The sequence below is a fragment of the Gordonia aichiensis NBRC 108223 genome (genome assembly GCF_000332975.1).
In the GTDB taxonomy this organism is placed as follows: domain Bacteria; phylum Actinomycetota; class Actinomycetes; order Mycobacteriales; family Mycobacteriaceae; genus Gordonia; species Gordonia aichiensis.
The window spans coordinates 172219-229211 of the sequence record NZ_BANR01000006.1 but is presented as its reverse complement, the minus strand read 5'-3'; the positions used below and the strand labels follow the sequence as shown (position 1 = coordinate 229211).

Sequence of the window (56993 nt, the reverse complement as noted above, 5' to 3'; positions counted from 1 at the left end):
TTGCGCCCTGCCATCAGGGAACTGCTCGGCTGACCTGCGCGAACAGCAGGACCAGGTGACGGTACCGCTCAGAGCACGAGGCTACGGAGAATCGGAAAGAACAGGTGGACTCCGATGTTGAGCGCGGTGCCGATCCAGGCCGAGGTGATCTGGGCCCGGCTGTATCGGTGCTCGCGAGTCGCGGCAACCGTGGCGAAAAGTCCGGTGATCATCGTGACCAGTGAGATCAGCCCGAAGAGCCCGCCGACGACGACCATTCCGACGCCCAGGTGGGTGACCGCGTCGTCGCCCCCGCTGCCATCGCCGTCGACCGTACCCAGCAGGACCACGATGAAGCCCCCCGCCACAGCCGCGACGGTCAGTACCAGCGATCCGAAGGAGATCGCAGTGCGGCGTCGGGCCGTCTGCAGAGTCGTTCGCCGACGGGCGTCGGTCGATTCCGGAGTGGGTATCGAGCTCATGAGGGTCCTGTCGTCGCGGGTACACGGTGAGTTGCGCGGATGTTGCTGGCCAGTCCACCATTCGTCACGCCGGTCACGGATGCGCAGGACTACTCATTCGCCCGGGTGGATCTGCGCCATCGGTGGGCTCGCCGCGCGCAGGTGAGTTGGCGCGATCTGGGACAATGGATGCGATGACTGTCACCGACCCACCACCGGACGCGCTGCCTGCGGCTTTGACGGCAACCGTCGATCTCGACGCGATTGCACACAACGTAGGTGTGGTCCGCGCGGCTGCGGGTGCGGATGTCATCGCCGTGGTCAAGGCCAATGGTTACGGGCACGGCGCTGTTCCGGTGGCGCGCGCGGCCCTGGCGGCCGGGGCTGTCGAACTCGGTGTCGCGCACATCGCCGAAGCGGTCGCGCTACGCAACGCGGGCCTCGACGCGCACATCACGGCATGGCTGCACACCACCAACGCTTCGTTCGACGCTGCGATCTCCGCGGACGTCGACATCGCGCTGTCGTCACGCCGACAACTCGCCCTCGTCGTCGACGCCGCACGGCGTCTCGGTCGGACTGCGACCGTGACCGCCAAGGTGGACACCGGACTCAACCGCAGTGGCGTGGCCCGGGACGAATGGGCCGACTTCGCCGACGACCTCGCGAAGGCGAACGCCGGCGGTGCGGTGCACGTCCGCGCGATCATGTGTCACCTGGTTCGTGGCGACGAGCCGGACCATCCGTTGAACTCGCAGCAGGCCGAACGCCTCGATCTGGCCGCCGCCGATCTCGCACGGTTGGGAAGCCCCGCCGAGGTGATGCACATCGCCAATTCACCTGCAGCGCTGACACGTCCAGACCTGGCTCGCGATCTTGTCCGTCCCGGTATCGCGCTGTACGGATGTACCCCGATACCCGAGCGTGGCGACTTCGGGTTGGTGCCGGCGATGACGCTGCGTGCTGAGGTTGCTCTTGTGAAGAAACTCGCTGCGGGGCAGGGGGTTTCCTACAATCACCAGTGGACGTCTGATCGGGACACCGTGATCGCGGTGGTCCCAGCAGGCTACGCCGACGGTGTGCCGCGGTTGCTGTCCAATCGGATGCGCGTGCAGGTCAACGGCCGCAGCTTCCCTCAGGTCGGCAGGATCTGCATGGATCAGTTCGTGATCGACCTCGGACCCGACGGCGGCGGAGTCGCCGAGGGCGACATCGCCGAGTTGTTCGGCACCGGTACCGACGGTGCCCCGATCGCGCGCGAGTGGGCCGAGGAGATCGGCACCATCGACTACGAGATCATCACCGGGGTCGGCGCTCGCGCACTGCGGCAGTACGTCGGTAGGGAAGCACTTGGCGCAGAGACAGCGCGCGACGTCGCGGCGGCGCAGCGGTGAAGGCGTACGAGCGGCTGGGGCTGGTTGCGGGACTTGGCGGCCTCGGGGCACTGGGCGGACTTGCCGTGTCGGGTGCCGGTCGGGCGTTGGCGCGTCGCCGTCGAGACAGCATCGGCGACGCGTATGCGGGAATCGATTTCACCGCCATCTACTCCGACGCGGCGTCGACGGTCACCACCGACGACGGATTGGCGCTCGCGGTGCGCACCGTCGACCTGGGCGGCATCGGCCCCGGTGAGACGCCCGAGCTGACGGTTCTCTTCGTGCATGGATTCAGTTTGCGTATGGCGTCGTGGCACTTTCAGCGATTCGATCTCGCTCAGCACTGGGCGCAACGTCGAATCAGGTTGGTGTTCTTCGACCATCGGGGGCACGGAAAGTCTGACGCGGCGCCTCCCGAGACCTGCACCATCGCCCAGATCGCTGACGACGTCGCCGCGGTGATGCGGACCGTCGCGCCGGCGGGACCTGTTGTCCTGTGCGGACATTCGATGGGCGGAATGTCGATCATGGCACTGGCGCGACGACACTCGGAGCTCTTCGGGCCGGATGGTCCGGTGGCAGGCGTCGCGCTGGTTGCCACCGCGGCCCGTGGGCTGACCGAGGCGGGCCTCGCGCGCGGACTGCGTAATCCGCTGGTCGACGCGTTCCGCGCAACGGTTCGTCGGACGCCGCGGATGATCGAGGCAGGCCGCGACCTCACCAGGCTCGTTCTCGAGCCGGTCCTGGTGTCTGCGAGTTTCGGTCCGGACTTCCACAGTCCCGCACTGGGCCGAGCCGTGGAGAAGATGATCCAGAACACGCCGATCTCGACTGTCGTCAGTTTCTTGAACGCGCTGGAGCGTCACGACGAATCGATGGGGCTCCCCGTGATCGCGGCGGTCCCGACCGCCGTCGTCTGCGGGACCGCGGACCAGATGACGCCACTGCCCAACTCGCTGCACATGTTCGGCGATCTGGGCGACGACTCGCGCCTCGACATCGTCGACGGTGCGGGTCACATGGTGCTGATGGAGCAGCCCGACCGGGTGACCGACGCGATCGCCGACCTCGTCGAACGATCGAGGGTGGCACGTCCGCAGCCGCGGCGCCGTCGAATTCCGTTGTTGGGCAGGCGGCGATGAGCGGCACCGGTACTGTCGGCAGTCGCGATCTTCCCGATGTCTCCGACACCGAGGCACTGGGAGTCGAACTCGCACGGGAACTCTCGGCGGGCGACGTGGTCATCCTCGACGGTCCGCTCGGAGCCGGCAAGACAGCGATGGCGCGCGGGATCGCCGCAGGGCTCCACGTGGTCGGCCGGGTGTCCTCGCCGACGTTCATCATCGCCCGTGAACACAAGCCGGGGTCGCCCGATGGTCCCGGGATGGTGCATGTGGATGCCTACCGTCTCGGTGGCCTCGACGAATTGGATGCGCTCGATCTCGACACTGATCTCGAGGACGCGGTCGTCGTGGTCGAATGGGGCGAAGGCGTTGCGGAACGTCTCGCCGAACGGCACCTGCTGGTGCGGTTGCGGCGCGATCCCGACACCGATGTCCGGCACGCGCAATGGAGTTGGATAGATGGATGAGATGACGGTGCTCGTCATCGACACCGCCACCGACGTGGTGGTGACCGGTGTCGGGACGGTCGACGGCGATGGGTTCGTGCGCGTCGCGGCCGAGCGCGCGGTCGCAGACCATCGGCGGCACGCGGAGATACTGACGACGCTGATGTCCGAGGCGCTCGACGAGGCGGGCGTACGCCGCGAGGCACTCGATGCGGTCGTGGTCGGGTGCGGTCCCGGGCCGTTCACGGGGCTGCGGGTCGGCATGGCGACCGGGGCGGGATTCGGTGACGCACTTGGCCTTCCGGTCTACGGCATCTGTTCCCTGGACGCGATAGCCGCCGACGCCGCGCAGCATGTCGCCTCCGCTGCATCGATGGTCGTGGTGACCGACGCCCGACGCCGCGAGGTCTACTGGGCGCGTTACTCAGACGGTGCGCGGATCAGTGGCCCCGATGTGGCAGCCCCTTCTGTTGTCGCGCACTCGCTTGCGGCAGAACCGGTCGATGCGGCCGCAGGCTCGCCGAGTCATCTCGAGCTCAGCGGCTGGCAGGGCGAACCGTCGCTCGTGAGTACACCGACGGCGCGGGGTCTGCTCCTGGCCGGCGCGCGCGACGTCGTGTCGGGCACGGAGCCGGGCCCGCTCGCCCCGCTGTATCTCCGTCGGCCGGATGCCGTCGAACGAAAAGACCAGCGAGACAAGGCGGTGATCCCGAAGTGACCACCCACGAGCTGCTCATCGATCTCTTGGACTACTCGGACATCCCGAGATGCGCATCTCTCGAGCGCGAGATGTTCGTCGGCGATTCACCGTGGCCGGCAACGGCATTTCGTGCCGAGCTGAACGCACCGTACAACCGATACTTCGCGGCACGCGAGATACCCGGTGGCGAGGTCGTAGGGTATGCGGGGATTTCGACGCTGGGCAGCGAAGGCGCCTTCGAGTGCGAGATCCACACCATCGCTGTTGCTCCGAGTCATCGTGGACTCGGCTACGGACGTGCGCTTCTCGCCGAGATGCTCGCCGTTGCCGACGCCGCAGATGCACCTGTCTATCTCGAGGTCAGAACCGACAACGAGACGGCCATCGCGCTCTATGAGCGCAACGGGTTCGTACAGCGCGGCGTCCGCCGCAACTATTATCAGCCCTCCGGCGCCGACGCCTACACCATGGCACGTCCTTCGGTCTCGGGGCGCGGAGGTGATCCCGCATGATCGTGATGGGCGTCGAGAGTTCGTGCGACGAAACGGGTGTCGGGATCGTCGAGTGGACGCCGGGCGTGGGCGACGCGCCCGGCGAGGTGACGTTGCTGGCCGACGAGGTGGCGTCGAGTGTTGACGAGCACGCACGGTTCGGGGGCGTGGTTCCCGAGATCGCTTCGCGCGCGCACCTCGAGGCGATCGTGCCCGCGATGCAGCGAGCGCGGGAGACCGCCGGCATCGACAAACCCGACGCCATCGCCGTCACGATCGGGCCGGGACTGGCCGGCGCCCTGCTGGTCGGAGTCGCTGCGGCCAAGGCGTATTCGCTGGCCTGGGATGTGTCGTTGTACGCGATGAACCACCTCGGCGGGCACGTCGCGGTTGATACTCTCGAACACGGCCCGATGCCCGAGTGCGTTGCGCTGCTCGTCTCCGGCGGCCACACGCATCTGCTCCACGTCACCGACCTGGCAGATCCGATCGTCGAACTCGGTACAACTGTCGACGACGCGGCAGGTGAGGCGTTCGACAAGGTCGCACGACTGCTCGATCTCGGTTTCCCCGGCGGCCCCGCGCTGGACAAGGCTGCGGCACAAGGTGATCCGCACGCGATCGAATTCCCCCGCGGTATGACCGGACCCCGCGACGCGCGCTACGACTTCTCGTTCTCCGGAGTGAAGACAGCAGTGGCACGCCACGTCGAGAAGTGTCGTCGCGACGGGGTCGACGTGCCGGTTGCCGACGTCGCGGCGTCGTTTCAGGAGGCGGTGGCAGACGTGCTGACACTGAAGGCGGTTCGGGCCTGCACTGATCTGGGCGTCGACACGTTGGTGCTCGGTGGGGGTGCGACGGCCAACTCCCGAATCCGGTCGCTCGCCCAGGAGCGTTGCGCTGCGGCGGGTATCACGCTCCGCGTCCCGAAACCTCGGCTCTGTACCGACAACGGTGTGATGATCGCGACGCTCGGTGCTCACGTGATCGCCGGTGGCGCGCAGGCGTCCCCGTTGACGGTGGCCACCGATCCCGGTCTGAGCGTTCAGGTCTCGCAGGAGCGCTGAACGGGCGACGTCACTCCTCGCGCAGTAGTTGTGGGCATCCGTCGGTCAGTGAGGCCAGAGTCTCACGCTGCGTGGGGCGAGCCTGCGCGTAGCGTTCCTCGCCGGTCGAGGTGAGTTTCGCGAACACGGAACGACGATCCGCGGTGCACATCGTCCGAGAGACGAGGCCGTCCTTCTCCAAGCGAGCCACGACGCGCGACAACGCGCTCTGGCTCAGATGCACGCCGCTGGCGAGGTCGCTCATACGCGCCTGATGATCGTCGGACTCGGCAAGCACCTCGAGTACTTCGAACTCGCTCGAGGAGAGATTGTGCTTGCTCTGTAGCTCACGATCGAGTGAGCAGAGCACCTTGTTGTAGCGGATGGAGAGATCACGCCACGCGGCGGCGAGGGCGTCGGAAGATGTCACCGCCTTGGTCATGACCCGCATCCTACCCTCCGTCGTCAATATATGCGCGGGCAAACGATGTGACTGCAATTAATGTAGACGCATTGAATGCACATGCATATAGTTCTCGGCATGGCACACAACACACACGACGTGGTCATCGCGAACAGGTCTGTCTCGGCCGGCGCCACAGCCGAGCAGGCGCACGACACCCAATCGGTACACCCCGAACCGTCATCGGACCTGCACATCACCTCGGCGTCCGGTTGGACGAGCAGGGTATGGATACTCCTGGTCGTCTTGGCGGGGGCGCTGTTCCTCGACGGCCTCGACATCTCGATGGTCGGCGTCGCACTCCCGTCGATCGGCACGGATCTGCACATGGGGCAGTCGCAGCTCCAGTGGATCGTGAGCGCCTACGTCCTCGGTTACGGCGGGCTGTTACTTCTCGGCGGCAGGGCCAGTGACCTCTTCGGCCGACGTCGGGTCTTCCTCGTCGCTCTCGGGGTTTTCGGCGTCGCGTCCGTCGCGAGCGCCGTCGTCGACATCACCGGCGTGATCATCGGCCTTCGGTTCGTCAAGGGCATCGCCGCGGCGTTCACGGTTCCTGCTGGTCTGTCGATTATCACGACGACGTTCGCCGAGGGTCCCGCGCGTAACAAGGCGTTCAGCATCTATACCGTCTGCGGCGCGAGCGGCTTCTCGCTCGGGCTGGTCTTCGGCGGGCTGCTGACCGAACTGTCCTGGCGGGCGACCCTGCTCTTCCCGGGGCCGGTCGCACTGCTGCTGCTCGTGGCGGGCCTGCGAGTGATCCCCAGAGCGCCGCGAACGCCGATGCGTCTGAGTCAGTTCGACGCTCTCGGTGCGCTCACCAGTACGGGCGCGCTGTTGCTGCTGGTCTTCGCGGTTGTGCGGGCTCCCGAGGTCGGCTGGGCGGCTCCCGTGACCATCGCGTCATTCGTGGCAGCTGTGGTGCTGGGCTTGTCGTTCGTCGTCGTCGAGTTCCGCCACCGTCACCCACTGGTCCGACCGGGGATTCTGCGCTCGATGTTGCTGGTGCATGCCAACCTGTCCGGGGCGCTGATGTTCGGCGGCTATGTTGCCTTCCAGTTCGTGGTCACCCTGTACCTGCAGGACTCGCTGGGCTGGTCGCCGCTGGCGATGGCGCTGGCCTTCCTGCCCGCAGGCGTCATCGTGGTGGCGAGTGCGATTCGAATGGACCGGGTGCTCGACCGCGTGCCCACGCCGTTGCTTCTCGTTGCGGGATTCGCAGCGTTCCTCGGCGGCTACCTGTGGTTCTCCCGTGTGCAGCCCGGCATGTCCTACGTCGACTTCCTGCTTCCGACGATCGTGTTGCTGAGTGTGGGCTTCGCGTTGTGCTTCCCCTCGATCAACTCGCAGGGCACCGCGGGCGTCGCCGACCATGAGCAGGGGTTGGCGTCGGGTCTGGTCAATACGAGTGTTCAGGTCGGGGGAGCGGTGATGCTCGCTGTCATCACCGCGGTGTTGGCCAGTTCGACCGAAAAATCGGAGCACGGCCACTTACTCGGCGGAATGTCGACGGCGATCTGGGTGGTCAGCGCGCTCGCCGTGGCCGGTCTGATCGGGGCGCTCGTGGCATCGTGGCTGTCGCGTCGTGTTCCGGCGCGTGTCTGACGAGTGGATGTACGACGTTGCACCCAGGCCTCTTGAGTGCTGGCACTCTCACGTATAGAGTGCCAGTAGGCACTGAAGTGAACCTCGGCACCCGCGACGACGAGGTTTCGTGCAGGGCCCGCAAACACATACATCGTTTCTCAGATGAGAAAGTTGAGGACTCACATCGTGGCGAGCGTGAACATCAAGCCGCTTGAGGACAAGATCCTGGTGCAGGCTGTGGAGGCCGAGACGACCACCGCATCCGGTCTGGTCATCCCGGACACCGCCAAGGAGAAGCCCCAGGAGGGCACCGTCATCGCCGTCGGCGAGGGACGTGTCACCGAGCAGGGCAATCGCGTCCCTGTCGACGTCAAAGAAGGCGACACCGTCATCTACAGCAAGTACGGCGGCACCGAGATCAAGTACGCCGGCGAGGAGTACCTGATCCTCTCGTCCCGCGACGTGCTCGCGGTGATCGGCAAGTAACAGCCCACGGACCAACGTGTGGTCGTTCCGCCCCGGGGTCTGTACACAGACCCCGGGGCGGCTTACGTTGTGCCCCCATTCAATCCAAGTAGAAGGCACTCAAGAAGGAAATCATGGCCAAACAGATCGAATTCGACGAGAAGGCCCGTCGCTCACTCGAGCGCGGTATCGATCAGCTCGCTGACACGGTCAAGGTGACACTCGGCCCGCGCGGGCGACATGTGGTGCTGTCCAAGGCGTTCGGCGGACCGTCGGTCACCAACGACGGTGTGACGATCGCTCGCGACATCGAACTCGAGGACCCGTTCGAGAACATGGGTGCTCAGTTGGTGAAGTCGGTCGCCACCAAGACCAACGACGTGGCGGGCGACGGCACGACCACCGCAACCGTTCTCGCGCAGGCAATCGTCAGCGAGGGGCTGCGCAATGTCGCGGCGGGCGCGAGCCCGGTGGCGCTCGGCGCAGGAATTTCCAAGGCTGCCGACGCGATCAGCGACGAACTGGTGCGCGTGGCGACGCCTGTCGAGGGCGAGAAGGCCATCGCGCAGGTCGCCACCGTCAGTTCGCGCGACCCCGAGGTCGGCGAGATGGTCGGCAAGGCGATGACGACGGTCGGCACCGACGGCGTCGTCACCGTCGAAGAAGGCTCGGGTCTGCACACCGAACTGGTGGTCACCGAGGGAGTGCAGTTCGACAAGGGCTACCTCTCGCCGTACTTCATCACCGACCCCGACCTGCAGGAAGCGGTGCTCGAGGACGCTCTCGTGCTCCTCTACCGCGACAAGATCAGCTCGCTGCCCGATTTCCTCCCCCTGCTGGAGAAGGTCGCGCAGTCGGGCAAGTCGCTGCTGATCGTGGCCGAGGACGTCGAGGGTGAGCCCCTGTCGACGCTCGTGGTCAACTCGATCCGCAAGACCATCAAGGCTGTCGCGGTCAAGGCGCCGTTCTTCGGGGATCGCCGCAAGGCGTTCCTCGACGACCTCGCAGTGGTCACCGGCGGCACCGTGATCTCCACCGACATCGGTCTGTCACTGTCGACAACCGAGCTCGATCAGCTCGGCACTGTGCGCCGGGCGGTCGTCACCAAGGACACCACCACGCTGGTCGAGGGTGGTGGCTCGAAGGAGGCCGTGGCCGCACGCGCCGAGCAGATCCGACGCGAGATCGACAACAGCGATTCCGACTGGGATCGCGAAAAGCTCGCCGAGCGTCTGGCGAAGCTCTCCGGCGGCATCGCGGTGATCCGCGTCGGTGCCCCGACGGAGACGGCTCTCAAGGAGCGCAAGCACCGCGTCGAGGATGCGGTCGCCGCAGCCAAGGCGGCCGTCGAGGAGGGCATCATCCCCGGTGGCGGGTCGGCACTCGTGCAGGCGTCGAAGGTACTCGATGCCCTCGCCGAGGGACTCGGCCAGGATGAGGCGCTCGGCGTCAGGGTCGTCCGTGACGCCGTGCGTTCGCCGCTCTACTGGATCGCCAGCAACGCGGGCGTCGACGGTGCGGTCGTGGTCGACAAGGTCGCACGTGAGAAGACCGGCCACGGTTTCAACGCCGCGACGCTCTCGTACGGTGACCTGCTCGGCGACGGCATCATCGACCCGGTCAAGGTGACCCGGTCGGCAGTGGTGAACGCTGCGTCGGCTTCTCGGATGGTGCTGACCACCGAGGCAGCAGTCGCCGATGAGCCCGCTGAGGGCGCCGACGACCACGGTCACGGGCACGCGCACTAGGCGAGTCGACCGAGCGGTCTGACACCGACTGCCGGTCAGAGACGAAGGAGCCCGGGCGGATCCATTGCGGTCGCCCGGGCTCCTTGCCGTGTCTGCTCTTCTGTGGTGCCCGCTCGTGTGAGCCGGTGTACTGCGCGGGCTCGGTCAGCTCGCGATGCGACGTCCGACGCCACGCTTCATCAACATGCTGCGTTCGGACTCCGACAGTCCGCCCCAGATGCCGTAGGGCTCGGCGACGGCGAGCGCGTGCTCACGGCAGTGCGCGATGACCGGGCACTGGTGACACATTTCCTTTGCACGACGCTCACGTTGTGCCCGTGCCCGTCCCCGCTCGCCGTCGGGATGGAAGAACATCGACGAGTCGACGCCACGACATAGGCCTTGCATCTGCCAATCCCAGATATCGGCGTTAGGTCCGGGGAGATGATTTGGCTGAGGCATGGCACGAACTCCTTCGATTTTCGAGGTACCGCTGCACTGCTCCACCGATCGTGAAACCGGGGAACCACACTGGCGCATCGCCGCTTTCGGCTTGCAACGCAAACATTAAGCGGACGGCGGAAACAGCGTCAATAGTGCGTCCCGAGGACAAGATCGTTCAAAAAATTCCATCGTTGTTAACGAAATGTTGTGTCACCGGTGTGGGCTACCACAGGTCGTCCGCACCACCTGCAACGACCCTGCGCGATGCTGCAGGAGGCGGCGTGAAGTGCGCCGATACCGATTGATTTCACTCTGCACGAGCGAAAATGCGATCGTAGGCGGCTGTCTGCCCCGGAACGTCGGGGTAACACGTAGGAAATGTATTCATCATGTGCACGTGACGTTGGGCTCGGATTAAAGAATTGTGACGGCACGTTAAATTCAGGAAAACGGAAGCATGAGAAGTGACGTGAACCACGGAAAAGGCGAGAGTTCGCTGCGAAAGCAATGGTGGCGAGCCGTCGAACGCGGAGGATTCGGCGACGGTGCTGCGGCGCTGACCATGCTGTCGCAGCTCCGCGACCGTGCGCGAGTTGCCGACGCAGCCGACGTGGTCTCACTGGCGTGGAGCACCACAGGGTCTCTGTACCGACAATCGGGCAGGCACGATCTCGCCGTGGGATTCGACGCCGCGGCGCTCGCCGAACTCGCCGATCCGTTCGGCTCGACCGATCCATGGGTTCGCGTCGCCGCCCACGATGCCCTCGTGGGCCTGGCGGCCGATGCTCTCGGCCGCTTTCGCTTCGATTCGTCTGCTCGTCTCCTCGCGCGGGCACGTGCGCTGGTGAACACGGACACCGCCGTCGGCAACCCCGCCCTTGGCGAGTGGACGGCTTTCGTCACAAAAGTCCGACCGCTCGTACGAGAGCGCTGGGTCGGCACCGAACTCGCGATCTGCACCGGTGACGGGGAGCGGGGACGTCGCCTGATCGGAGAGGCCCAGATGATGATGTCCTCTGTGTCGCCGGATCATGAGCGCCATCACATCAAGACTGCTCTGATCGCCGCGGCGGCCACCGAGAAAGCATCTGAGGCGTATACGGTGGCAAAGTCATGCGTCAACCGGGCCGAGGCGGGCGGGTTTGTGCCTCTGACCTGGGCGTCGACGTCGTTGTTGCACGGCCTGGGTGACACGTCCGATACGACGATTGCGGGCATCACCCGCTTGCATGACATGCTTGTTGATCGGGGGATGCCGTTCCGACGGCCACCGCTGGACCCATCACGACCCGATTGATCAGCCAACACAAACGTGTAACACGGGGATCTCAACTGACGATGAAACTGACAGGTGTTGAGTTAGACGAAGCCGTCCGCGCAGCCGCGTCGGGCGACCGGGTCGCACTCACGTCAGTCCTCGAAAGTGTGCAGGAACCCATTGTGCGCTACTGCCGAGGGCGAATCGGTGCCGGAGAACGCCATTTGTTCTCCGCTGACGACGTGGCGCAGGAGGCCCTTATGGCTGTCATGACCGCGCTGCCCCGGTATCAGGACCAGGGCCGACCGTTCATGGCTTTTGTGTACGGCATTGCCGCGCACAAGGTCGCCGATGCCATGCGCGTCGCCGGTCGCGTGAAGGCCGATCCCGTCGAGCAGCTCCCTGAGGTCGTCCAGATGACCGGAGGACCAGAGCAGAGCGCACTCGACGCCGATGCCAGTAGACAGATGAAGGCGCTGCTCGCTCTGATTCCGGAGAAGCAGCGTGAGGTGCTCATCCTGCGCCTGGTCGTCGGACTGTCCGCCGAGGAGACCGCCGAGGCCGTGGGGAGCACGCCCGGCGCGGTCCGCGTCGCGCAACACCGAGCATTGGCGAAATTGAAGGAACAGCTGAGGAAGGCAGGAGGGCATGATGAACGACGGGCATGAGTCGTATCGTGGTCGCTCCGTGCCGGGTCGGCGGCAGTCGGGGGGCATGCACGACACCGGAACAGGTGCGTATAACCAGCCCACGGGGGAGTGGGCCACCCCGGACGAGATGCCCGTGGACATCTCCGCGGTGCAATTCGACGACGCGTTCATCGACGCGCTGTCACACGACGTACCCACGCCGACACGCGACGATGCCGAGTACGAACTCGCGGGACTGCTCTCGGCGTGGCGCCACGAGTCGCTTGCCGATCCGTTGCCGCTCGGGCCGAGTGTGGCCGACGTCGAGAATGCGATCGCTGCGGAACGCCCGCGGGCCAAGACTCGGACGGTCGTGCGTACGCTGCGCATCGTTGCGGGTGCGGCAGCGGTTGCTGTCGTCGCGGCCGCAGGGCTGACAGTGATGTCTCAGGGCTCCGAACCCGGCGACCCGCTGTGGAACGTCAAGAAGGTGGTGTTCGCGGAGGCGGCGTCGGAAACGCAAGCCGCCTACGACGTACGGACCAACCTCGAGAAAGCCGAGGCCGAACTCGCGGCCGGCAACACGCCCGCTGCGGAATCGCTGATTTCCCGAGCGGAGAGTTCGATGGGGCCGGTGCGCGATTCCTCGACCCGCTCACATATGAACGAGTGGATCGGACGCCTGCGCGCCGATACCGGCACCACACCGGGAAGCGGTACGTCGGCGACCGCGCCGAACGGTGGAACCGTCGATACATCGCAGGCACGATCGACCGAGCCCCAAGGGCCGACCAATCAGCTCATGACCGAGACGAATCCCGCCACGACGCCACCACACACGACGCCGTCGCCGACAAGCGAGACACCAGCGCCGACAACCACCAAACCGCCGACGACGACGGCGACCACCACGACGACCGCGGCCAATGACGGTCCGTCGAGTAGTTGGCCGCCCTCGAGCTGACCTTCTCAGAGCTGGATGCACTGTCGGTCAGACGGAGTAACACCTTTCGACACCGAATACACCACGAGCCCCGCCGAAACGGGGCTCGTGGTGTATTCGTATGCCGTGGTAAGAGATGATGTGGTGAGGGACGGTGGCTCGGCGGCGACGCCGCCGGAGCCGTCGCCTCAGTCAGCGCTCGTTGTCGAGATGGTGGTGCGCGTCGGCATAACCGCGGCAGTAGTCCCAGGTGACGTAGGCGTCGGGGCGCGGATCGACGGCAGGCTCGTGGGGACGCACGGTCCCATCGATCAATAGCTGAAGCAGGTTGGCCCGCAGCATGTCCCAGTCGTGGTAGTGGTCTTCCTGGCAGTCGTCGCAGACCACGACGAGACCACGGACCCCGCGGTGTGCCAACAGTGCCTCGTAGACTGCGAGATCGGCCAGGTCCTCTTCGACCGCGAGCCGCTCACTCTCGTCCAAGGGGATCCCGGGCTCCATCGAATCCAGCATCGAGGCCGGATCACTGGGGTCGTCGGCGAACGGGTCTGGTGGAAGGCCCGGTGGGAGATGATCACGCACATATCCACCGTAACCGATTCCGCGGCCATGATGTCGTGCGGTTGCGTTGTGTGCACAGACCGCACGCCCGACGGTCTCGCCTTCGCTGCGGGCGAAATCAGCAGCACTCCATTACCAGATAGAATGGACGAATGACGCAGGTTCGCACCGGAGGAGACGACCCCGGCAAGGTCGCAATGCTCGGATTGACGTTTGACGACGTCCTGTTGTTGCCGTCGGCATCGGATGTGATCCCCAGCGAGGTCGATACGTCGTCGCGGGTCACCAGAGACATCACGCTGCGCGTACCCCTCGTCAGTTCGGCGATGGACACGGTCACCGAGTCGCGCATGGCGATCGCGATGGCGCGCGCCGGAGGCATGGGTGTGCTCCATCGCAATCTCTCGATCGAGGCCCAGGCGAGCCAGGTGGAGACGGTCAAGCGCTCCGAGGCCGGCATGGTGACCGACCCGGTGACGTGTTCGCCGACCAACACCCTGGCCGAGGTCGACGCGATGTGCGCGCGATACCGCATCTCCGGCCTGCCGGTCGTCGACGAGCGCGGCGAACTCGTCGGCATCATCACCAATCGCGACATGCGCTTCGAGGTCGATCAGAACCGCCCGGTCTCCGAGGTGATGACCAAGGCCCCGCTCGTCACTGCGCAGGAGGGCGTGTCCGCCGAGGCCGCACTCGGGCTTCTGCGCCGCAACAAGGTCGAGAAACTGCCGATCGTCGACGGCAACGGCAAACTCACCGGCCTGATCACCGTCAAGGATTTCGTCAAGACAGAGCAGCATCCCCTCGCCACCAAGGACTCCGACGGCCGGCTGCTCGTCGGAGCGGCCGTGGGCACCGGAGACCCGCAGTGGGAGCGTGCGATGGCACTCTCCGATGCGGGTGTCGACGTGATCATCGTCGACACCGCCCACGCGCACAACCGTCTGGTGCTCGACATGGTCTCCAAGCTCAAGGCCGAGATCGGCGATCGGGTCCAGATCGTCGGCGGTAACGTCGCCACACGCGAAGCCGCGCAGTCGCTCGTCGATGCGGGTGCCGACGCTGTCAAGGTGGGCGTCGGCCCCGGCTCGATCTGCACCACGCGTGTGGTCGCAGGCGTCGGCGCACCCCAGATCACCGCGATCCTCGAAGCGGTGGCCGTGTGCCGCAAGGCCGACGTGCCCGTCATCGCCGACGGCGGTGTGCAGTACTCCGGCGACATCGCCAAGGCCCTTGCGGCAGGCGCGTCGACCGTGATGCTCGGATCGCTGCTCGCGGGCACCGGAGAGGCACCCGGCGACCTGATCCTGGTGAACGGCAAACAGTTCAAGAGCTACCGCGGTATGGGCTCCCTCGGCGCCATGCAGGGACGTGGACAGGGCAAGTCGTACTCCAAGGACAGGTACTTCCAGGACGACGTGCTCGCCGAGGAGAAGCTGGTGCCCGAGGGCATCGAAGGGCGCGTGCCCTACCGCGGGCCGCTGGGGCAGGTTGTCCATCAGCTCGTGGGTGGTCTGCGTGCATCGATGGGATACACCGGGTCGTCGACGATCGACCACCTGCAGGGTGCGCGGTTCGTGCAGATCACCGCGGCGGGCCTCAAAGAATCACATCCGCACGACATCACACTGACAGCCGAGGCGCCGAACTACTATTCCCGCTGACGTCATCGCAGTGATCGAACTGATCGCTGCCCCGAGCAGTCGAATGGCAGTCCAACAACCCCCAGAGAGGCGCAACGGTGCGTGACCTGACCGACATCGGCATGGGCAGAACCGCCCGTCGAACATACGAACTCGACGACATCACCATCGTTCCGTCGCGACGGACGAGGTCGTCGAAGGAGGTGTCGACGGCCTGGCAGATCGACGCCTATCGGTTCGACTCGCCGATCCTCAGCCATCCCACCGACGCGCTGGTCTCGCCGCAGATGGCCGTCAAGTTGGGCAAGCTCGGTGCACTCGGCGCGATCAACGGTGAGGGCCTGTGGGCCCGGCATCGCGACGTCGAGGACAAGATCGCGCAACTCGTCGACATCGCTCTCAACGATCCGGATCCACAAGCTCCCGTGAGGTTCCTGCAGGAGCTCCATCGCGCCCCGATCGACACCGATCTGCTCGGTGAGGCCGTCAGCTTCGTGCGCGACGCCGGTGTCACGACCGCAGTGCGCGTGAGTCCCCAGCATGCACCGGAGCTGACACCCACCCTTCTCGCCGCCGGAGTGGAGATCCTCGTCGTACACGGCACGATCATTTCCGCCGAGCATGTCGTCCGTGGCGAAGAGGAGCCGCTCAACCTCAAGACCTTCATCGCCGAACTCGACATCCCGGTGATCGCCGGTGGCGTGCACGACCACCGCACCGCCCTGCATCTCATGCGTACCGGAGCGGCGGGCGTGATCGTCGGCTACGGGTCGGCCGAGGGCGCGACGACCACCTCAGAGGTTCTCGGAATCGGTGTTCCGATGGCCACCGCCATCGCCGACGCCGCGGCGGCCCGGCGTGAGTACCTCGACGAAACCGGGGGACGCTACGTCCACGTGATCGCCGATGGCGATATCCACACGTCGGGCGACCTGGCCAAAGCGATCGCCTGCGGTGCCGACGCAGCGGTGCTGGGCACTCCGCTCGCCGCCGCGGCCGAGGCTCCCGGTCGCGGGTGGTTCTGGCCATCGGCGGCGGCGCACCCCGACACCCCGCGGGGCGCCCTCCTTCGCGTCTCGACCGACGAGGGACGCCCGAGTATCGACACGGTGCTCAACGGTCCGTCCGACGACCCGTTCGGCGAGCTGAATCTTGTTGGGGCGCTGCGTCGTTCGATGGCAAAAGCCGGCTACTCCGATCTCAAGGAGTTCCAGAAGGTCGGTTTGTCGGTTCGGGCGTGACCGCGCACCGCGCTACAGGGTGAGACCGCCGTCACGCCATCCGACAATGGGCATTAGAATGGTTTTTCATGGCAGCCCACCATGGTTTCGATTCGACCGACCGACATTTCGACGTACTGATCGTCGGCTCCGGATTCGGCGGTAGCGTCAGCGCGCTACGCCTCGTCGAAAAGGGGTACCGCGTCGGAGTGATCGAAGCCGGACGTCGATTCGAAGACCACGAATTCGCCAAGACGAGCTGGCGCCTGCACAAATGGCTGTGGGCGCCCAAGCTCGGCTTGTACGGCATCCAACGCATCCACGCGCTCAAGGATGTGATGATCCTGGCTGGCGCAGGGGTCGGGGGCGGATCGCTCAACTATGCCAACACCCTCTACAAGCCGCCGACGCCCTTCTTCACCGACCCTCAGTGGAACGACATCACCGACTGGGAGGCCGAGCTCACGCCGCACTACGAGCAGGCGCGTCGGATGTTGGGTGTCGTCACCAATCCGACGGTCACCGAGTCGGACCGGGTGATGCTGAAGGTCGCGGAGCAGATGGGAGCCGCGGACACGTTCACCTCGACGCCGGTCGGTGTGTTCTTCGGCGCGAAGACCGGTCTGGCGGGAGTACCCGGCGAGACGGTGCCCGACCCCTACTTCGGCGGAGCCGGGCCGGAGCGCACCGCATGTACCGAATGCGGGGCATGCATGACCGGCTGCCGTGTCGGTGCCAAGAACACCCTGATGAAGAACTACCTCGGACTCGCCGAACGCAACGGAGCGACGATCATCGACCGCACCACGGTCGACGGATTGACTCAGCGCGCCGACGGAACGTGGCAGGTCAGCACCAGTGGCTCGTCGGCCTGGGGGCCACTGGGCCGTCGACGGCGCACGTTCACCGCCGACCAGGTGATCGTCGCTGCCGGAACGTTCAACACACAGAAGCTGCTCCACCGGGCCAAGGGCACCACGTTGCCGAAGATCTCGAACGCGATGGGAAGGCTCACACGCACCAACTCCGAATCGATCCTCGGTGCGATGGCGGCGAAATACGATCCGCAGCACGACTATTCGCACGGGGTGGCGATCACATCATCGTTCCATCCCGAGCCGAACACCCACATCGAGCCGGTCCGCTACGGCAAGGGCAGCAATGCCATCGCTTACCTGCAAACCGTACTCACCGACGGTGGGACCCGAGCCAACCGGTTCGGACAGTTCGTGAAGCAGGTCGCCCGCAATCCGTTCGTTCTTCTGCGACTTCTCTTCGTCCGCAAGTGGAGTCAGCGCACCGTGATCGCACTGGTGATGCAGAGTAGCGACAACTCGCTGACCACCTTTGTGCGTAAGCGCGGTCCGTTCCGCTACATCACCAGTAGGCAGGGCCACGGTGAGCCCAATCCGACGTGGATTCCCAAGGGCAACGAGGCCACCCGTCGTATCGCCGACATCCTCCCCGGCGGCCTGGCAGGCGGGACCTGGGGCGACGTGATGAACATGCCGCTGACCGCGCACTACCTCGGTGGCTGCGCGATCTCCGACGATCCGGCCACCGGTGTCATCGACGCATACCACCGCGTGTGGAACTATCCGACGCTCCACGTCACCGATGGCGCGGCGGTCTCGGCAAACCTCGGTGTCAATCCGTCGCTGACCATCTCGGCTCAGGCCGAGCGCGCGATTTCGTTGTGGCCCAACAAGGGTGAGGCCGATCAGCGTCCGGAGCAGGGGGGTGACTACCGACGTCTGGCGCCCATCGCGCCTGCGCATCCGGTGGTTCCCGCTGATGCACCGGGCGCGTTGCGCCTGCCGATCACTCCGGTGGAGCATGCTGCAGCGCGGTGAGTGAACGCTAACGCAGCGAGTCGATCCATTGCTGCGACGTCATCACGTCGGCTTGCATCGGGAACACCTTCTCGACGAGAACGTCGTGGACAGCGTCGTCGAAATCGACACACGCGTCAGCCAAGACCGTCAACTCGAAATCGAGATCAGCCGCCTCTCGTAGCGTGGAGAGAACTGCCCCGCTGGTCGCGATGCCCGCCAGCACCAGGCGAGTTGTCTTCGACGCTCGCAGCAGCATGCTCAGATCGGAGCCGGAGAAGGCGCTGACCCGGCGTTTGGTGACGAGGATGTCGGAATCGTTTCGATGAAAATCCCGGTGAATGGTCGCCGCGTGATCCGACGCCGTCGGAAACTCACCCGGCTTGGTGAATATCTTGTTGCCCGTACCGATCTCGGGTAACCCCGGTCGAAATGCGGTGTGGACGAAATAGACCTGAATGCCGTGCGCTCTCGCTGCATCGACAGCGGCAACGGCGGCATGCAGTGCTTCTTCGGTTCCGAATTGATCGACGGTGCCGTACTGGTAGTCCAGCACGAGTAGGGCAGTGACATCCATGTCTGGCCGGACCTCCGTTGTATCGCGATCGCGGTGGTAACCGCACGACGGCCACCGAGCCTACGCGACGATCGTTCATGCCCCGGTCCAGCCGCCGCCGCTCACTGCGGTGGAGTCGGCGACGGCGCGGTGAGCGTCAGGATGAGGTCGTCGAGGTGCGCTCGCGAACGTCGGTAGGCCTCCTCCTCATCACCCGAGACGATGGCTTCGACGAGGAGTCGGTGCGCGTCGACGTCTGCCTCGACGTCGGAGACCGGTGAGCGCGTGAGCATATCGACCATCGTGTCCCGCACACGCGGCGTCAGGCCGTCAAAGATGTCGAGCAGTGCACCGTTGTGCGACGCCGCGACGATCCCGCGGTGCACGGCGATGTCGGCGTCGACGAGTGAGGGGCCGTCGAGGTAGCTTGCGGTGCGGAGAGCGAGCGCGTCTTGCAACACCTCCACGTCGGCGGGGGTACGCCTGCGCGCGGCAAGTCGGGCGGCCTCGGTCTCGATGGCCAGTCGCGCCTCCACCACGGAGATGATGTCGCGTGTGCGCACGACATCGTCGAGGGCTGCCATCGGTCGGGTTGCGAGCAGGTACACCCCGGAGCCATGGCGGGATTCGACCACGCCACGCGCGGCGAGCAGACGTATGGCTTCGCGTAGCGAGGACCGCCCGATTCCCAGTTCTGTGGTGAGGGCACTCTCCGCGGGAAGTTTCGCACCGACGGTCCACTCGCCGGCGCGGATACGTTCCAAAAGGATCTCGGCTGCCTGATCGGCGAGTCGTGTGCGTCGGATAGCTGCCATCTGTCCTCCGGAACTCGACGAATGTGCCCGTGATAGTTGTCTACTTGTCTGATGACTTGTACAGTCTAGTCCATGTTGTCGTGCGGACGTCTTCTTCGCTGCCACGGCGGGGTCTGAGTCGACCGGCTCCCCGCCGTGGGAGTTCGGCGTGCCGGTCACCACTTCGACCGGTCACGGAGATCGCCATGAACAACCCCCAATCCACCACCTCGACGTCGGCCAGCACCTCAAAGAGCAGTGCCTCCTGGAACCGTCAGCGGCCCTCGCCGATGCCCTCGCACCGATACCGCGACGTCTATACGAAGGTCGACGTCCCGCTGACCGATCGGAACTGGCCGTCGAACCGGATCACCGCTGCGCCACTGTGGGTACCCGTCGACCTGCGGGACGGGAATCAGGCCCTTGCCGAACCGATGGACCCTCACCGCAAGAGACGGTTCTTCGAGGCAATGGTCGCCATGGGCTACAAGGAGATCGAGGTCGGTTATCCGTCCGCGTCGCAGACCGACTTCGACTTCGTGCGTCTGCTCGCCGATTCCGGGGACTCCGAGAACTCGTTGGCGCCCGACGACGTCACCATCGTCGTGTTCACGCCGGCCCGCCGGGACCTGATCGAGCGAACAGTGGCGTCGATCAACGGGATTCGCAACAACGTCGTCATACACATGTACACCGCGACGGCGCCTGTATGGCGGGACGTCGTACTCGGCTCGGCAGGGATCGACGCGAACTGCTCGACGTGATCATGTCGGGCGGGCGTGATGTCCTCGGCCTGGCGGGTGACCGGGACAACGTGCGCTTCGAGTTCTCGCCGGAGGTCTTCAACCTCACCGAACCGGACTACGTCCTCGACGTGTGTGACGCGATGACGACGCTGTGGGATGCGACCGTCGACCGGCCGGTGATCGTCAACCTGCCCGCGACAGTCGAGGTGGCAACCCCCAACGTGTACGCCGATCAGATCGAGTACATGCACCGTCACCTGGCACGCCGCGACGCGGTGATCCTCTCGGTTCACCCGCACAACGACAGGGGCACCGGAATCGCCTGCGCGGAGCTGGCGATGCTGGCGGGCGCCCAACGTGTCGAAGGATGCATCTTCGGCAACGGTGAACGGACCGGCAACGTCGATATCGCCACTCTCGCATTGAATCTGCATGCACAGGGGATCGATCCGATGATCGATTTCTCCGATATCGACGAGGTCAGGCGGGTCGTCGAGTACGCCACCCGCATCGACATCCATCCGCGTCACCCCTACGTCGGCGACCTGGTGCACACCGCGTTCAGCGGCACACACCAGGACGCGATCCGCAAAGGACTCGCCGAGCACCGCGCGCGGTCGGTGCGCGAGCAGGTCCCGGAGAACGAACTGCCCTGGCACGTGCCGTACCTGCCGGTTGATCCGGCAGATCTCGGACGCACCTACGATGCGGTGATCCAGGTGAACTCACAGTCGGGTAAGGGCGGGATAGCCCACGTACTCGAGACCGAGTACGGCATCGCGCTGACGCGTGAGCAGCAGATCGAGTTGGCGGCGCACGTGCAGCGATTCAGTGACGATGTCGGCGTCGTGGTGACGGCCGCCCAGGTCAAGGCGATTTACGATGCGGTGTTCGGCGCGTGCAGCGGTGCCGAGCACGCGACCCGGGCGGGTTGACACTGGGGTCTGGCGCACGGGGCGTGGCGGTCAGTCCAATCCTCGTGCGCTGAGGCTCTCGGCGAACCCGTCGGCGGTCCGCAACGCTCCGATGACGATGGGCGCGAAGAGGATTCGCGCGCCCGGTCGGAGCCCGCGGGCACGACGCGCCTCGTCGACCCGGCCGGCGATCTCGACGATCAGCGGGATGGATCGGATAGTCAGTGCCAGTGCGATGGCGATGAGGTCGGTGCGTACACCGATTCTCTGCAGCGGGGTCATGGCGCGGGTCAACGAATCGAGCATGTCGGTGGTGCGCGTGGTCAGACTGACGAGTGCAGCGAGCAGCACCGACAGCGCCAGAATCCCGGTCACCACAGTCGCGCGACGCCAGTCGGTGACGATCAGTTGAAAGGCGAAGACGAACACCAGAATCCACAGTGTCGGACGGAACTGCCGCCATGCGGTGGCGGGGCCGATGCCGGCCAGGCCGTAGACGGCGACGACCGCTGCCGCCGCGATCCCGAGCGCGGGAACCGATCGCACACACAGCGTGATCGCGAGAATCCCGGCGGCCAGCCCGACCAGCTTCACCCCGGGGGAGAGCTTGTGTACGACGGAGTTCCCCGGTCGGAACGTGCCGAGCGGGTTCACGCCATCGCCTCTCGGTACGCAGGCAGTGCGACGTCGGGAACGTCGTCGACGGTGATCGCGCCGTTGTCGATCACCAGGACCCGGTCGAAATCGGAGACGAGGTCGAGGTCGTGGGTGACCACGATGAGCTGGACGTCGAGGTCGGCGAACACCCGTCGCAGCATGCGGCTGTTGCGCAGGTCGAGCAGCGTCGTCGGCTCATCGGCGACGATGATCGCGGGCTCGGTGACGAACACGGCCGCAAGTGCGAGCAACTGCTTCTGGCCGCCCGACAGCGTGCTCGACGGTTGGTCGGCATGATCGGCCAGGCCGAATCGCTCGAGCACCGTCAGCGCCCGGTCTCGTCGCTGCGACCTGGACAGCGCGGACCTGGTCAACGAGAGTTCGATGTCCTCGCGCACGGTCGGCATGATGATCTGCCGGTCGGGGTCGGAGAAGATGAACCCGACGCGGCGTCGAACCCGACGCTTGTCCTTCGCGGCGTCGAGCCCGTCGACGACGACGGTTCCGGTATCGGGAACGACGAGCGCGTTGATCATCCGGGCGAGCGTCGACTTGCCGCTGCCGTTGGCTCCGACGATGCCGATGCGGCGTTCGGGGAGTTCGACGGAGACATCACTGACCACCCGACGGCCGTCGAAAGAGTGTGAGACGTCGCGGAATTCGATCACCGGCGATCCCGGGGGCGGGGCGGGCGGGTCATGCGTCGAGGGCGACGATGCGACCGCGTCGCCACCGTAGCGGCGTGATCAGGCCGGGCCAGCCGCGATGCACCTGGGAGGCGACCAGCGCGGCGATCACCGCCTTGACCGCATCACCCGCGATGAACCAGCCGTTCGCCGCGATCGCCGCCCACAGGCTGAGGTCGGCGCGGATCATCAGGCCGATGGTGCCGCAGATGTAGACCACCAGGACGCCGCCGATCAGATTCGCCGCGATCCCCCAGGGCACCCGGTACTTCGGCATCATCAGGGCGGTCAGCACCCCGATGACGAAGACACCCGGCAGAAAACCGACGAAGAACCCGGCCGTGGGTGAGGAGAGTGAGGTCAGCCCGTTGCGTCCGCCGGAGAGGATCGGTAACCCGGCGATCGCGAGGACCATGAAGATGGCCACCGCCAGCGTCCCCTTCTTGGGACCGAGGATGGCGCCGGTCAGCATCACACCGAGGGACTGGAAGGTGATCGGTACGCCGGCGCTGCCGACGCTGATCTGGCCCGGCAGTCCGAGTGCGGCGATCAGCGCGGCGAACACCGCGGCCTGGGTGATGTCCGAGATCGACAGCGACATCCGTCGACTACCCGGCCTCCGCGTGGATGACCTTCGCGCGGATGACCTGGACTTTTCGCGCTCGTCTGACGTACTCATGATGCCAAGGAGTATTCCACGGGGCCGCGGACGTGCTCTCCGCCCGGCCTGTGAGAGTTCCGTCGTGACGGTGCCGCATAGAATGGCGTGGTGACAGAATCATCTGCCCCTGCTGCCGACAACCCACCCGTTGATCTCGTCGAAGGTCCCCGACCGGTCCTCGTCGTCGACTTCGGTGCGCAGTATGCGCAGTTGATCGCCCGGCGGGTTCGTGAGGCCCGCATCTACTCCGAGGTGATCGCGCACGATGCCCCGATCGCGGAGTTCACGGCGAAGGATCCGGTGGCGATCATCCTCTCCGGCGGTCCGGCGTCGGTGTACGCCGACGACGCGCCGAGCCTCGACCCCGCGATCCTCGAACTCGGCATCCCCGTCTTCGGCATCTGCTACGGATTCCAGACGATGGCCGCAGCGCTCGGCGGCGAGGTCGCCAACACCGGAGGCCGCGAGTTCGGACGCACGACCCTCACCATCACCGACGACGGCGTGCTGCATCGAGGCCTCGACCGCAGCCAACCCGTGTGGATGAGCCACAACGATGCCGTCCAGGTGGCGCCCGCGGGGTTCGCGGTCACCGGGTCGACGCCGGGCGCGCCCGTCGCGGCGTTCGAGTCGGTCGAGAAGAAGATGGCAGGCGTCCAGTACCACCCGGAGGTGCTGCACACCCCGCACGGACAGCAGGTGCTCACGCGGTTCCTCTACGAGATCGCCGGCCTGGAAGCCGACTGGACACCGGCGAACATCGCCGATGCGCTGATCGACCAGATCTCCGACCAGATCGGCGACGGTCTCGCGCTCTGCGCACTGTCCGGCGGCGTCGACTCCGCCGTCGCGGCCGCGCTGGTCCAGCGGGCCATCGGCGACCGTCTGACCTGTGTCTTCGTCGACCACGGACTGCTGCGCGCGGGTGAACGAGAGCAGGTCGAACACGATTTCGTCGCCGCGACCGGTGCACGACTCGTGACGGTCGACGCTGCGGAGACCTTCCTCGACGAGCTCGCGGGCGTCAGTGATCCCGAGAAGAAGCGCAAGATCATCGGCCGCGAATTCATCCGTTCCTTCGAGGGTGCCGTGAGCGACGTGCTCGGGGATCGGGCTGCCGAGGGCGACAAGGTCGACTTCCTCGTCCAGGGCACGTTGTACCCGGACGTCGTCGAATCAGGTGGCGGAAGCGGCACCGCGAACATCAAGAGCCACCACAACGTGGGCGGGTTGCCCGATGACCTCGAGTTCACCCTGGTCGAGCCACTGCGACTGCTGTTCAAGGACGAGGTACGTGCCGTCGGACGCGAGCTCGGTCTGCCCGAGGAGATCGTGGGCCGTCAGCCGTTCCCCGGCCCCGGCCTCGCCATTCGCATCGTCGGTGAGGTGACCTCCGAGCGTCTGTCGATGCTGCGCAAGGCCGACCTCATCGCCCGCGAGGAATTGACCGCTGCAGGACTCGACCATCAGATCTGGCAGTGCCCGGTGGTGCTGCTCGCCGACGTGCGCAGCGTCGGCGTTCAGGGCGACGGCCGCACCTACGGGCACCCGATCGTCCTCCGGCCGGTGTCGAGCGAGGACGCCATGACCGCCGACTGGACACGTGTGCCCTACGAGGTGCTGGAGACGATCTCCACCCGCATCACCAACGAGGTGCCCGACGTCAACCGTGTCGTCCTCGACGTCACGAGCAAGCCGCCGGGCACCATCGAGTGGGAGTAGCGGTTACCGTCGACGGGCGCCGCTGACCAGCAGCACCAGGCCGACGACCAGTCCTATCCCGACTACGCCCCACCCCAGCACCGAGGCCGACGGCAGCTCGGGTGTGCCGACGAGGCCCCAGATCGCCACCGCGAGTGCCGCCACGCCGACGAGCGCGAGGCCAGGTGCGCGTCGACCACGACCGTCGATCGACGTCTGCTCGTCGTTCTGGTTCTCGCTCATCGGAGCCTCCGCTGCGCTCATCGGGTCACCTCGACATCGCCCATGTTGTTGTGCACGTTGAGCGTCAGTACAGGCTTGTCGGCGCCTGCAGTGCCGACGGACAGCCCCTCCGGGCAGTGCGTGTCGCCGACGTTCGTCGTGCAGTTGGCCCGCACGTTCATGTTTTTCGGGACCCACACGGTGACCTGACCGAGTCCGGCCTCGAGGTCGACGGTCCGATCCGAGGTCAACGTGATCGCGCGGACGTCGAGGTCGAGTTCGCCCATCGTGACCGAGTACTTGTCGCGCAGATCGTGCTCACTCAGTGGCTTGTGCGTGCGCTGTCCGACGCCGCCCTCCGGCACGCCACTGAAACCGGAGTCGGTGGCGATACTCGTCGACGCCGCCGCGATGACGACGGCTGCGCCCAGGACGACGGCGACGGGTACGAGTCCGACCTGTCGTCGCCCGGTGGGCCTGCGTAGTGCCGCGAGTGCGAGCAGCCCGGCTCCGACAACTGCGAGCGCCAGGGCGAGGATGCGCGTCGGGGTGAACCAGTCGACCCCTGCCTGATGTGCGGCCACGCCGCTCATCGCCACGAGAAGTGCCGCTCCGATGATCACCAGCGACGCCCGGGTTGCGGAGCCTCGGCTGGTGGGCTCTGCGGGTGGAGTCGGCGTCGCCGGTTCCGGCAGATCCCAGGCGAACCGCGCGGCGCCGAGCGGATCCCACGAGGGGGGTTGACGGTCGGCGGACGTGAACACCGTGGTCACGGCGGCCGGATCGTCGCGACGAGGCGCAGACGAGACATCGGCGACAGCAGACTTGTTCAGACTGGGAGTAGCCGGTGATCCGCTGGAGACCGCGGCGGCCGTGCTGACTGTGGCGTCCGAGGCGATTGGCGGTGATGCTTCGGCGCGGACGGCTCGCGGTGTCCAGCGCTGGAACTGTTCGACGGCGGGTGCGGATCCCGCAGCGAGGGTGTCGGCGCTGGTGCCCGGCAGAGGTGTCGGTGCTCGACGGAACAGCAGCCACCAGCCGAGCAACATCAGGACTGTGCCCAGGACCGCCCCTGAGCTCCAGGTGCCGTGCGGACCGAACGACACGACGACGATGATCACCACGGCCGCGATGATCACCAGTGCGGGGTTGTGATGGCCGCTGCGTCCGCTCCGTCGCCAATCGGTGCCCCCCGCGGAGACCCGGCTCGACGGGAAGGCGACCCACCCGACGACGTAGAGGAGAAGCCCGCTGCCACCGAACAGTGTCGAGACGACGAAGGCGACCTTCACCAGTGTCGGGTCGATGCGATAGCGGAACGCGATGCCACTGCAGACGCCGGCGACCGTGCGCGGACTCGTGGGACGAACCGGGCGCGTGTGCCAGAGCTGCTCGACTTGTGTACGGACTTGCGTGGCATCCATGCGCTCTATCCTGGCGCTCGCACGTCTCGCCGACATCGGGGATCGACCCTGACCTTCCCCCGGAAAACGGGGAACAACCCTGATGTGGTCGCCGGGGTGCATGCGGCAGTATCGAAGTGTGAGTAGTCCTGTTTCCCCCGACGTCCCGCCGGTTCCCCGGCTGGTGCGACGCGACGCAGGCCGGGTGATCGGCGGTGTCGCGGGCGGGGTCGCGGACCATCTCGGCGTCGACGCATTCCGGGTGCGCGTGGTGTTCGTGGTGCTCGCTGCGCTGGCAGGTGCGGGGGTCCTGGCATACGGACTCCTGTGGTTCTTCTGCCCGCAGGGCGACGACACGCAGCCGCCCGCGCCGGGAGAACGTCGCCAGGCGCTGGGCCTGGCGGTGCTGGCGCTTGTCGCGATGACCGTCGTCGGGTTCGCGGCGTCGGGCACCCCCGCCGCATACCTCGTGCCGTTCGTGTTCGTGATGGTCGGTGCGGGCCTGGTGTGGCGTGAGTTCGACTCACCCGCAACCGGTCAGCGCAGTACCGCGCTGACGTGGACGCGGTTGGCAGGCGGCGCGATACTCGTCGTGGGCGGTCTGGCGGTGATCGTCGTGGCGGGACGGCGCAACTACGGCGGACTGAGTACCACTCTGCTCGCAGTCGCTGCGACGTTGATCGGTGTCGTCCTGTTGACTGTGCCGCTGTGGATGCGGCTGTGGCGCGCATTGAACGAAGAGCGTGCAGCCCGTATCCGCAACGCCGAGCGCGAGGAGATCGCCTCGCATCTGCACGACTCGGTCCTGCAGACCCTCGCGCTCATCCAGAAGCAGGCGGCGAAACCCGAGGAGGTCGCGCGGTTGGCCCGCAGCCAGGAGCGTGAGTTGCGCGGCTGGCTGTTCGGCGATGTGGCCCAGCGGGGCACGTCGCTGAGTGCGTCCATCCGTGAGGTCGGTGCCGAGGTGGAGGACGCATACGGCATCGAGGTCGAGGTGGTCACCGTCGGCGACCTTCGTCCCGATGAGGGACACCGTGCCACGTCCGGCGGCGAGGTACGGCGGTGGCCTGCGCTGGTAGGAGCGACCCGCGAGGCGCTCGTCAACGCGGCCAAGCACTCCGGCGAGCGGAGCGTCGACGTCTACCTGGAGGTCGGCGACGAGGAGGTCGAGGTGTTCGTTCGTGACCGGGGCGTCGGATTCGATCGCGACGGGGTCGACCCCGACAGACAGGGACTCGCACGTTCCATCAAGTCCCGGATGGAACGTGCTGGGGGACAAGCGCGTATCGATTCGACGCCGGGCCGCGGCACGAATATCCGACTGATCATGCCGCGACCTGCCGCGCACACAGAGTCGCAGGCCGCACGACTCGACGACACCGGCGTAGCCGTGCCAGCCGACGAATCGATCGAACAGGGGAGACCACGATGACCGAGAACACGACTGCCGGGCCGGACGTGCAGGGCCGTTCGTGTCGGGTGTTCCTCGTCGACGATCACGCGGTGTTCCGGTCGGGGGTGCGCGCCGAACTCGCCGATGAGCCGGGGCTGCACGTCGTCGGTGAGGCGGGCACGGTCGCCGACTCGGTTTCGGCCATCACCCGACTGCGCCCTGACGTCGTGCTCCTCGACGTGCACATGCCCTCCGGTGGGGGCGTGTCGGTATTGCGCGGTGTGACCGAGTCCCTGGGCGACGACGCGCCGGTGTTTCTCGCACTGAGCGTGTCCGATGCGGCGGAGGACGTGATCGCCACGATCCGAGCGGGCGCGCGTGGATACGTCACCAAGACGATCGACGGTCGAGAGCTTGCGGACGCGGTTCGTCGGGTCGCAGACGGTGATGCGGTGTTCAGCCCGCGCCTGGCGGGGTTCGTGCTGGATTCGTTCACAGGTAAATCGTCGGTACCCGAACCGGCGCTTGATCCCGAGCTCGATTCTCTCACGCGTCGCGAACTCGAGGTGCTGCGTCTGTTGGCGCGCGGATACACCTACCGTGAGATCGCCGAGGAGTTGTTCATCTCGATCAAGACCGTCGAAACCCACGCGTCGAATGTGCTGCGGAAGACCCAGCAGTCCAACCGCAACGCGCTGACCAGATGGGCGGCCACCCGCCATATCGGCTGAGTCCCCACGCGCCGGAGGTCGGGCTATCGGAGGTTCAGCGAACCAGAGCGATCGCAAGGACGATCACGACGGCCAGAACCACGAAGAATCCCAGCACGGCGAGTGCGAGGGCCGTGGGTGATGTTCCCGAAGATCGTTGTGACGGTGGGAGACTCGCATATGGGTCCATCGGGTAGTGCTCTGGTGGACGGTTCTCGCCTGCAAAGGGTGGCGTCGTGGAGACCAGGGTGTGGTTTCGGTGCGTCGACGGCGGCGTGTGCCATCCAGCGGCCACCGACGTTCCCGCACCCGGGGTATGTGAACCCGGCGCGGGACGGGACGTGGGGAAACCGGCGGGGCGAGCCGAATCCGGTTGCGATGTCTGGCCGGGCGCTCCGGTGCCCGTGCCACGCGGGGGGAGTGTGCTCACGCCCGACGGTCGGGGGATCAGGCTGGTCAGCACCTGATCGGCGGAGGCGCGCCCGCCGGACGCGACCGCGATGAGTTCGTCACGCGCCTGGGACATCGTGATGCGCTTCGTCGGACTGGGTTCGAGCATGTGTAACAGCACGGGTTCGAGCGCACCCGCCCGGGTCATCGGATTGATCTGCGCACGAGCCACTTTGTGCAGCATGACCAGTGAGTTGTCGTCCACGCCGAAGGGTGGCTCGCCCTCGACCATCGTGTAGATCGTCGCGCCGAGCGAGTACACATCCGACGCCTCCGACGGTTCGGCGCCGCGGGCGACCTCAGGGGCGAAATAGGCTGGGGTGCCTGTGATCACGCCCGTCTGTGTCAACGCGACGTCGTCCTTGGCGCGGGAGATGCCGAAGTCGGTGAGTTTGACCAATCCGGCGTGTCGCCCGGTTTCGGAGATGAGGATGTTGCCCGGCTTGATGTCGCGGTGCACGATACCGGCGGCGTGTGCTTCGGTCATGGCGTCGGCGACCTGCGCACCGATCTTGGCCGATTCGGTCACGTCGAGTGTGCCGGCGGAGTGCAGGATCTGGGCGATGCTCCGCGAGGGAAGGTATTCCATCACCAGCCACGGTTCACCGCGGTCGAGTGCGACGTCGTGCATGGCGATCGCATTGCGGTGGGCGAGCTTTGCCGCGATCCTGCCCTCGCGCATCGCGCGTTTACGGGCGTTGTCGGCTGAATCGTCGGAGAGGCCTTCGGTCGACAGGACCTGCTTGACCGCGACATCGCGGTCGAGGAGTTGATCGCGGGCAAGCCAGACGGTGCCCATGCCGCCGCCCCCGATTCGGGATCTCAGCCGATAACGGCCGGCCACCAGGTACTGCGGACCCGGTGTGCGGTAGCTCTCGGCGAATGACATACCGGCATGATAGCCGCGCGGCTGACTCCTGGTCGGTGCTCGGTGCGCTCGGCGGCGGGGCGCGGCGGGTTGACACCACCTAGTACGTATGTTCGACTCATCGGCATGAGGTGGTCCGAACAGGTGGTCGAAGCCGACGACGGCGCACTGCCGGGATTTGCGCGCGCCGGACTCGTCCGGTCGGTGGAGACTCCGGAGTTCGAGGGCATCACCTTTCACGAGGTACTCGCCAAGAGTGCGCTCAATGCCATGCCGGAGGGTTCGGGGCTGCCGTTCCGGTTCACGGTCAACACCTTTCGCGGATGTTCGCATGCGTGCCGCTACTGTTTCGCTCGTCCGACCCACGAGTACCTCGACCTCGATGCCGGCCGTGATTTCGACTCCCAGGTGGTGGTCAAGCTCAACGTCGCCGCGGTGTTGCGCAAAGAACTACGTCGGCGCTCCTGGCAACAGGACACCGTCGCGCTCGGTACCAACACCGATCCGTATCAGCGTGCCGAGGGGCGCTATCGTCTGATGCCCGGCGTGATCACCGCGTTGGCGGAGTCGGGGACCCCGATATCGATACTGACGAAGGGCACGCTGTTACGTCGGGATCTGCCCCTGCTGCGTCAGGCGTCCGGGCAGATCCCGGTGAGCATCGGTGTGTCGTTGGCGATCTTCGACGACGACCTGCAGAAGCAGATCGAACCCGGGACGCCGTCGCCGCGGGCGCGGCTGGAGCTCATTCGTGCCATCGCCGAGGCGGGTTTCGCGCCACATGTGATGGTCGCGCCGGTCATCCCGTACCTGAGCGACTCCACCGCGCATCTCGACGCGCTGCTCGGAGCACTCGCCGAGGCGGGCGCCGCCGGTGTGACGGCGTTTCCGATGCATCTGCGCAGTTCGACGAAGCCATGGTTCATGAATTGGCTCGCCGAGAACCACCCGGCGCTGGTGCGCAAGTACCGCGGCCTCTATGGGCGTGGCGCCTATGTCACCGCGGAGTATTCGTCGTGGCTGCGAGATCGGTTGCAGCCCTTGGTGGCCCGTCACGGCCTTGCCGGTCGAGACCACGGCAGGGGCGAGCACGACGGTTCCGAGGAGCGCGACCTCGTCGGTACGCCGCAGTTGGCCGAGGCCTTGACGCTGTTCTGATGCGGTCGGCTCCCACGGGCTCTACCGCGGCGGTCCAAGGACGAGATCGGTGCGCGCTCATCAGCGCGAGAGGTCACCGAACCGCGTGGGCCAGGTCGACCGTGGCATCCGCGCGGGCGACGACCTCAGGGTCGTGCGTGGCGACGACGGTGATGCAGTCGTGCTCGGTCGTCACGCTGTGCAGCAGATCCGTGATCGTGCCTGCCTGTGATCGGTCGACCGCTGCCGTTGGTTCGTCGACGAGGAGGATTCGGGGCTCGTGGATCAGTGCACGGGCGATCGCGACCCGTTGCCGCTGGCCTCCGGATAACTGCTCGGGCCTCGACCGGACGGCGTCGGCGAGCCCCACCGCGTCGAGCAGTTCGTGCGCGCGAGCCCGCATCGAGCGTGGTCGTCGCCCGGAGATCGCCGCCATCGCGAGCACCTGGTCTATCGCGGTGAGTCCGGGGAAGAGATTTCCGCTCTGGAACACATACCCCACCTGGTGTCTGCGCAACTCCGTGCGACGACGGTCGGACAGCGCCGTGACATCGGTGTCGTCGAGAGTGAGGGTTCCGCCATCGGGTCGTCGGAGCGCTCCGCAGACGCCGAGCAGCGTCGACTTGCCGGATCCCGACGGACCGGTGATCGTGGTCATCTGACCGTGGGCGAACGACGCGGACACATGGTCGAGGACACGTGATGTCTCTGTGCTGGAACGATATTCGACGACGATGTCGTGTAGGTCGAGGCTCATCGCGATTCTCCTAACATGATCTGGGGGTCTGCTGTCAGAACCCATCGGAGGCTGACAGCCGAGCCGATCATCGACGCCGCGATGACGGCGATGCCGGTGGTGGCCAATGACGTTGCCGGTAGATCGAACGGAACGGCCGAGCCCATCGCGAGGCCGAGCAGATACGCGATGGCCGAACCGATGACGGTCGCAAGAACCACGACCACGGCTGCCTGCGCCAGTGCGGCGCCCACGAGTGCCAGGCGCGACACCCCCAGTGCGCGCTGTAGTGCATAGACGGAGCGCCGCTGGACGACCCAGACCGCGAAGAAAGCTGCCACGATGAGCGGCGCGATGACGTAGAGGAACGCGATGATCGAGTTCATGGTCAGTCGCTCTCCCGAATAGCCGGGTGCCGCAGCGAGAATGACGTCCTCACCGACCACATGCGTGTCAGCGAGTTCCGCAGGTGCGCTGCCTCCGGTGAGCGCGATCGCCCCGGCTGCTCCCTCGTCGTGTGGGCGCAGGTTCCCGTCGGGTGCGAAACGTAGGAGTCGCCAGGTGTCGAGGGGGACGTATGCGGCTGCCACGTGGCCGTAGGAGAGTGTGTCGGTGATGCCGACGACGTGGAGTCCGACGTCGGAGTTGTCGATCCTGATGGAATCGCCGATGCGAATCCCGCTGTCCGCCAAGCCCTCGGAGACCACCACCTCGCCCGGTGCCGCGACCTGCCGGCCATGGGTGGTCGCCGGAAGCAGGGGACTGTGCGGTTCGGCTCCGATCACGGCCATGTCGACCGACGAGTCGTCGGACGTCTCGCCGTGGAAGATCCCGATGCCGAGCGGGTGTGCGTTCACGCCGGAGTGTCGAGCCCAAGCCGAGACCTGATCCCCGGTCAGCACGCTGCGGGTGAAATCGGATGTCCCCTTGGCGAAGACCATTGAGTCGGTGGGCATGGCCCGCAGTGCGGATACGGTGTCGTTGCCGAGGCCGATGGTGAAGCCGGAGACCATTCCGACCAGGGCGGAGACCAGGGCGATCACCACACCCATCAACATGAATCGGCCCCAGGCCGCGCGTAACTCGTGGAGAGCGACAAACATTCGGGTTCCTTCTTAGAGACGCAGTGTCGCTAAGTGAATCTACACATGGAGACACCATGTCTCCAAAGTGTTGTGTGCCAGATCTCCCGCGGCGTCGGGGGCGAGCGCCGAATCGTCAGCCGGGCATGCAGGCGTCGATGACTGCACCGACGCTCTTGCGAGCGTGATCGAGCACCTCGGGAAGCGGTTGCCCGGCGTCGATGCGTCCGATGCAGGCGTCGACGATGGCGGCGATCGTGGCCTCGGTGAGGTCGGTGTCGACGACGCCGACAGCGTTGACCGCCTCGTGCAGGGTGGCGGTGATCTGTTCGTGTAGGGCCATGACTCTGCTGCGCGCGTTGTCGGACAGGTGAATTCGGGCAATGGCCGTACGCCAGGCATGTCGACCGTCAGCCGCGAACTCGAGGTTGGCCTCGGCGTAGGTGAGGATGGCTGTGCGTGGGTCCGAGGCATGGGCGACGCGCGCGGCCACGGCGGTCGACCAGTCGGTGAACCCGCGCTCGAGCACCATCTCGATGAGGTCGTCGACCGAGGACACGTAGCGGTAGATGCTGTTGCGCGCGATGCCGGCCTCCGCAGCGATGCCCGCGGCGGTCAGCGTGGCATCCGCTCCTGACAGGAGGAGTCGTTCGGTGCCGTCGAGCAACTGGGTCATGACGGCGGCGCGGTGTTCGGCGACCGACCCGGCCTTGATCCTAGGCATCGGGCAAGAGGGCTTTCGTGAACCGGCGCACGAAGTCGGTGGCGCCCTCTTCCGTGCTGAGATCGGTGCTGGTGGTGGGGTTCAATGCCAGTGACAGTGACACCCGAACGGTGATCTCGCTGACCATGAGCAGATGGTTCCAGTCGGCCTCGGCGATCTCATCGTCGGCGGCGTACAGCTGTGTCCGCCACATCTGCGCGCAGAACTGCGTCGCGTAGGTCACGATGTCGTCGCGCGACACCACGTCCATGAGTAACTCGCGGTCGGTCTCGCGTAGGCGTGCGATCAGTGGATTGGTGCGGACCTCGTTGATGATGTGGCGAACGGCCGCTACCATTCCGGACTCGAGATCTGGTGCGGCGGAACGCAGTTCCAGTATTTCCAGCAGGAACTTCTGGACCTCCCGCGCGCCCACCGCGCGTCGCAGATCGTCCTTGGTTGCGAAGTGGCGGTACACGGTGGCACGGGCGACGCCCGCCCGCTTGGCGACGTCGGCCATCGTCAGGCGCTGCCATCCGATCGTGAGGATCACTCCGACGGCGGCTTCGAGGACATCGGTGACCACCGACGACTGTTCTGAGTCGCTGTCGGGCGAGATGAGGAGTTGGCGTATCGCCGACATCGCATCGTCGTTGTTCATGGGCCCTTCTTGTCCTCGATTACGCACCGATGCTACCGTCTCGGTCAATGAGTCATTTTGTGTCTAAATGTCTCACGAGAGGGTGGGGATGGGACGTCGACCGAGGAACAGAACAGGGCTGACAGCACGATCGGTGCTCGCGGCTCCCGGACGTATGGCCGCGGCCTATCCGTGGTGGGTCGTGGGTTTCTGGGTCGTCGTGGTCGGTGCCCTCAACATCGCGATACCCCAGATCGAGCAGACGGCAGCAGAGAAGTCGGCCGCGATCGTGCCTGCGGATCTACCGTCGACACAGGCGATCGCCGATATGGCGCGCGATTTCGGCAATGATCCCTCGACGGCGGTCGGGTCGGTGGTGATGGCAGGCGACACCACGATCGGACCTGCAGAAGAGCGCTACTACTCCGCGGTGGTGCAGCGGCTGCTCGACGACCGGGAGCACGTCTCCTACGTGCTGGACATGTTCGGAAATCCGGCGACGCGCGACTATGCGGTGAGCCCCGACGGGAAGGCGATCACGCTGCTGGTCGCCGAACGGGGAGCCATCGGTACCGCGGCGGCACACCGCGCCACCGAAGCGGTGCGTCATCATCTTGATGCTGTCGAGAAGCCCGCGGGTCTGCAGACCCATTTCTCGGGTCCCGCGCCCGTCGTCGTCGACGAGTTCACGTCCTTGGACACATCAATGGTCGTGATCACCGCGGTATCGGTCCTGTTGATCACGGTGCTCATGGTGATGTCGTATCGCTCGGTGATCGCCGCGCTGGTGCCGCTCCTGACGATCGGTGTGTCGTTGGCGGCATCGCGTGCGGTGGTGTCCGGGTTGGGAGATCACGGCGCGCTCGCGTTGTCGACGCTGACCGTCACCTTGATGACCGCGTTGGTGCTGGCCGCGGGTACCGACTACGCCATCTTCCAGATGGCCGCCTATCACGACGGTAGACGGAAGGGTCTCTCGTCCCGGTCGGCCGTGGGGTTCGCCGGTCTCAGTGTCGGGGAGGTGCTCACGGCGTCGGCACTCACCATCGCGGCGTCGGCCACGGCGATGCTCATGGCGCGCAACGGGATGTTCACCACCTCGGGGCCGCCGATTGCGATCGGACTCGTCGTCACACTCGCTGTCGCACTGACATTCACTCCCGCGATGATGGCCATTCTCGGCCGACACGGCAGGATCGAACCACGGCCGTCCCGAGACTTCATCTGGCGCCGCCGCGGTCGCTTCATTTTGCGCCGCTCCGGCGCGTTGGCGGGTGCGTCGTTGCTGTTGCTGATCCTGTTGGCGATACCCGTCGTGACCTTCCGCGCCAATGGCGACGACAACGCCATGCAGCTGCATCCCACCGACAGCTCCCGTGGGTACGATCTCGTCGCGAAACACTATGGCGCAAACGAAATCGTCCCGGAGTTCCTGATCATCCGCAGCGATCACGACATGCGTACCACCACCGATCTCGCTGCGCTCGATCGCGTTGCCTCAGCGGTCACCGACCTCCCGAACGTCGCCTATGTGCGCTCGTTGACCAGGCCCGACGGTCGCCAACTGCCCGAATCGGCCATCGGATACCAGGCGGCACTGATCGCTGGTCGGCTCGCCGATGCGGGAACCCAGATCGCCGATGCCCGACCGGATCTGGAGCGACTGACCCAGGGCATGACCGCGCTTCGTGACGGCGCGGTCGAGTCGACCAAGCAACTGCCCGAGCTGGTGTCGGGCGTCAACCAGGTTGTCGACCTGTCGAACTCGGTTCTCGACCTACTTCCCCTGGCCGACAACATCGCTACCGCCCGGACCGCTGACGGTCAGTCATTGGCCCAGGTACTCGCGCGATTGGAACCGCAACTGTCGTCACTGCAAACGCTGGTGTCGACGCTGAACTCACAGCGGCAGGCCATCGATTCGCTGTCGCGGGCACTCTCCCCGTACGCATCGCCGCAACCCTCCGCGCAGTGTCTGAGTTCGCCGCTGTGTATGCAGGGGCGAACGCTGTTCGAGCAACTCGACGGCATGTCGAATCATGCGCTGAGCGCGGCGTTCACGGCGGCGCAGAACGCGGCGAACCTCAACCCCGACGACCTGCGGACGGTGTCGTCGGTCATGCCCGATCTGCGCGCCGGACTCTCGGCCATCTCCACCCTCACCGCATCATTGGGCGGGCGCTCGCCGGAGTCCATCCGCTCGGACCTCACACGACTGCGTGACGGTATGGGACAGCTCACGTCGGGTATGGATCAACTGGCACAGGGGCTTTCGGAGGCCAAGACAGGAACCGACACCGTCGTGTCGATGACCGACCAACTCCGCAGCGGACTCGACGAGGCCTCCGGATATCTCTCGGAGATGGGCAAGGCGACGTCGGAGGGCCCCGGTGCGGGGTTCTATCTGCCGCGCAGCGCATTCGAGGATCCGCGGCTGGTGGCGGGGTCGAAGATGCTCATGTCGTCCGACGGCCGGGTGGCTCGTATGCTTGTGATCCCGTCGGGAAATCCCTACGGTGAGCAGGCGACCAGTCATGTATCCGATATCTCGACGACTGCCGAACAGTCGTTGAAGGGCAGTGGCCTGTCACACGCACGTGTGGATGCGACCGGACTGACGTCGATCACCTCGGACCTCATCGCGCAGTCGGAAAAGGACTTCCTGCTGTTCGGGATCGTTGCGCTTGCCGCGGTGTTCGTCATCCTGGTTGCTCTGTTGCGCAGCCTGCTCGCGCCTTTCATCCTGGTTGCCACGGTGTTGCTGTCGTTTCTCAGTGCCGCAGGCATCAGTGTGCTCGTGTGGCAACACATCATCGGTATCGGGCTGCACTGGTCGGTGCTACCCGTCTCGTTCATGAGTCTGGTGGCAGTCGGCGCCGACTACAGCATGCTGTTCGCCTCGCGTGTTCGTGAAAACGCCTCGAGCGGAACGACATCGGCGATTCTACGGACATTCGGTAGCACCGGCCGGGTCATCACCACGGCAGGGATCGTCTTCGCCGTCACGATGTTCGCGCTCATGAGTGGATCGGTCATTCTGCTGCTACAGACCGGATTCACCATCGGCATAGGATTACTGCTAGACATCGCCGTGGTGCGGACGGTATTGGTCCCGTCGATCCTTCACGTGCTCGGCTCACGGATCTGGTGGCCGTCGTCCGGTGGCGGGTCGGCGGCATCCGACGCTGTCACGTCCTCTCCGACCACATCATCTCCGAAAGGAACGCAATCATGACCGAGAACACCGTCGTCGAATCGCTGGTCGTCGACTGTGACGGGTCGCTGCCTGCGGGCGCGGGCACAGCGAGTGTGAATGCGCTGATGGCCCGACCTGCCGATTCGGACGGTCCGCTGCCGTCTGTGCTTCTCGTCCACGACATCACGGGCGCGGAAGACGACATCGTGCGCACTCTGCGTATCGTCGCCGACCACGGGTACCTGGCGCTGGCGCCGCTGCTGTTCACCGCCGGTACGAATCGTGCCGCGTGCATCGTGTCCACGATGCGGTCGCTGGTCTCGGGCCGCGGACCGGTGTTCGGGATTCTCGAGAGTGCTCGACGTCGTCTGGCCTCCGACCCGCTCTCCAGTGGAGAGGTGGCCATCGTCGGATTCTGCATGGGCGGCGGGTTCGCGCTTCTCGAGGGCGATGCCCGGTACGTCGCGGCAGCGCCGTTCTACGGAAGCCTCACCACCTACCGTGCCGTGACGGCGGATACCTGCCCGGTGGTGGCGTCGTTCGGCGCGCGCGATCCGCTGATCCCGTTCGGCGAATCGCGTTTGCGGCGTGTCCTCGACAAGCACGGGATCCCCTCGGACATCGCGACCTATCCCGGGGTCGGGCACAGCTTCGCCAATCGCATCGATTCGGTTCCCGACGCGGTGCTGCGCGTCGTCGGGATGCACTACGACGAGGATGCGGCGTCGGACGCCTGGGCCCGCGTGTTCGCCTTTCTCGATGCGCGGTTCTCGGCCTGAGTTGCGCTGAATTGCCCCGTCGGACTGTCCCGGCACCTGCACTGTTGCGTCCTGTCAGAGGGGCGTCGTACGATCGCCATATCGAAAAAACGTTCGATCCGACTCGGTGATCCGAGCGACCGACGGCGCAGCAACTTCCCGGCTCGCCACGCATCATCAACGCTGGCCAGGAGGTCTTCATGAGTGTTTTGCCGTTGGCTCACCCGTGCCCGTCGCAGGGCGACGGGGAGGGTTCGGATGGCGACGATCGCACCGATACGCTCGCCCGGTTACGCAAGCGCATGGCAGTGCTGTCGGGGATGCCTGATCGGGTCTCCGCCGACCGCTCGGCTGAGGTCGACGACAGCCTCCCGCTACCTGATGTCCTCGCAGATCTGTTGCCGCGTGGCCAATCCGCGGGACGTGGGGGGATCGCACGGGGGAGTGTGGTCGGCTGCTCCGGTGCGCGTTCGCTCGTGGTTGCGATGATCGCCGCGGTGAGTCGTGGTGGTGGTCAGGTGGGGGTTGTCGGACTGCCCTGGCTGAATCTGCTGTCGGCGGCCGAAATGGGCGCCGACCTCGCTCGAATCGCCACCGTGCCCGACCCGGGCGTCGACCCGGTGGAGATCGCCTCGGTACTCCTCGACGGGATGGATCTGGTCGTCCTGGGGCTGCGCGGCGTCGACGTCGCGCCCGCGCGCTGCAGGGTGGTGAGCGGACGGGTGCGGCAACACTCGTCGGCGCTGATGGTCGTCGACGGGCACTGGCCGGGGGCTCAGGTCCGGATGGAGGCGTCGGTGCTGACCTACCGTCACGTCCCGGGCGGTGTCGGCGCCGACCTCGCCGCCGCGCGTCGTGGGCACGGCAGGATCGGCGGACTGCGGTTACAGGTCACCGCCACCGGGCGTGACCGTCGGACACACAGTGCCGACGTCGATCTGAGTACCGTCGGATCATCGGGTGGGTCGCGAGGTCTCGTGGGTCTGACACGTCCGGTCGAATCCGGGGCCGGTTCGTTGGATCAGGGGCTCACGGCGGTGGCGAACTGATGGGACGCATCATGGCCCTGTGGTGCCCTGACTGGCCCGCGATGGCTGCGGCTGCCGATGAGGATCTTCCACCCGCACAACCGATCGCGGTGCTCTCGGCCAACCGGGTGACCGCGTGCTCTGCCACCGCGCGTGCCGCAGGGGTTCGCCGCGGCATGCGTAAGCGGCAGGCGCAGGCGGTGTGCCCGGATATGCGGGTGTTCACCGCCGACGTCGACCGCGACGCACGGTTCTTCGAACCGGTGGTGGCAGCGGTCGCCGAGGTGGTCGCTGTGGTCGAGGTGTTGCGGCCGGGATTGCTGGTGATGCCCGCCGACGGAGCGGCCAGACATCACGGGGGAGAAGCGTCGCTCGCGGAGAAACTCGTCGACCAGGTCTCGGTCTGCGGAGTGGAATCCCAGGTCGGTGTTGCCGACGAGATGTTCACCGCGGTGATCGCCGCGCGACGCGGCCAGCATGTGGAACCGGGCGGCGATCGCGCCTATCTGGCGGAGCTGCCGGTGGCCGAGCTCAATGCCGAGCCGAGCCTGTCGTGCCCCGAGCGCACCGAGTTCGTCGACCTGTTACGACGACTAGGGCTGGTCACCATCGGCGATTTCGCTGCCATGCCCGCGCGCGACGTCGCCACCCGGTTCTCCGCCGACGCCGCGGTGGCACACCGATTGGCCAACGCGCTGCCTGATCGGCGGCCCGCGGGGATCGTCGCCTCACCAGAACTGGTCGTCGACTACGTCTGTGACCCGCCGATCGATCGGATCGACTCGGCTGCCTTCGCGGGACGACGGCTCGCCGACATGTTGCATCGCAGGCTCTCTGATGTGCCCGCCGCGTGTACCAAGCTCAAGGTCGAGGCCATCACCGAACACGGACAACGACATTCGCGGGTGTGGCGGTGCGCGCAGCCACTCACATCCGACGCCACAGCCGATCGGATTCGCTGGCAGTTGGAAGGATGGTTGACCGGTGCGGGGCGGGGCAGGAACCGCGGCGACACGCGTCCGGATTCGCCCATCGCGATGCTGCGACTCGAGCCGGTCGAGACGGTCGACGCCGGAGCGTTGCACTATGCGCTGACGGGCGCAGGGCTCCCCGGCGAATCGGAGGTCTCCGAGCGTGCCCGGAGGTCTCTGGAACGTGTGCAGGGACTGCTCGGCGGCGACGCCGTGCAGGTGCCCGTGCGCAGCGGCGGTCGCGGACCGTCGGATCAGATCACCTTGATCCCGCTGGGCGACGAGAAGATCCCCGAACACGATCCGAAGGCCCCCTGGCCCGGGCGGGTTCCCCAGCCCGCACCCACGGTGATGTCCCGCACCCCGGTGTCGTTGATCGACGCGTCGGGGCAGCCGGTCACCGTCACCGGTCGGGGGGCGTTCTCCGAAGAACCCGCCGTCGTGCGCATGGCGCGTAGCGGGGGCACGGCGCGCGGGGGTGCGGGTGGGGTGCGTGGGGGAGCGGCGAGTGGGGGTGCTGTGCGTGACACCTGGGCGCTGAGCTGGTGGGCCGGGCCGTGGCCGGCGGGTATGGACGACACCGGGATCATCGCCAGAGTCCAAGTGCTCCTGGAGGATTCGCGCGCCCTGCTGCTCTACTACCGGGCGGGTGGGTGGCTGGTCGAGGGTGTGTACGAGTAGCGCGGCCGCTTCGGCTCGTGGGTGCACGCGCTGGCTGGCAGAAAGTAGGGGAAGGGTTTCTTCCGCGGGTTTCTGACCTTTGCGCGTGTTGTTTCGCGGGGAAGGGTGCAAAACCCGGGGAAAAACTTCTTCCCTAGGTTTCTGCACTCGGGAAGACCGTCGGCGGGGCGAGCGGCACGAGTGCCCGAATGGTGTGGGGTGGGGGCCCGGGCTGTCACTCTTCCGCGGGTTTTGACGCTGCGCCGTGGCTCTTCCGCGGGTTTCTGACCTTTGCGCGTGTTGTTTCGCGGGGAAGGGTGCAAAACCCGCGGAAAAATCCTTCCCCGAGTTTCTGCAGCGCCCCGCACCAACGCGCACCACCCGAGCCCCGCCTCCGCGGCACCCCCGTTCCGCGCGGCACCCCCGTTCCTCGCTCAGCTGTTCGCGCCGCGGGCGATGACCGGCCAGCGGTCCGCGGCGCCACCGGAACGCGCGTCGTCGACGACCAGCTCGTCGACGAGATTGACCGCGGTGCAGACATGGTTCGGTATGACGCCCACCGTGGTCCCGAGTTCGGGGACGACGGCGCTGGGCGGGTACTCGACCACGGCGTGGTGTTCGGAGAGCCCGACGATCCGCGCGTCCGGATCGTCGAGTATCCGACCATGGCCACTGGCCCACGCGGGACGGTCGGCCCCGATGATCTTGCTGCCGGCGTCGAGCACCGCGCGGTGCCCATCGCGATGGACGACGGTGCTCACCGCGGTCAGCGCGACGTCGCCGAATTCGCAGACGCCGAGTTCGATCTGCTGGGCGTCGTAGAACGGGTACACGCCAGGCCGGATCTCGGTCAGGACGTCGCTGTCTGTGGCGAACTCGACCGTCGGGGTGGAACCCCCACTCCGCACACGCGGTTCGATGCTGACCGAACGCAGCCTGTCGGCGGCTTCGGCGAGCGCTGTCACCTCCTCCCGTGCGGCGGCACTCCGAGCGCCGCCGGGACCGTAGCCGTGGCCGGGAAACGTGAACACGCCGATCACGTCGAGACCGGCGTCGTGCGCAGCGGCTGCGACCTCACCTGCGAACTCGGGGCCGACCCCGGTGCGGTGCTGGCCCGAATCCACCTCGACCAGCACCTCGACGCCGGAACCGGTTCCACCCACCTCCGCCGCCATCCGCTCCGCACCCGCAATCGAGTCGACGGCGAGCCGCAGAGCCGACTGCTGGGCCAGCGCGCGCAGGCGTGCACCCTTGTGGGCTGTGACCCACAGCGGATAGGCGATGAACAGATCACCGAAGCCCGCGGCGACGAACGCTTCGGCCTCTCCGATCGTCGCTACGGTGAGACCTATTGCGCCGCTATCGATCTGCCGTTTCGCCAGTGCTGCTGTCTTGTGCGTCTTGGCGTGTGGCCGCAGGGCGACTCCCGCGCGTCGTGCCGTTTCGGCGGTCGTCCGGAGGTTGCGGTCGACGCGAGCGGCGTCGACAGCGAGGTAGGGGGTATCGGTCACCGCTCAACGGTACCGAGGGCGGCTGCCGACTCGTCGACGAGGAGATACTCCTGGTGCAGAATCCGGGAGGTCAGCCTCGGTGTGAACTTCCGTCCGAACTCGGCGAGCTGACCGAGTGGCGGGCTGATCCGTGCCGGATGCCGCAGAATTCCTTCCAGTACCTTCGACGCCGCCTTGTCGACGCTCCACACGCCGGCGGAGTTCTGGTAGGCCTCGGTCGGCGCGATCATGCGGGTACGTACCAGTGGCAGACGCACATTGGTGAACGTCACATGGTCAGACAGGGTTTCGACGCCGGTCGACTCGCTGAACGCCTCCAACGCGGCTTTCGACGCCGCGTATGCGCCGAAACGTGCGCCGCGCGTCTGCACGGCGATGGAGGACACGTTGACCACCCGGCCGGATTGTCGCTCGATCATGTGCGGAAGCAGCGCGAGTACCAGGTTGACCGCTCCGAAGTAGTTCACGGCCATAACGCGGTGGTAGTCGTGTGAGCGATCAACGGAATGCAGTGTCGAACGTCGAATGGAACGCCCGGCGTTGTTCACCAGAACGTCGACGTGTCCGTGCTCGGCGATGATGGTCTTCACCAGGGTCCGTACGGATTCTTCGTCGGTGATGTCGCACTGGTAGGCGTAGACCCTTCCTGCCGGCAGTCCTGACTTGGGTTGGGTGCCTTCGAGTTCGGTCACGGCAGCGTGCAGGTCGTCGACGTCGCGCGCGACCACGTACACATCTGCACCTCGCGCGACGCACATCCGCGCCGTCGCTTTGCCGATTCCGCTCGAGCCGCCGGTGATCAGAATGTGTGTCCCGACGAGTGGTCCGCGCGCATCGGCGCGCCGGTGACGAGACGGATCGAGGTGTGCGGCCCAGAACTCCCAGAGCCGCGGTCCGTACTGGTCGAGGTCGGGGAGTGCGACGCCGAGCCTGCCCAGTAGGGCGAGAGTCTGTGTAGAACGGAAGTCCGCGGTCATCCGCATACCGTCGAGCAACGCGGGCGGTATACCGGCCTGTGATGCGATGAGATCGCGTATGGGCGTGATCGGTCCGAACCCGGTCATCGCAAGAGCGGGTGCCACGATTCGATTGCTCACCACGCCAACACCTTTGGGTGATCCGATCGCAGGTGCCAGTGCGTTGTACATGCCGATGACACCGCGGTCACGGGAATCGCCGAGGTGAAACACCTGCCCACCGCGCAGTGGGTGATGGTCGACGAGCGTCACGATGGCCTCTGCAACGAAATCGACCGGGACCAGATTGAGCCGACCGAGGTCGGGCATCGGAAGAGGAAGCCTCGACGGCAACATGCCGAGCAGTGCAAGGAGTGGGAAGAAGTAATAGGGCCCGTCGATCTTGTCCATCGCGCCTGTCCGTGAATCCCCGACGACCACCGACGGCCGGTACACTCGCCACCGCAATCCCGCGCGGTCACGGACGAGTTTCTCCGCTTCGTACTTGGTCTGGTGATACGGAGTGGGAAATCCCTGACCGAGATCGAAATCGTTCTCGGTGAAGACGCCGTCGTGGTCGCCGGACACGGCGATCGACGAGACGTGATGCAGCATGGCGTCGTGTTCGACGGCGAAGTCGATGACACGCGCGGTGCCATCGACGTTGGCGCGCTGTTGGCTCTCGGCGTCGGCGGTCATGTCGTAGATCGCGGCCAGATGGATCACGTGATCGATCTGGGGGAGTTCGTCGTCGGCGACTCCGAGGCCGGGGGAGGTGAGGTCTCCGACGACCGGATGCAGTCGATCCGACGGCGCGTCGGCGAACACCACGTCGAACCGTGGTCGTGATTCAGCGCGCACCAGCGCATACACGTGGGCGTCGGGATGCGTGTCGAGCAGCCGCCCGATCACTCGACGCCCGATGAATCCGGTGCCGCCGGTGATGAAGTACGTGGTCATGACACCCCTTCCGACTCTGGGCCGCAGCCCCCGGCCCACTTCTTACTACTCGGTAAGAAACGGTCCTGTTCACCTTGACACTCACATCGGCAAATGGCAACGACGATGCCGATGAATGCAGTTAGTCAGGACACTAATCAGTTAGCTGACTATTTGGTAGGCTTATGAAGTGTCCGAGAATCCTGCCCTGGTGGCCGCATCTCTCCGCCCTGTGTTGGCCGCGCTGAACCGCCGTCTGCGTGCACAGGGTGCGATCGGCGATCTCACCCGATCACAGACCAACGTCCTGGGCCGACTCGAGCGTGAGGGGCCGACGACGGCCAACGCGCTCGCGCGTGCGGAGGGTGTCCGCCCGCAGTCGATGTCGACAACCGTTGCCGCACTGGTCGACCAGGGGCTAGTGATCGGCACACCGCACCCCGGCGATCGTCGGAAGACGCTGCTGGCTCTCTCGGACAAGGCACGCGAGATGTACGCGCGTGGACGACTTGCCCGCGAGGACTGGCTCGCCGACCGGATCGAGCACGTCCTCACCGAGGACGAGCGTGACCAGATCGTCACCGCGACAGAACTTCTCCGTCGAATTGCGGAATCCTGACCCTCATCTGACAAGGAGTCGACAATGGCCATGACTACTCTCGACCCGCACACCGCGCTGATCGTGATCGACATGCAGCGCGGGATCGCGCTACGCGACAATCTCGCTCCGCATCCGGCATCGGAGATCATCGACAGGGCGGGCCGACTCGTCGACAGATTCCGCACGTACGGTCGTCTTGTGGTGCTGGTGAACGTCGACGCAGTTCCGCCGGGACGAACCGATCGCAACGCTGGTGCCGTCCGGCCGCGGCTATCGGAGGAGTCGACCGAGTTCATCGACGAGTTCGCACCCGAACCCACAGATCTGGTGGTGACCAAGCACTCGCGGAGCGCATTCGCCGGTACCGGTCTCGCTGACGACCTGCGCTCACGAGGGATCACCCAGGTGGTCGTCGTCGGTATCGCCAGCGGTGCAGGTGTCGAATCGACCGCCCGCGACGCGCACGAGGCAGGGTTCAATGTGACATTGCCGACGGATGCCATGACGGATTCGATCGGTGAACGCCATGCGCACAGCGTGCGCGAGGTGTTTCCCGAGATCGCCGAGACTGGTTCGACCGCAGACCTTCTCGAACTCCTCGACGCTGCCGCGCAGTGAGCGCGGCGACAACCGGCGATGCGGGAGTGGAGCAGCGCAATCCCTTCGGCTGGCGGTTCACCGGGCCGCTGTTGATGGGGTCGACGCTCAACCCGATCAACAGTTCCATGATCGCGACCGCACTGGTGGGGATCGGTGTCGACTTCCATCGAGGTCCGGCGCAGACGACGATCCTCATCTCGGTGCTCTACCTCTGCAGCGCTGTGGCGCAGCCGACGATGGGCAAGCTCGCGGCCGTCTTCGGTCCGCGCCGGGTGTTCGTGTCCGGGTTGGTCGTTCTGCTCGTGGCCGGGATCGTCGGAGCTGCCGCGCCGGCCTTCTGGTGTCTTCTGCTCTCCCGTGCGCTGATCGGTATCGGCACCTCGGCCGCATATCCCACGGCGATGGCACTCGTGCGGTCGCGAGCCGACTCCTTCGGCACCGGCGTGCCGAGCCGGATACTCGGCGGCTTCTCGATCGCGGCACAGGTGATCGCCGTGATCGGTCTGCCTCTGGGAGGTGTACTGACCGGTGTCTTCGGTTGGCGCGCTGTGTTCTTCGTCAACATCCCCGTCGCACTGATCACCTTGGCGTGGGCGCTGCGCAGTATTCCCCGGGACGGGGCGGTCCATGTGGGTGGTGTCCGGGGCCTCGTCCGCGTCGTCGACGTCGTCGGGGTAGTGCTTTTCGCGGTGACCGTCGTTGTGGCACTCGAGTTCTTGGCGCGGCTGACAGAACCGCGGTGGTGGTTGCTCGTCATCGTCGCCGTATCGGGGCTGCTGCTGGTCCTCTGGGAATTACGTGCTGCACAACCGCTCATCGACGTACGGATGCTCGCGTCGAATACCCCGCTGGTCCGCACCTATCTGCGGCAGGCCCTGGCCGGTCTCGGTTCCTACACGGCGATGTACGGCATCAGTCAGTGGATGGAGCAGTCCGCGGGCTACACGGCCGCGCAGGTCGGCCTCATCCTCATTCCGTACTCCGCGCTCAGTGTTGTGTGTGCGCGGGTCAACTCGACGCACGGATGGGTGCGAATTCCGTTGATCCTCACAGGTTTCTGCTTTGTCGGCGCCGGTGTCACCGCGGTGGCGATCCATCATTCCTCTGGGCTGTGGATCCTGCTCACGATGACCTTCCTGTTCGGCGTGGCCAACGGATTGAGCGGCTACGCCAACCAGGCGACGCTCTACACGCAGAGCCCGTCGGAGTCGATCGGCGTGGCATCGGGTCTGTACAGAACGTTCATGTACTTCGGGGCGATCTTCTCGTCGAGCCTCATCGGTATCGCCTTCGGGGCCCGCGCCACCGACGGTGGACTGCACGTCGCGGGCTGGGCGGTCGTGGTCATCGGATCGGTGTTGATCGCCATGACGTTGGTGGATCGTCGGATTCCGAGAGCTGTGGCAGCCAACGGGTGACCGATCGGCGGGTGCCTGATCGGCTGATCTTCTACGCGCCGACCTCCTGAACCGTCACAGTTGGTCGAACGGTGCGCCGTGCCGCGGGAATGATGGCCAGGGCCGAGAACGCCACGGCCACAAGGAACGCGGTGGTGTATCCGGAGCTGGCGATGGCGGCCCCGAGCACCGACGAACCCACCGCCTGCCCGAGCACCAGCGCGATGAACAGGAGCGCGGTCCCGGCTGCTGCGTTCTCGGGGCTCAAAACAGTTGTCCATGAAATGAGGGCCGACGTTCCCGCGGTGAAGCCCCACCCGAACAGTACGCAGGCGATCACTGTGGCGACGGTGGACGAGGTGGCGAGCGTCAGCGCCAGAACCGTTGCCGCGAGAACGAGACAACTGATCGTCCACGCTGTCGTCGGCGCGCGGCGTGCCATGAGTCGCGACGTCGGAATCACTGCGGTCGCGCCGATTCCGAGTGCGATCCACGCGACGATCGTGCCCTGGGAACTCTGGCTTCCGGAGTCGACGAGGAGGCTGCGGCCATAGGTCCACACCGCGCTCGAGCCCGCACCCATGCCGATCGCGGACGCGATCGCACGACGATGCATCGCCAACCATGCCCGTGACAACCCCCGCGGACCGTCGTGTGCCGTCGCGGCGCGTGGCGCCACGGCGACCTTCGCGAGTACGAACATCACCGACACGATGGACACGGTAAAGATGCCGACAAGAGTCCATGCCGTGCGCCACGCCGGCAGCAAAGCCAGCGCCAGGGCGCCCGCTGCCACCAGGCCGGGGCCGGTTCCCGCGTTGATCACCGACTGTGCGGTGTCGACGCGCACCGGTCGGACGCCGCGTTGTGCGACGGTCACCATGGCGGGCGAGGCGAAACCCGCCCCGGCCGAACTGAGTACGGCGGATAGTCCGAAGAGCGCGACGTCGTGTGTCGAGGCCATCGTCCAGACCCCGGCGACCGCGGTTATCCCGGCGGCGGCGATCAGCAGGCCGGGCTGTCGTGACCACCAGAAACCAGCCGCCGCTGCCGTGCAATACACCAGCGATGATCCCGACGAGATGTATCCGGCCGTGGCGGGATCGAGGCCGAGTTCGTGCTGGATGTCGGGGAGGAACAAGCCGTAGGCCAGACGCACGAGGCCGTACGTCGCGGCGATCGTGCATGTCCCTACGACGACAACAGCGAGCTCACGGAGCTCACTAAACGAAAACGTACGTTTCATATTTGCAGAGTCTAGAGTGATGTCCATGCCGGTGCGCAAGAGTTCCGAGCGCAAATTGCTCGACGCGGTCGACGAGTTGACGTCGACGCAGAACATCGCCAGCACCCCCGTCGACGTGATCCTCGCTACGGCCGGTGTCTCGCCCGCGACGCTGTATCGCGGATTCCGTAGCAAGGAGAACCTCATCGCAGCTGCCCTCGAGCGCAGACATCAGCGATGGGTGGAGGTCTGGGACAAGGCGATTGACGCCGCCGGTTCCGATGGCACACGGCGACTGCTCGCCGTGTTCGATGCCCTCGACACCTTCCGCGCACAGCCAGACGGTGCACGCTGGTGCGCGTTCCTCGGGGCTGCGGCCGACTACTCCGACCCCGAGCCCGAGATCGACGCCGCGATCCGACGCGACACCGACCATCTCACGCGCACGCTCGCGGGGCTGGCGGTCGAGTTGCCATGCGCAGATCCCGATGATCTCGCCGAGGGATTGCTCCTGATTGTGACCGGAGAGCTCGCCATGAGGCTGCGCGAGACGGATCCACGCGCGTCGTCGGCGACGGCGCGTCACGTCGCCGAAGTGTTCGTCGCGGCCTCGATGGCGTCAGCGCGGGCGGAATGAGCGAACAAATCTGAACGGCAGCACCCATCATCGAACGTATGTTCTATGATGGACGGGTGGGTTGGAACCAGGGCCCGCCGACCTGGCGGGAGATGGAGCGAGTGCTGTCGGGGCGCTCGCCGAGAGGTGGCCGGCCGGGGGAGTTCTTCGGTCCCGAGCAACCCGGCGACGGCAGCGACAGCCCTGCCTGGTCACGCAAGCGGGGCGCTTACACCGCTCCGGAGGTGGCGCGCGAGCGCTCGTCGGTGCGCTACGCCGAACTGCACGCGCACAGCGCCTACAGCTTCCTCGACGGTGCGTCGATGCCGGAGGAGATGGTGGAAGAAGCGGCGCGGCTCGATCTGAGCGGATTGTCGATCACCGACCACGACGGCTTCTACGGTGTCGTCCGATTTGCCGAGGCAGCAAAGGAATTCGCGATGCCCACGGTGTTCGGTGCCGAACTCTCCCTGGAGCCCGACGTGACCCGGACCGGGGTGACCGACCCGGCGGGTGAACACCTGTTGGTCCTCGCCCGTGACGGCGAGGGGTATCGGAGATTGTCGCGGATCATCGCCGACGCCCACATGACCGGCGGTGAGAAAGGGCTGCTGCGCTACGACGTCGACCGACTCACCCGCGACGCGGGTCACTGGGTCGTGCTGACCGGCTGCCGCAAAGGCGGGGTTCGGCGCGCGCTCGATCGTGCGGGAGCCGGCGCCGCCGAAGTGGCACTCGGTGAATTGATCGAGAGGTTCGGCCGCGACGACGTGGTCGTCGAACTCACCGCGCAGGGGCTGCCCGACGACGACGAGCGCAACGCGGTACTCGCCGATCTCGCGCAACGTTTCGGGCTGCCGACCGTCGCGACGTCGGGCGCACACTTCGCATGCCCCCGTCGTCGACGTCTCGCGCTGGCCATGGCAGCGGTCCGCGCCCGCACCGACATCGAGACCATCGCGGGCTGGATGCCCGGGGTCGGCGGTGCGCATCTGCGCAGCGGCGACGAGATGACGCGACTGCTGCCCGCGCATCCCGAGGCCATCGCCAACGCCGCCGACCTGGCAGATGAGTGTGCGTTCTCGCTCGGGCTGATCGCCCCGCAGCTCCCACCGTTCGACGTACCGGCCGGCCACACTGAGTCGAGTTGGCTACGGCATCTCACGATGACCCGCGCGCGACGACGCTATGGGACACCGGCCGAACATCCGGCGGCGTACCGGCAGATCGACCACGAGCTGGCGATCATCGAGACACTCACGTTCCCGGGCTATTTCCTCGTGGTCGCCGACATCGTCGACTTCTGCAAACGCAACGACATCCTCTGCCAAGGTCGGGGGAGCGCCGCCAACTCCGCGGTGTGTTATGCGCTGGGTATCACCAACGTCGATCCGGTGGCCAACGAGTTGCTGTTCGAGAGATTCCTCTCGCCCGAGCGTGACGGCCCGCCCGACATCGACGTCGACATCGAATCCGACCGTCGCGAAGAGGCGATCCAGTACGTCTACCGGCGATACGGGCGCGAGTACAGCGCGCAGGTCGCCAACGTGATCACCTACCGGGGTCGATCGTCGGTGCGCGACATGGCGCGAGCACTCGGCTACGCGAGCGGTCAGCAAGATGCCTGGAGCAAGATGCCCGACACGGCACCAGACGACGTGCTCGACCTCGCAAGCGAGATCGCCAACATGCCAAGACATCTCGGAATTCACTCCGGCGGGATGGTCATCTGTGATCGTCCCATCGCCGACGTCTGTCCGACGGAGTGGGCTCGCATGGAGAACCGCAGCGTGTTGCAGTGGGACAAAGACGATTGCGCGGCGATCGGTCTGGTGAAATTCGACCTGTTGGGTCTCGGCATGCTGTCGGCGCTGCACTATGCGATTGATCTGGTGGCCGAACACAAGAACATCCACGTCGACCTCGCCAGGCTCGATCTCACCGAAGATGCCGTATACGAGATGCTGTGTCGCGCAGACTCCGTCGGGGTGTTCCAGGTGGAGTCGCGAGCTCAGATGGCCACTCTCCCGCGACTGAAACCGCGCTGCTTCTACGACCTCGTCGTCGAGGTCGCCCTGATCCGTCCGGGCCCCATCCAGGGTGGATCGGTGCACCCGTTCATCCGACGACGTAACGGCCAGGAGGAACCGACCGTCGAACACCCGTCGATGTGGCCGGCGCTCAAGCGCACCCTGGGCGTGCCGCTGTTCCAGGAGCAACTCATGCAACTGGCGGTCGACGTCGCCGGATTCGACGCCGCAGAGGCAGACCAACTCCGTCGTGCGATGGGGTCCAAGCGCTCGCCCGAACGCATGCAGCGGCTTCGTCGACGTTTCTACGAAGGTATGCAGCGCACCCACGGCATCACCGGCGAGGTCGCCGACCGAATCTTCGAGAAAATGGCGGCGTTTGCCAACTTCGGCTTCCCCGAGAGTCATTCGCAGAGTTTTGCGTCGTTGGTCTTCTACTCGTCGTGGTTCAAGCTGCACCATCCGGCGGCCTTCTGCGCGGCACTGCTGCGTGCGCAACCCATGGGGTTCTACTCGCCGCAGTCGCTGGTTGCCGATGCGCGCCGACACGGCGTCGACGTGCATCGGCCGCACATCAACGCGTCACTGGCCGAGGCGACGTTGGAGAACGACGGACTCGATGTGCGTCTCGGGTTGGCGTCGGTGCGCGGGGTCGGGGACGAGGTCGCGGCGCGGATCGTCGAGTCACGACGGGTCGGCGGCCCGTATACGAGCATCACCGACCTGTCACGGCGAGCCGACCTCGCCCTCGCGCATCTCGAGGGTTTGGCAGGGGCGGGCGCGTTCGACTGTTTCGGGATGAGCAGACGGCAGGCGTTGTGGGAGGCGGGGGCCGCAGCCACCGCGAGCGTCGAGCATCTCGACGTGGAACCTTCGGCCCAGGTGCCGACGCTGCCGGGATTGTCGGATGTGGAGTTGGCTGCCACCGATGCCTGGGCGACGGGGATCACGCCGTCGAATTATCCGACGCAGTTCCTGCGCCCACGATTGACTGCGATAGGTGTCCTGCCCGCGGAGGCGCTATTGTCTGTGCCGGATGGGTCACGTGTCACCGTCGGTGGAGCTGTCACCCACCGGCAGCGTCCGGCGACGGCATCCGGCGTGACGTTCATCAACCTCGAGGACGAGACCGGAATGGTCAATGTGGTGTGTTCGGTCGGGCTGTGGTCGCGGTATCGCGAGTTGGCACAGTCCGCGTCGGCGTTGCTGGTCCGCGGCAGAGTGCAGAACGCGGAGGGCGCGGTGACCGTGGTTGCAGACCGATTGCAGCGCATGGATCTTCGAGTGGGCACCCGCTCGCGGGATTGGCACTGAGAACGCGGGATTGGCACTGAGAACTGCGCGAGAGGCATTCGCGCACAACAAGAGCGGGGAGAGGGACAGATGGCGCAACAGGTGATCGTCACGGCAAAGCCGAGTAGTCGCAAGGGGCCACTCGTCGAGACCGGGCCGGACGGTTCCATCACCATCTACGTGCGTGAACCCGCCACCGAGGGCAAGGCCAACAAGGCGGTCGCCGAACTGCTCGCCAAGCATCTCGGCGTGCCGAAGTCGAAGGTGGCACTCATCGGGGGAGCGACCGCGCGCACCAAGCGTTTTCGCGTCGGCTGAGCGTCGAGTGGGCGCAGTCCTGCGTTGAGCGGGTCCTGCCCGGCGTCGAGTGTGCACTGTCAGGGGTCGAGTGCGCCGCCGCATCCCGTCTCGTGTGCATCTCACCGTCGGGCTGGACCTCGGGCTCACACGGCGCCGTCGAATCCGTTCTGTCGCCACGCCTCATACACGACGATGCTCGCCGCATTCGCGAGATTGTGTGAGCGACGCCCGGCGAGCATCGGGATACGCAGCCGCTCGGTGATCTCGGGTTCGGCCAGTACATCGTCGGGAAGACCTGTGGGCTCCGGGCCGAACAGCAGCACGTCGCCGGGTCGGTAGTCGACGTCGGTGTGGTAGCGCGAGGCGTGGGCGGTGAACGCGAAAACGCGCTCGGGCTTCAACTCCGTGAACGCCGTCACCAGGTTGGGATGGACCGTCACGTTCGCCATCTCGTGATAGTCGAGACCTGCGCGCTTCACCTGGGCGTCGGACATCGAGAACCCGAGCGGCTCGATCAGATGAAGTTCGCTGCCGGTGTTGGCGGCCAACCGGATCGCGTTGCCGGTGTTGGGCGGGATACACGGCTGATAGAACATGATCCGGAACATGGGGTTCATTGTGCAGCGGGGCGTGGACTGCACAGTCGACGGGTAGCAGCGCACAGTCGACGGGTAGCAGCGCACAGTCGACGGGATTCGGCGCCCGGTCGACCCCCGGCGCGGAAATCACAAGTCGTCGAGTCGGGTGTTCGCTCCGCACAGCAGCACGCAGAGCGTCGAATCCGGGGTGGGCGTCACGTGGCCCTCGACCACCGCTGCCACCGCGGTCGCCGTGCCGTGTTCGACGACAATCCGAAACCGATCCCACAGCATTCGACGTGCGGTGATGATCTCGTTGTCGGAGACGACGACGCTGTCGACTGCCGCGCCCGCGATGGTAGACCAGCAGATGTCGCCGATCCTGGTGGCGCCCAACGAGTCTGCGGCGATGCTGTCGAGTTCCACGGACACTGGTGCGCGGGCCTGCACGGCCTGATGCAGACTCGACGCCCCGGTGGGCTCTGCGCCCACGAGACGGTCGCCGCGCCGCTGTGCCGCTGCGAGACCTCCGAGCAGTCCGCCACCTCCCACACACGCGACGATGGTCTGCGGTCCGGGGATGTCGGCGGCCAACTCGAGCGCGATGGTTCCGGCACCCGCGACGACATCGGGAAGGTCGTACGCGTGCAACAGCAGAGCCCCGGTCTCCACTGCCAGAACACTCGCGGTCTCGGCGGCGTCCTGATAACGCGAGCCGACGAGACGCACGTCGGCCCCCAGCGCCTGCAGCGCCGCCACTTTCACCGGTGGGGCGTTCTCGGGTACGACGACCGTGCACCGCGTGCCGACGATCCGCGCCGCGTGCGCTGCACCGATCGCGGCGTTCCCACCGGAGGCCACCACCACGCCGCTGTCCGACAAAGCACCCGCATCGCGGGCCGAGACCACGGCGTTCGCGCTTCCGCGGGCCTTGAACGAGCCGCCGAGTTGGAGGTACTCGAGTTTGAAGACCACCGGCACAGGCCCACCGACCGTCTCGATCTCCGCGCGCAGGACAGGGGTGCGTCGAACGTGCGCAGCGATACGCCCGTGTGCTCGCCTGACATCAGCGATGCTGACCGGTCGGGCGGCGTCGTGGGGCATGGCAGCACGGTACTCGGATCGGATGCGCAGAACCGCCCGGCCTCGACACCTGGCGCCACGTATCGCGCGGGATGGAACAATGGACGAGTGAGCGCGATACGACTCGACGGAAAGCTGACCCGCGACGAGATCTTCGCCGATCTCCGTGAACGCGTCGACAAACTTCGGATGGCAGGCGTGATGCCAGGCCTGGGCACGATCCTCGTCGGTGACGACCCCGGTTCGCAGTCATATGTCAAGGGCAAGCATTCCGACTGCGCCAAGATCGGCATCGCGTCGATCCGCAAAGATCTCCCCGCCGATGCGACCACCGCCGATCTCAATGCGGCGATCGACGAACTCAACGCCGACCCCGGCTGCACCGGCTACATCGTTCAACTCCCGCTGCCCCGACACCTCGACGAGAACGCAGCGCTCGAACGGATCGATCCCGCCAAGGACGCCGACGGTCTGCATCCGATCAACCTCGGACGACTCGTGCTCGGCAAGGAGTCGACGCTGCCGTGTACCCCGCGCGGTGTGATCCACCTGTTGCGTCGGTACGACATCCCGATCGACGGCGCTCGCGTCACTGTCGTCGGACGCGGGGTGACGATCGGTCGCCCGATCGGTCTGCTGCTCACGCGCCGCAGCGAGAACGCGACTGTCACGCTGTGCCACACCGGGACACGCGACCTCGCCGCCGAAGTCAGACGTGCCGACATCGTCGTCGCGGCAGCAGGGGTCGGGCATCTGGTGACCGCCGACATGGTCAAGCCGGGTGCCGCGGTCATCGATGTGGGTGTCAGTCGCACCGCCGACGGCCTCGTGGGTGACGTTGCTCCCGACGTGTGGGACGTCGCCGGATACGTCTCGCCGAACCCAGGCGGAGTCGGCCCGCTGACCCGGGCGTTCTTGCTCGTGAACGTCATCGAGCGGGCAGAGGCCGAGCTCGCCGCCCGGTCTGCGGCCGGAGCGTCGGTCCCCGGGGACGCCGGCCGGTGAACTCCGCGACGGATGCACGGGTGCGGCAGCTGCGCCATGCCCGTCGGGTCCGCGCCTACGTCGCGCAGATCCCTTACCTGCTGGTGATGGTCGGGGTGATCGCCGGAGCTGCGCTCGTGCTGTTCGACCGATGGCGGCGTGGTTCGTTCGTCTTTGGAACGGCTCTGCTCCTAGGCGCGCTCCTGCGCGCGGTGTTGCCAACATCACGCGTCGGATTACTGCAGGTCAGAGGAAGATTCTTCGACGTCGTATCCCTTGCCAGTGTGGGCGCAGTCATGTTATGGCTGGCCGCGTCAATAGATCCTTTGGGCACGGATTGATTACAATCTGGAGCATGCTTCGGTAAAGTGTCTCGCGACATGAGTTGATGCGGCAGCTGATGCCGCACGAACCAGAAACGGCGACCAACGGGCAGGCAACCAATCTCTTCGACGCTGGATAGACCGCACGAGCACTCCACCCACGACGAGACGACGTCGATGGGTGTTTCGTTGGGTCGGGGCATGATTCATTTCGTGCTACTCACCCGTGACGACTCCGGGCGCGAACTCGTGGAGTCGCGAGTGATCGACGTCGACACCAGCGACGGCCACGACACCCCTGGCAGGGTCAACGCAGGCATCGACCTCATGCTCGACGCCGCGCGTGACGCCGACCGACGCGTGGGGCCGATCGGTGTCGCGGCAGGCGGCGACCTCGAGCGTGACCTCGTAGGGTCGACGGGATCGGGCCCCCGTCGGCAGATCCACCTCGTCTCCGTCGAGCAGGCTGTGGCCGCCTACCTGATCGACGCCGGCGTGATCGGACGGTATCGATCGGTGGTCGTCGTCGACTGCGGTGACACCGGAATGACCCTCTACACCGTGGATCCCGCGAGCGGGGCCGTCAGCGACATCACCCGCTCGCGAGCACTGTCCGGTCGAGCCCTCGACGATGCGATCGTGCGCGTTGTCGGCGGCGAGTCGGGTGCGGCTCGCGGACCGCTGACAACCAAGATCAGCCGCAGTGCGCTGCGCAGTGCCGTTCGGACTGCGAAAGAGGAGCCGAGCGACGACGATTCCGTCGACGCTGCGGGCCGATTCCGGATCGATGACGCGACGCTCGCCACGGCGCTACGTCCGTTCCTCGCCGACGCGCGCGATGAGTTGAGTCGTTATCTCGCACAGCATCCGGCCTGCGCGGTCGTTCTCGTCGGTGGGCTCGCCAACCTGCCGACCATCGCCGACATGGTGCCAGACGAGGATGACGAGAACGGCCCGCTCGAGGTAGTTGTCCCGGCGAATCCCGAACAGGCTGCGGCCGTAGGCGCCGCGCTCCTGTCGTCCGAGCGGGCGAGTGCATCGAGTCGGCTGGCATTCATGGGAGGGGGTCGACGTCGGGGAGCGCTGTCGCCGATGCCGGTAGCCGTCGCTGCTGTCGTCATCGCCGCGGCAATGTTCACCGTGTACGCGGTGGGTTCCACGCTCACCAGCAACTCCACGCACATCCCGTCGCCGTCGAGCGCCCGCGTCGCGTCCCTGTCGACCGAATCCGACGAGACGGACCGGGTGCCCTCGCAAACCACGCAGTCTCAGGCGCAACACACCTCGACATCGGCGCAGGCTGCGCGCACGACCCGAGAGGATGACGGGCCGGGTTGGGCGACGATTCAGCTGCCTCCCACGACGCCGTCGCCGACCACGCTGACGTTGTCCGCGCGGCCGAGCACGCCGACGACGACGCCACCGCAGAGTGGGCAGACCAGCCGTCCTCGTCTCCCGCTGCCTCCTGGGATCACGATTCCGCCGAGTCTGCT

General features: G+C 66.2%; 54 protein-coding genes and 1 pseudogene (2 of these 55 only partly in view). 34 read left to right on the top strand and 21 right to left on the bottom strand.

From position 1 onward, the window contains the following. Positions 1-33: the final stretch of a bifunctional ADP-dependent NAD(P)H-hydrate dehydratase/NAD(P)H-hydrate epimerase gene (locus GOACH_RS10130; protein ID WP_005174168.1), read on the top strand. 1422 nt of this gene lie to the left of the window's left edge; 33 of the gene's 1455 nt are visible here — the last part of the coding sequence; its start codon lies beyond the left edge, outside the window; it ends in the stop codon at positions 31-33. Positions 34-68: 35 nt separating this feature from the next. On the opposite strand, the gene GOACH_RS10125 is transcribed toward GOACH_RS10130, so the two are convergent. Then, positions 69-461 carry a hypothetical protein gene (locus GOACH_RS10125; protein ID WP_005174167.1) on the bottom strand — a complete coding sequence of 131 codons (393 nt, stop codon included), beginning with the start codon at positions 459-461 and terminating at the stop codon, positions 69-71. A gap of 164 nt (positions 462-625) precedes the next feature. On the opposite strand from GOACH_RS10125, the gene alr reads away from it, so the two are divergent. Genes alr through tsaD form a run of 6 tightly spaced genes read left to right on the top strand, consistent with a single transcriptional unit; the run spans position 626 to position 5644 of the window. Next, positions 626-1834, top strand: coding sequence for an alanine racemase (gene alr, locus GOACH_RS10120; protein WP_083859043.1), 1209 nt, complete (start codon positions 626-628; stop codon positions 1832-1834). Next, positions 1831-2958 (top strand): alpha/beta fold hydrolase, encoded by a 1128-nt coding sequence (locus GOACH_RS10115; RefSeq protein ID WP_005174161.1) that lies wholly within the window; start codon positions 1831-1833, stop codon positions 2956-2958. Before alr ends, GOACH_RS10115 begins: the two co-directional genes overlap by 4 nt. Continuing rightward, positions 2955-3407: a tRNA (adenosine(37)-N6)-threonylcarbamoyltransferase complex ATPase subunit type 1 TsaE gene (gene tsaE, locus GOACH_RS10110; protein ID WP_005174160.1), complete on the top strand. Its 453-nt coding sequence runs from the start codon at positions 2955-2957 to the stop codon at positions 3405-3407. The genes GOACH_RS10115 and tsaE overlap by 4 nt, the downstream gene beginning before the upstream one ends. After that, the gene (gene tsaB, locus GOACH_RS10105; protein WP_005174159.1) at positions 3400-4104 is read left to right on the top strand and encodes a tRNA (adenosine(37)-N6)-threonylcarbamoyltransferase complex dimerization subunit type 1 TsaB; all 705 of its coding nucleotides are present in this window, start codon (positions 3400-3402) and stop codon (positions 4102-4104) included. Before tsaE ends, tsaB begins: the two co-directional genes overlap by 8 nt. Further along, a complete protein-coding gene (gene rimI / locus GOACH_RS10100; protein WP_005174158.1) occupies positions 4101-4598 on the top strand; it encodes a ribosomal protein S18-alanine N-acetyltransferase in 498 nt (165 codons plus the stop codon). Before tsaB ends, rimI begins: the two co-directional genes overlap by 4 nt. Continuing rightward, entirely contained in the window at positions 4595-5644 is a 1050-nt protein-coding gene (tsaD, locus tag GOACH_RS10095; protein ID WP_005174156.1) for a tRNA (adenosine(37)-N6)-threonylcarbamoyltransferase complex transferase subunit TsaD, read from the top strand. Before rimI ends, tsaD begins: the two co-directional genes overlap by 4 nt. Positions 5645-5654: 10 nt before the next feature. Here the strand turns inward: tsaD and GOACH_RS10090 are convergent, their stop codons facing one another. Then, on the bottom strand, positions 5655-6065 hold the full coding sequence (locus tag GOACH_RS10090; protein WP_005174152.1) for a MarR family winged helix-turn-helix transcriptional regulator: 411 nt from the start codon (positions 6063-6065) through the stop codon (positions 5655-5657). Between the two features lie 99 nt (positions 6066-6164). Between GOACH_RS10090 and GOACH_RS10085 the strand changes: the two genes are divergently transcribed. From GOACH_RS10085 to groL, 3 genes are all read left to right on the top strand, one after another. After that, positions 6165-7688 (top strand): MFS transporter, encoded by a 1524-nt coding sequence (locus GOACH_RS10085; RefSeq protein WP_245551865.1) that lies wholly within the window; start codon positions 6165-6167, stop codon positions 7686-7688. 168 nt (positions 7689-7856) lie between these two features. After that, on the top strand, positions 7857-8156 hold the full coding sequence (groES, locus tag GOACH_RS10080; RefSeq protein WP_005174150.1) for a co-chaperone GroES: 300 nt from the start codon (positions 7857-7859) through the stop codon (positions 8154-8156). Between the two features lie 113 nt (positions 8157-8269). Beyond that, positions 8270-9883: a chaperonin GroEL gene (gene groL, locus GOACH_RS10075; RefSeq protein WP_005174149.1), complete on the top strand. Its 1614-nt coding sequence runs from the start codon at positions 8270-8272 to the stop codon at positions 9881-9883. 144 nt (positions 9884-10027) lie between these two features. On the opposite strand, the gene GOACH_RS10070 is transcribed toward groL, so the two are convergent. Beyond that, positions 10028-10324, bottom strand: a complete 297-nt coding sequence (locus tag GOACH_RS10070; protein ID WP_005174148.1) for a WhiB family transcriptional regulator — start codon at positions 10322-10324, stop codon at positions 10028-10030. 439 nt (positions 10325-10763) lie between these two features. On the opposite strand from GOACH_RS10070, the gene GOACH_RS10065 reads away from it, so the two are divergent. The 3 genes from GOACH_RS10065 to GOACH_RS10055 are packed head-to-tail and all read left to right on the top strand — an operon-like array spanning position 10764 to position 13157. Next, positions 10764-11603 (top strand): hypothetical protein, encoded by an 840-nt coding sequence (locus GOACH_RS10065; protein WP_005174146.1) that lies wholly within the window; start codon positions 10764-10766, stop codon positions 11601-11603. 41 nt (positions 11604-11644) lie between these two features. Continuing rightward, positions 11645-12232 carry a sigma-70 family RNA polymerase sigma factor gene (locus GOACH_RS10060; RefSeq protein WP_005174144.1) on the top strand — a complete coding sequence of 196 codons (588 nt, stop codon included), beginning with the start codon at positions 11645-11647 and terminating at the stop codon, positions 12230-12232. Next, complete coding sequence (locus tag GOACH_RS10055) at positions 12216-13157, top strand: anti-sigma-D factor RsdA (RefSeq protein WP_005174142.1); 942 nt, start codon at positions 12216-12218, stop codon at positions 13155-13157. Before GOACH_RS10060 ends, GOACH_RS10055 begins: the two co-directional genes overlap by 17 nt. 171 nt (positions 13158-13328) lie before the next feature. Here GOACH_RS10055 and GOACH_RS10050 read toward each other — a convergent pair whose 3' ends face one another. Next, on the bottom strand, positions 13329-13718 hold the full coding sequence (locus GOACH_RS10050; RefSeq protein ID WP_040518229.1) for a DUF5319 domain-containing protein: 390 nt from the start codon (positions 13716-13718) through the stop codon (positions 13329-13331). Between the two features lie 131 nt (positions 13719-13849). Between GOACH_RS10050 and guaB the strand changes: the two genes are divergently transcribed. The 3 genes from guaB (at position 13850) to GOACH_RS10035 (ending at position 18413) form a co-directional block, all read left to right on the top strand. Further along, positions 13850-15361 (top strand): IMP dehydrogenase, encoded by a 1512-nt coding sequence (gene guaB, locus GOACH_RS10045; protein ID WP_005174135.1) that lies wholly within the window; start codon positions 13850-13852, stop codon positions 15359-15361. Positions 15362-15438: 77 nt separating this feature from the next. Further along, positions 15439-16581 (top strand): GuaB3 family IMP dehydrogenase-related protein, encoded by a 1143-nt coding sequence (locus GOACH_RS10040; protein WP_005174134.1) that lies wholly within the window; start codon positions 15439-15441, stop codon positions 16579-16581. A gap of 68 nt (positions 16582-16649) precedes the next feature. Further along, entirely contained in the window at positions 16650-18413 is a 1764-nt protein-coding gene (locus tag GOACH_RS10035) for a GMC family oxidoreductase (protein ID WP_005174133.1), read from the top strand. A 7-nt stretch (positions 18414-18420) separates the two neighbouring features. On the opposite strand, the gene GOACH_RS10030 is transcribed toward GOACH_RS10035, so the two are convergent. Both GOACH_RS10030 and GOACH_RS10025 read right to left on the bottom strand, forming a co-directional pair. Further along, positions 18421-18969, bottom strand: a complete 549-nt coding sequence (locus GOACH_RS10030; RefSeq protein ID WP_005174132.1) for a cysteine hydrolase family protein — start codon at positions 18967-18969, stop codon at positions 18421-18423. A gap of 101 nt (positions 18970-19070) precedes the next feature. Next, positions 19071-19763 (bottom strand): FadR/GntR family transcriptional regulator, encoded by a 693-nt coding sequence (locus tag GOACH_RS10025; RefSeq protein ID WP_005174129.1) that lies wholly within the window; start codon positions 19761-19763, stop codon positions 19071-19073. 269 nt (positions 19764-20032) lie between these two features. Here GOACH_RS10025 and GOACH_RS10020 point away from each other — a divergent pair. Next, positions 20033-21381: pseudogene (locus GOACH_RS10020) on the top strand (2-isopropylmalate synthase); the annotation flags it as partial. Positions 21382-21453: 72 nt separating this feature from the next. On the opposite strand, the gene GOACH_RS10015 reads toward GOACH_RS10020, so the two are convergent. Genes GOACH_RS10015 through GOACH_RS10005 form a run of 3 tightly spaced genes read right to left on the bottom strand, consistent with a single transcriptional unit; the run spans position 21454 to position 23346 of the window. Further along, positions 21454-22056, bottom strand: coding sequence for an energy-coupling factor transporter transmembrane component T family protein (locus tag GOACH_RS10015; protein ID WP_005174126.1), 603 nt, complete (start codon positions 22054-22056; stop codon positions 21454-21456). Further along, a complete protein-coding gene (locus GOACH_RS10010; RefSeq protein ID WP_005174125.1) occupies positions 22053-22727 on the bottom strand; it encodes an energy-coupling factor ABC transporter ATP-binding protein in 675 nt (224 codons plus the stop codon). Before GOACH_RS10010 ends, GOACH_RS10015 begins: the two co-directional genes overlap by 4 nt. A 28-nt stretch (positions 22728-22755) precedes the next feature. Next, entirely contained in the window at positions 22756-23346 is a 591-nt protein-coding gene (locus tag GOACH_RS10005; RefSeq protein WP_005174124.1) for a biotin transporter BioY, read from the bottom strand. A gap of 165 nt (positions 23347-23511) precedes the next feature. Here GOACH_RS10005 and guaA point away from each other — a divergent pair, with 165 nt between their 5' ends. After that, positions 23512-25128 (top strand): glutamine-hydrolyzing GMP synthase, encoded by a 1617-nt coding sequence (gene guaA, locus GOACH_RS10000; RefSeq protein ID WP_005174122.1) that lies wholly within the window; start codon positions 23512-23514, stop codon positions 25126-25128. Positions 25129-25131: 3 nt separating this feature from the next. Here the strand turns inward: guaA and GOACH_RS09995 are convergent, their stop codons facing one another. Next, positions 25132-25371, bottom strand: coding sequence for a hypothetical protein (locus GOACH_RS09995; protein ID WP_005174121.1), 240 nt, complete (start codon positions 25369-25371; stop codon positions 25132-25134). Continuing rightward, positions 25368-26753 (bottom strand): PspC domain-containing protein, encoded by a 1386-nt coding sequence (locus tag GOACH_RS09990; RefSeq protein WP_005174118.1) that lies wholly within the window; start codon positions 26751-26753, stop codon positions 25368-25370. The genes GOACH_RS09995 and GOACH_RS09990 overlap by 4 nt, the downstream gene beginning before the upstream one ends. 100 nt (positions 26754-26853) lie before the next feature. Between GOACH_RS09990 and GOACH_RS09985 the strand changes: the two genes are divergently transcribed. Both GOACH_RS09985 and GOACH_RS09980 read left to right on the top strand, forming a co-directional pair. Beyond that, a complete protein-coding gene (locus tag GOACH_RS09985; protein WP_245551864.1) occupies positions 26854-28164 on the top strand; it encodes an ATP-binding protein in 1311 nt (436 codons plus the stop codon). Beyond that, a complete protein-coding gene (locus tag GOACH_RS09980) occupies positions 28161-28856 on the top strand; it encodes a response regulator (RefSeq protein WP_005174114.1) in 696 nt (231 codons plus the stop codon). The genes GOACH_RS09985 and GOACH_RS09980 overlap by 4 nt, the downstream gene beginning before the upstream one ends. Before the next feature lie 34 nt (positions 28857-28890). Here the strand turns inward: GOACH_RS09980 and GOACH_RS09975 are convergent, their stop codons facing one another. Next, positions 28891-30174 (bottom strand): serine/threonine-protein kinase, encoded by a 1284-nt coding sequence (locus GOACH_RS09975; RefSeq protein WP_040518223.1) that lies wholly within the window; start codon positions 30172-30174, stop codon positions 28891-28893. Positions 30175-30279: 105 nt separating this feature from the next. On the opposite strand from GOACH_RS09975, the gene GOACH_RS09970 reads away from it, so the two are divergent. Further along, positions 30280-31311: an Rv2578c family radical SAM protein gene (locus tag GOACH_RS09970; protein ID WP_040518221.1), complete on the top strand. Its 1032-nt coding sequence runs from the start codon at positions 30280-30282 to the stop codon at positions 31309-31311. Between the two features lie 73 nt (positions 31312-31384). Here GOACH_RS09970 and GOACH_RS09965 read toward each other — a convergent pair whose 3' ends face one another. From GOACH_RS09965 to GOACH_RS09950, 4 genes are all read right to left on the bottom strand, one after another. Next, positions 31385-32047 carry an ABC transporter ATP-binding protein gene (locus GOACH_RS09965; RefSeq protein WP_005174110.1) on the bottom strand — a complete coding sequence of 221 codons (663 nt, stop codon included), beginning with the start codon at positions 32045-32047 and terminating at the stop codon, positions 31385-31387. Beyond that, positions 32044-33129, bottom strand: coding sequence for an FtsX-like permease family protein (locus GOACH_RS09960; RefSeq protein WP_005174109.1), 1086 nt, complete (start codon positions 33127-33129; stop codon positions 32044-32046). Before GOACH_RS09960 ends, GOACH_RS09965 begins: the two co-directional genes overlap by 4 nt. A 115-nt stretch (positions 33130-33244) precedes the next feature. Then, positions 33245-33832: a TetR/AcrR family transcriptional regulator gene (locus GOACH_RS09955; RefSeq protein ID WP_005174108.1), complete on the bottom strand. Its 588-nt coding sequence runs from the start codon at positions 33830-33832 to the stop codon at positions 33245-33247. Next, positions 33825-34472 carry a TetR/AcrR family transcriptional regulator gene (locus GOACH_RS09950; protein ID WP_005174103.1) on the bottom strand — a complete coding sequence of 216 codons (648 nt, stop codon included), beginning with the start codon at positions 34470-34472 and terminating at the stop codon, positions 33825-33827. Before GOACH_RS09950 ends, GOACH_RS09955 begins: the two co-directional genes overlap by 8 nt. A gap of 88 nt (positions 34473-34560) precedes the next feature. On the opposite strand from GOACH_RS09950, the gene GOACH_RS09945 reads away from it, so the two are divergent. The 4 genes from GOACH_RS09945 (at position 34561) to GOACH_RS09930 (ending at position 41085) form a co-directional block, all read left to right on the top strand. After that, a complete protein-coding gene (locus GOACH_RS09945) occupies positions 34561-37686 on the top strand; it encodes an MMPL family transporter (RefSeq protein WP_245551863.1) in 3126 nt (1041 codons plus the stop codon). Beyond that, the gene (locus GOACH_RS09940; protein ID WP_005174095.1) at positions 37683-38426 is read left to right on the top strand and encodes a dienelactone hydrolase family protein; all 744 of its coding nucleotides are present in this window, start codon (positions 37683-37685) and stop codon (positions 38424-38426) included. The genes GOACH_RS09945 and GOACH_RS09940 overlap by 4 nt, the downstream gene beginning before the upstream one ends. A 179-nt stretch (positions 38427-38605) precedes the next feature. Continuing rightward, complete coding sequence (gene imuA' / locus GOACH_RS09935; RefSeq protein ID WP_005174093.1) at positions 38606-39454, top strand: DnaE2-dependent mutagenesis accessory factor ImuA'; 849 nt, start codon at positions 38606-38608, stop codon at positions 39452-39454. Further along, complete coding sequence (locus GOACH_RS09930) at positions 39454-41085, top strand: DNA polymerase Y family protein (RefSeq protein ID WP_005174092.1); 1632 nt, start codon at positions 39454-39456, stop codon at positions 41083-41085. Before imuA' ends, GOACH_RS09930 begins: the two co-directional genes overlap by 1 nt. 413 nt (positions 41086-41498) lie before the next feature. Here the strand turns inward: GOACH_RS09930 and GOACH_RS09925 are convergent, their stop codons facing one another. Both GOACH_RS09925 and GOACH_RS09920 read right to left on the bottom strand, forming a co-directional pair. Continuing rightward, the gene (locus GOACH_RS09925; protein ID WP_005174090.1) at positions 41499-42575 is read right to left on the bottom strand and encodes an alanine racemase; all 1077 of its coding nucleotides are present in this window, start codon (positions 42573-42575) and stop codon (positions 41499-41501) included. Then, complete coding sequence (locus GOACH_RS09920; RefSeq protein ID WP_005174087.1) at positions 42572-44491, bottom strand: SDR family oxidoreductase; 1920 nt, start codon at positions 44489-44491, stop codon at positions 42572-42574. Before GOACH_RS09920 ends, GOACH_RS09925 begins: the two co-directional genes overlap by 4 nt. 169 nt (positions 44492-44660) lie before the next feature. Between GOACH_RS09920 and GOACH_RS09915 the strand changes: the two genes are divergently transcribed. From GOACH_RS09915 to GOACH_RS09905, 3 genes are read left to right on the top strand one after another with little or no spacing between them, the layout of a single operon-like run. Next, positions 44661-45089, top strand: a complete 429-nt coding sequence (locus tag GOACH_RS09915; protein WP_005174085.1) for a MarR family winged helix-turn-helix transcriptional regulator — start codon at positions 44661-44663, stop codon at positions 45087-45089. 24 nt (positions 45090-45113) lie between these two features. Further along, positions 45114-45689, top strand: a complete 576-nt coding sequence (locus GOACH_RS09910) for a cysteine hydrolase family protein (RefSeq protein WP_005174083.1) — start codon at positions 45114-45116, stop codon at positions 45687-45689. Next, entirely contained in the window at positions 45686-47089 is a 1404-nt protein-coding gene (locus GOACH_RS09905; RefSeq protein ID WP_157227646.1) for an MFS transporter, read from the top strand. The genes GOACH_RS09910 and GOACH_RS09905 overlap by 4 nt, the downstream gene beginning before the upstream one ends. A 31-nt stretch (positions 47090-47120) precedes the next feature. Here GOACH_RS09905 and GOACH_RS09900 read toward each other — a convergent pair whose 3' ends face one another. Next, on the bottom strand, positions 47121-48314 hold the full coding sequence (locus GOACH_RS09900) for an MFS transporter (RefSeq protein WP_005174080.1): 1194 nt from the start codon (positions 48312-48314) through the stop codon (positions 47121-47123). A 25-nt stretch (positions 48315-48339) separates the two neighbouring features. Between GOACH_RS09900 and GOACH_RS09895 the strand changes: the two genes are divergently transcribed. From GOACH_RS09895 to GOACH_RS09885, 3 genes are all read left to right on the top strand, one after another. After that, the gene (locus GOACH_RS09895; protein ID WP_005174079.1) at positions 48340-48930 is read left to right on the top strand and encodes a TetR/AcrR family transcriptional regulator; all 591 of its coding nucleotides are present in this window, start codon (positions 48340-48342) and stop codon (positions 48928-48930) included. Between the two features lie 56 nt (positions 48931-48986). Then, a complete protein-coding gene (locus GOACH_RS09890; RefSeq protein ID WP_040518310.1) occupies positions 48987-52253 on the top strand; it encodes an error-prone DNA polymerase in 3267 nt (1088 codons plus the stop codon). Between the two features lie 69 nt (positions 52254-52322). Next, positions 52323-52550, top strand: coding sequence for a DUF167 domain-containing protein (locus GOACH_RS09885; RefSeq protein WP_005174076.1), 228 nt, complete (start codon positions 52323-52325; stop codon positions 52548-52550). Between the two features lie 125 nt (positions 52551-52675). On the opposite strand, the gene GOACH_RS09880 is transcribed toward GOACH_RS09885, so the two are convergent. Both GOACH_RS09880 and GOACH_RS09875 read right to left on the bottom strand, forming a co-directional pair. Beyond that, positions 52676-53140, bottom strand: a complete 465-nt coding sequence (locus tag GOACH_RS09880) for a tRNA (cytidine(34)-2'-O)-methyltransferase (RefSeq protein WP_005174075.1) — start codon at positions 53138-53140, stop codon at positions 52676-52678. Between the two features lie 117 nt (positions 53141-53257). Then, on the bottom strand, positions 53258-54214 hold the full coding sequence (locus GOACH_RS09875; RefSeq protein WP_005174074.1) for a serine/threonine dehydratase: 957 nt from the start codon (positions 54212-54214) through the stop codon (positions 53258-53260). 87 nt (positions 54215-54301) lie between these two features. Between GOACH_RS09875 and GOACH_RS09870 the strand changes: the two genes are divergently transcribed. The 3 genes from GOACH_RS09870 to GOACH_RS09860 all read left to right on the top strand — a co-directional run. Next, positions 54302-55198 (top strand): bifunctional methylenetetrahydrofolate dehydrogenase/methenyltetrahydrofolate cyclohydrolase, encoded by an 897-nt coding sequence (locus GOACH_RS09870; RefSeq protein ID WP_005174072.1) that lies wholly within the window; start codon positions 54302-54304, stop codon positions 55196-55198. Then, complete coding sequence (locus GOACH_RS09865) at positions 55195-55518, top strand: DUF3017 domain-containing protein (RefSeq protein WP_005174069.1); 324 nt, start codon at positions 55195-55197, stop codon at positions 55516-55518. Before GOACH_RS09870 ends, GOACH_RS09865 begins: the two co-directional genes overlap by 4 nt. A gap of 183 nt (positions 55519-55701) precedes the next feature. Further along, positions 55702-56993, top strand: partial view of an acetate and sugar kinases/Hsc70/actin family protein gene (locus GOACH_RS09860; protein ID WP_245551862.1) — the 5' portion only. The gene runs 190 nt beyond the window's last position; only the first 1292 of its 1482 coding nucleotides appear in the window; its start codon is at positions 55702-55704; its stop codon lies off the right edge, out of view.

Coding starts and splice junctions, on each gene's coding strand:
- GOACH_RS10125 (WP_005174167.1), bottom strand. CDS start 461: ATGAGCTCGATACCCACTCCGGAATCGACCGACGCCCGTCGGCGAACG.
- alr (WP_083859043.1), top strand. CDS start 626: ATGGATGCGATGACTGTCACCGACCCACCACCGGACGCGCTGCCTGCG.
- tsaE (WP_005174160.1), top strand. CDS start 2,955: ATGAGCGGCACCGGTACTGTCGGCAGTCGCGATCTTCCCGATGTCTCC.
- tsaB (WP_005174159.1), top strand. CDS start 3,400: ATGGATGAGATGACGGTGCTCGTCATCGACACCGCCACCGACGTGGTG.
- tsaD (WP_005174156.1), top strand. CDS start 4,595: ATGATCGTGATGGGCGTCGAGAGTTCGTGCGACGAAACGGGTGTCGGG.
- GOACH_RS10090 (WP_005174152.1), bottom strand. CDS start 6,065: ATGACCAAGGCGGTGACATCTTCCGACGCCCTCGCCGCCGCGTGGCGT.
- GOACH_RS10085 (WP_245551865.1), top strand. CDS start 6,165: ATGGCACACAACACACACGACGTGGTCATCGCGAACAGGTCTGTCTCG.
- groL (WP_005174149.1), top strand. CDS start 8,270: ATGGCCAAACAGATCGAATTCGACGAGAAGGCCCGTCGCTCACTCGAG.
- GOACH_RS10070 (WP_005174148.1), bottom strand. CDS start 10,324: ATGCCTCAGCCAAATCATCTCCCCGGACCTAACGCCGATATCTGGGAT.
- GOACH_RS10065 (WP_005174146.1), top strand. CDS start 10,764: ATGAGAAGTGACGTGAACCACGGAAAAGGCGAGAGTTCGCTGCGAAAG.
- GOACH_RS10060 (WP_005174144.1), top strand. CDS start 11,645: ATGAAACTGACAGGTGTTGAGTTAGACGAAGCCGTCCGCGCAGCCGCG.
- GOACH_RS10055 (WP_005174142.1), top strand. CDS start 12,216: ATGAACGACGGGCATGAGTCGTATCGTGGTCGCTCCGTGCCGGGTCGG.
- guaB (WP_005174135.1), top strand. CDS start 13,850: ATGACGCAGGTTCGCACCGGAGGAGACGACCCCGGCAAGGTCGCAATG.
- GOACH_RS10035 (WP_005174133.1), top strand. CDS start 16,650: ATGGCAGCCCACCATGGTTTCGATTCGACCGACCGACATTTCGACGTA.
- GOACH_RS10030 (WP_005174132.1), bottom strand. CDS start 18,969: ATGGATGTCACTGCCCTACTCGTGCTGGACTACCAGTACGGCACCGTC.
- GOACH_RS10025 (WP_005174129.1), bottom strand. CDS start 19,763: ATGGCAGCTATCCGACGCACACGACTCGCCGATCAGGCAGCCGAGATC.
- GOACH_RS10005 (WP_005174124.1), bottom strand. CDS start 23,346: ATGTCGCTGTCGATCTCGGACATCACCCAGGCCGCGGTGTTCGCCGCG.
- GOACH_RS09995 (WP_005174121.1), bottom strand. CDS start 25,371: ATGAGCGCAGCGGAGGCTCCGATGAGCGAGAACCAGAACGACGAGCAG.
- GOACH_RS09990 (WP_005174118.1), bottom strand. CDS start 26,753: ATGGATGCCACGCAAGTCCGTACACAAGTCGAGCAGCTCTGGCACACG.
- GOACH_RS09985 (WP_245551864.1), top strand. CDS start 26,854: ATGCGGCAGTATCGAAGTGTGAGTAGTCCTGTTTCCCCCGACGTCCCG.
- GOACH_RS09980 (WP_005174114.1), top strand. CDS start 28,161: ATGACCGAGAACACGACTGCCGGGCCGGACGTGCAGGGCCGTTCGTGT.
- GOACH_RS09975 (WP_040518223.1), bottom strand. CDS start 30,174: ATGTCATTCGCCGAGAGCTACCGCACACCGGGTCCGCAGTACCTGGTG.
- GOACH_RS09970 (WP_040518221.1), top strand. CDS start 30,280: ATGAGGTGGTCCGAACAGGTGGTCGAAGCCGACGACGGCGCACTGCCG.
- GOACH_RS09965 (WP_005174110.1), bottom strand. CDS start 32,047: ATGAGCCTCGACCTACACGACATCGTCGTCGAATATCGTTCCAGCACA.
- GOACH_RS09960 (WP_005174109.1), bottom strand. CDS start 33,129: ATGTTTGTCGCTCTCCACGAGTTACGCGCGGCCTGGGGCCGATTCATG.
- GOACH_RS09955 (WP_005174108.1), bottom strand. CDS start 33,832: ATGCCTAGGATCAAGGCCGGGTCGGTCGCCGAACACCGCGCCGCCGTC.
- GOACH_RS09950 (WP_005174103.1), bottom strand. CDS start 34,472: ATGAACAACGACGATGCGATGTCGGCGATACGCCAACTCCTCATCTCG.
- GOACH_RS09945 (WP_245551863.1), top strand. CDS start 34,561: ATGGGACGTCGACCGAGGAACAGAACAGGGCTGACAGCACGATCGGTG.
- GOACH_RS09940 (WP_005174095.1), top strand. CDS start 37,683: ATGACCGAGAACACCGTCGTCGAATCGCTGGTCGTCGACTGTGACGGG.
- imuA' (WP_005174093.1), top strand. CDS start 38,606: ATGAGTGTTTTGCCGTTGGCTCACCCGTGCCCGTCGCAGGGCGACGGG.
- GOACH_RS09930 (WP_005174092.1), top strand. CDS start 39,454: ATGGGACGCATCATGGCCCTGTGGTGCCCTGACTGGCCCGCGATGGCT.
- GOACH_RS09920 (WP_005174087.1), bottom strand. CDS start 44,491: ATGACCACGTACTTCATCACCGGCGGCACCGGATTCATCGGGCGTCGA.
- GOACH_RS09910 (WP_005174083.1), top strand. CDS start 45,114: ATGGCCATGACTACTCTCGACCCGCACACCGCGCTGATCGTGATCGAC.
- GOACH_RS09900 (WP_005174080.1), bottom strand. CDS start 48,314: ATGAAACGTACGTTTTCGTTTAGTGAGCTCCGTGAGCTCGCTGTTGTC.
- GOACH_RS09895 (WP_005174079.1), top strand. CDS start 48,340: ATGCCGGTGCGCAAGAGTTCCGAGCGCAAATTGCTCGACGCGGTCGAC.
- GOACH_RS09885 (WP_005174076.1), top strand. CDS start 52,323: ATGGCGCAACAGGTGATCGTCACGGCAAAGCCGAGTAGTCGCAAGGGG.
- GOACH_RS09880 (WP_005174075.1), bottom strand. CDS start 53,140: ATGTTCCGGATCATGTTCTATCAGCCGTGTATCCCGCCCAACACCGGC.
- GOACH_RS09875 (WP_005174074.1), bottom strand. CDS start 54,214: ATGCCCCACGACGCCGCCCGACCGGTCAGCATCGCTGATGTCAGGCGA.